Genomic DNA, 47,473 nt, shown 5'->3' with positions numbered 1-47,473 from the left:
CAATCACCATCGCGGCCACACCGCACTCGGCGGCCAACCACCCGCCACCCGCGTACCTAACCTCTCAGGTCAGTACAACTAGCTAGTCCACTTCAGCGCAGTCTCATCCTCGCGCTATTCCGACGCATTTCGCCGGCGACGAAATACGATAGTGGCAATACAGATCGCAGTTCCAATGAGGGATACAACCTGCGCAATCAGGACGCCTATGCCAGCGGCCAACGCGCCGAGATTTGAAGCGAGCGCAAGCACCACAATCAATTGCGCCGCTACGGCGACAGCCAAGATTCCCGCGGCGAGGTGGTCGCGCCGTCTCGACTGTAAGGCCACCAGCAAGGGTTGGGTAAAACAATTGAGCAACATAGCTACACTAAGTAGGCGCAGGATGGGAGCCGAGCCACTGAAGTCGGCACCCAACAACGACGTAACTAGCCAAGGCGCCATCGCGAATACCGCCACGCTAAGCGCAACTGCCCCCACAAGAATCCAGCTTGCTCGCATAAGTTGCGGCCTAAGCTCTCTCAATCGCGGCTCAGCCGCGATGAACGGCGCCGCAGCCGACGCAAATGCTCCGATCGCGAGCGACAAAGGTTGGGTCCAACGGTTAACTCCGCCATAAATCCCCGCCGCGCCAGGACCTGCGAGTGCAGCCACGATTGGCAGGTCCAGCTGCTGCGCACTGACGCTCAGATTCGTGACGGCATACCACCTTGTACCCAGCCACGGGTTCCTCATGGCGTGAAAACGAATACGCAGCCGATCGGGCTTTGACGTGACCGCAAATGCACAGATAGCTAAACTTACGTCGCCAAGCGCTAAGGATAACGACAGTGAGACGCCAGACGGAATGCCAATGGCAGCCTGCCCGAAAAATATCATCACCGAAGATACCCGCCCGACGACTATCAGCCATGCAACCGACTCTGAGCGTTGAGCTGCCCGCAATGGAACCAGCACAGTCTGAGCAATGGTTGTCGACATCAATAAAAGGCCCGTGCCGACGAATTCCGGCGCAAAACTTAGAGCAAGTATCACTATAACCGCAGACGCCGCGAAAACGATGAAAAACCGTGCTGATACTCGAACATTCAATTCCCGCTGGGTGATCTGTTGGCTAGCCAACTCCCGAACCCAGTACGCATTCGCACCTAGGTCAGCGAATCCGGCGCCCGCTAGGCCGAGACCGACTGCCGTAACCACTGATCCATATTCATCCGGTCGCATTCCTCGTGCCGTCAGGATGTACAGAGCGGCCGCCAGCAGCTGCGATGCCCCCATGCCAAGCACAAGCGCCAGAGCTTGAAAATTCAGCGATCGTGGTTGTTTCAACCGTGGCCTACTCAGATCACGAGGCCGCGACTAGAAGCTGATGGCCAAATGACCGCGTATCTGAAGGCACAGTTAAGTAAGACCAGCTAGGAACGCTTCAGCGCCAACACTCACGACACTTTCACGAGGCGGGGGTAATGAGCTCGCCTGCTGTATTGCTCGACTCAGTGACTCGACGTCCAATGTTGACCAGATAGCTTGCTCACCCAGGTAGCGTGCGTCTCGATTGAGAGATTTGGCTCCGGCGAGCACAAGACGCCTTCCAGATGCCGCAGCCCTCAACGCGATTCCGCTCGGGCCTTCATTTGTGTATGCGACCACCACACAATCGACTGCACCGATGGCTGCGTCGAACTCGGCATCCGTCAAAGTCCCTGAGAGATGCACGACCTGCCCTCCCGCGGCGTCGAACGTCCGCAACAGCGGTTCCGCGGCTTCCACTACTTCCTCGTCTATGGAGCCCGCAATCAATAATCCAATATTCGGCACATTAGGCTGTCCGAGAAGTGCATGGATGATCTGCGGTAGGTTCTTTCTGGGTGTAATAACCCCATAGACTCCGACCCAATAGCGGTCACCGTGGGAGCGCAAGTCGTCCCTTACTTTGTGCCGCTCCTCGCTTGTGCAACGCAGCACTACTGGATCTGGGATCCAGTGCAGCGGTTCGCTGCGCCGCACATGAGGGCTGCGAAGGGCCGACACCCGTACCCTCGGACGTAGATCAGCACCCAAGATCAAGGCTTTCTTCGCGATGCCTCTTAGGCGGAGCGGCCAGATCGATTTCTTGGGTTGCCCGTCGGCACGCATCGACAGCACCGACAGTTTGCCAGGACCTGTCCAACCCTTGCGGAAAATATCGAATAGGTACTTGTCTCCGTCGGGGATGATCGTGAGATCAGCGCTAGCCTCGGTCGCAACCCGCGCGATGTCTGCGAGCGAGAATGCACGCGCAGGTTGAATTGTTACCTCGGGTGCGATCGTCCCAAGATGTACGCTCCACTGGGTGCTTTCGATTGCATCTGCGGTCGTGAGCACGACGGCACGTCGACCGCGAGAACGGCATGAGTCGACTATCAGGCCAACATAGTCGAGATGGTGTCCTTCTGGATTGGGCTCCACCACGAGCGTCAATCGAGTCGTGTCAGAACCATTGAGTTTGCCGCTCACGATTCACGCTCCGCGCGGCCGAAGAGCTCGGACCTAAAGAACACCGCATCTGCTTGCAAGAGTCGACCAGATTCAGGGTCTGTGAGGACTGGACTTAGACCCATAAGGCCCATACCCAAGGCGTCGGCCCGCGCCAGCCCCTCGCGATACATCATCCCGCCCTCGTACAGGGGGGCCAGAGACAGTTCTAGCAATAGTCCGACAATCCCCGCGCCGGCGAGGAGGCCGTGAGCACCATCCAGCACGGCTGCTTCGTACCCTTGCACGTCGAGCTTCAAAAGGGTCCGGTCCTCGGCTGACACGCCCAGTTGAGGAAGTAATGAATCGAGACAATCTTGATCGACTATTTCACTGCCGACGTAGCGCGATTCCGGCCCTGCATTTAGATGGGTATCGAGCATCGGCAGAACTGAGCTAGAAAGACCCGCGTTCCCAGCGACATTGATCGTGACGCGACCCTTTTCACTGCCGATCGCTCGCCGGTAGACATCCCAGTTGTCATCACGTGCGGCTCGTTTGCGTAATGCGGAAAATGGCTCAGATACAGGTTCGAAGGAGATTATACGGCCCGCGTAGCCGACCTCACGTATGGAAGAAGCGAACCCCCCGTTGTTAGCGCCGACGTCAACTACGCAATTTACCTCGCAGTAGTCCAACATCTGAACTGTACGCGCCAGAAAATCATGGGCAGGATAACGAATGATATCGAGACCAAACCGCTTTTGGACAAATCGACGAATTTTGTGCTTTACTGTCATTTCGTCATTCCGTCAGCGTCAGTTCGCGCCAATACATCCCCGACTCCCCTTAACAGCTGCCCCGCAACAGGCAGTTACTTTATCACCCCAGGCTCCGCCTCGCCGCACGTCGCCCCGGATTGTTTGGCTGGTGTCACGACGGCGTCAGGTCCGCGCTTCCCGGCCGCCACTGAGTCGCGGTAGCTCTGTGGGTTTCACGAATAGTGCGCTTTGTTGCGGCGGCCGATCCGCCTCCAGCTCCATGATCGCGCGCCCGTCGCGCCTGGCTAGCCAACTCTCGGCAACGTCCCGCGAGCAAGGGGGTAGATTGGCCAGCGCAAGATGTGGACATCGTCGTAACCGGCAATGGCGGCCTGCGAGTGAGGCATCGGCTAGGTCGAGGGTCTGGCAATTCCACGGGGCCGGCCCCCGACCTGGATGAATGACAGTCGGGCGCCAAGGAGGTACTGTACGTGCGACTGCAGCGAATCTGGGGGAGAAAATGAGGCTACGGTTCGGTTTCGGCGCTATTAACGTCACCGGCATTTTGCTTATGGGATTGTTCTTCGGCGCTGGCATCGCGGCTGGTTCGCCCGACTGGTCTGGTCAAACGTATTCACACGCGGCTGAGGACATTCCCAAGTGGGGCTACAAAGTCGCTATCGCAGGAGTGATCGGAGATCAGCTTCCACTGGACGACTGCATCGTCACCCGATCGCCGAAAGCCATTAAGCTGGATTCCAGCGGCAGATCCACTACCAGCCAAATCTCGTTATATCTAAATTGCAATGTAAAGCTAGCCGAACCTGGGAAGCCTGGCAATTCAGCAGCTTCCCCGGAAGGCCGACAGACAAAAAACGATCTCGCCCAGCTTAATTATTTCAACGACAATCCTGAGAAATGCTCCGCACCACTGGATCAGTACTGCAAGGTGATGTGCAACAAAAACCTCGACCACTGTTCCGCGGCCGTACAGCAGGCTATAGCTTCCTTTTGATTAGTCGACCTGCACCTTTACTAACTCGAACTATCAATACTATGTGCACCTAGCGCAGTGGCGGATGAGCTTAGCAGTCACCGGCCCGGGTGGATCTCGGCACGATCGCTGCGCTCGTAAGACGGCGAAGACAAAGGCCAATCTGGATCAGCAGCCCCATAACTACGACTTTAAGCCCGCACAATGCGAGCCAGGCTTAAAAGTCAATTCTGTCAGCTTTACTGATCGCGGCGAGAACGTCAAAAGGTCTGGCCGCAAACACCCCTAATCTGCAAATTCGTGGTGGTGGAATCTTCCACGTACGAACGAACAACGGGCCTCAGAGGTGCAGGAGCTCAGACACATACCATCGTCAAGTACGAAGCCGACCCAGTCCATCACGAGGAAGGCTTTTACGAAAGAATCCCGTGCCATATTCCGCTCGCGGTGTTCCGTCCGTCGCCGCTGCAACTAGGAGATCGTAGAACTGGTCAGCGATTTTATTTATGTCAAATCTTTGCTCAGCGAGCATTCGCGAACGTATGCCGAGCTGCGCTCGAGACGCAGGATCGTTACTGATCGATGCGAGCCACTCCACGGCGTGCGCCACCCCTTCCGGCGTCGGCGGAGCAACAAGCCCACCCGCGGCAGCGATGTCGTTGGCCGCCGGATTGTGGGCAGGCATAAGCCCTAGAACGGGCCTGCCTGCTGCGAGATACGAGAGAACTTTGCTTGGGATCGAGAACTTCGATGCTTCGGGCTCCAGAATGGCGACGAGCACATCCGCTGCGCTCAGCATGTCAGGCAACTGGTCGGCCGGTTGGAAAGCAATCACGCGGATCGTGCCTTGCGGAAAATCGCCGGTGCGAGCAAGGATCAGATCGGCGCCTTCCCCTTCAGATGCCACGACCAGGCGCGCATCCAGTCCTCGACATCGAGCTGCCTTGATCAGGTCAACGAGGAGATGGGGGTTGTGTTTTCGACCAAGAGTGCCCGCGTACAACAGCGTCAGCGATCCACGCTCAGGGATCCACTCAGTGCTCCATGGATTTTCGAGCGACCTAGGCGTGATGTCCTCAAGCGGAGCCCAGTTTGGAATCACCGAGACCCCAGGACGATTCAGCTTCCACTGCTGCGAGTAATGACTTTGAAACTCCTCGCCAATGGCCACGACGCGGGTTGCCGACTTCGTGATCCGCCGCTCAAGAGCGGAGAGAACCCGTGCGCCGACCTGCGCAATCGACTTTGGGAACTTCCGATGAAGCTCCTCTCCGAGAGCGAGGCTAATGATGTCTTGGTGCCACAGGATCCACGGGGTACGCGTCCGGCGCGCGAATCTGCGAAAACGTTCCGCGGCAAAGAGCGGGGTATTGCAGATAATGACGACGTCAGGCCGCGCCTCTCTTATCCGATCGGTCCACGCCCTGCCGTAACTTAACTCGTAGCGAAATCGCCCGACGGGGCCATACTTCTCAAATGGGCGCTCCGCTGTTATGGACGTAAACGAGAGAGTCTTGGGATCGTCCCGCTCGAGTTCTAAGCGGCCCTTCCCGCCAACATATTCACTGCTGTAGCAATGTTCCACCACCATCCCTCTGCGCGCCAACGCACGAGATAGTTGAGCCTGGAACGGATGGCCACACCAGTCATGAATATGGACGCGCAATGGTGTAGCAGTCACTGCGCGTTGAGCGACTCTCTGGCGCGCCCACTCGAAGCAATCTGGTCATAAATCCATGCGTAGGTCTTTTCCAACCCGTCCTTCAAAGTAATCGACGGCTCCCAGCCGTACACAGAGTGGAACAACGAGTTGTCGCTGTTCCTCCCGCGAACCCCCTGCGGCGCGTCTAGTTTGTAGTTGCGCTTCGCCTTGATCCCGGCGATTTCCTCGACAATGTCTGCCAACTGGTTGATGGTGACTAGCTCGGACGATCCAAGGTTCACGGGCTCAGCAAAGTCACCATTGAGAATTTCCCGCGTCCCGCGAACACAGTCGTCCACGTACATGAAACTCCTTGTCTGCTCTCCGTCGCCCCAGATCTCCAACGAATCTGATCTACCCAGCGCGATAAGCGCAACCTTCCGGCACAGAGCTGCCGGCGCCTTCTCGCGCCCGCCGTCGTAAGTGCCATTGGGACCGTATACGTTGTGATAGCGCGCCGTACGGGTCTTTATGCCGAAGTCTTCGCGGAAATGCCGAGCCATCCGTTCGCTGAAAAGCTTCTCCCATCCGTAACCATCCTCCGGGTCGGCGGGGTAGGCGTCAGACTCTCTTAAGGCCTTGACATCGGAATCTGTCTGCTTCTCACCAGCGTAAACACACGCAGACGAACTATAGAAATAACGCTCGACGCCAGCCTCGTTTGCTGCCTGCAATACGTGTGTGCTCGTGAGCACCGACAGCATGCAGAGCGCGCGGTTATTCTCGATAAAACCCATGCCACCCATATCGGCAGCCAGGTTGTATACGTGCTCGACGCCCTCGACCGATGCGCGTGCCGTTTCGAGCAGCGACAAATCGCCAACGCGTGAGTCCGCCTCGTCATGCAGTTGGTACCACTCGTCAAGCGGCTTAGCATCGACCGCTCGCACCTGATGCCCGTCCGCGATGAGCGCGCCGGCAAGGTGTCCTCCGATGAACCCGCCCGCCCCGGTAACTAAGATCTTCATACCCGTCCCCCTTCGTGCAAAACTATAGCCTCCCTGTGGCAGCTGCGATCATATCGCCAATTAGTTTGCGAACGCGAGCCAAGTACGGTAATTCCCGAAGCGGGCGCTCTGATTTTGTCCGCCGAGAGCCATGTCGGCCCTCATACCGCTTCCACCAAATTCGCGGAACGCTGAAATCCGCGCACCAGGTTCCGAACCTGCAGCCAAACGAGTTCGGCCGAACTCGAACTTCCTATACACCGCATCGGACGGCGCGGTTATGCGGCAGACGCAAGTTCTACGCAGGTTCGCATCCAGCCACCCCATAGTTGCCAGAACCAAAGGCAAACGCTCACAACGACTTAGGAGCGGTGGGCGTCACGGCACAGGCTCCGTGTCCACTTGGAATCGATCGCAGATCCGGTCAGTCTTCATTCCGCCCGCTTGCACGGCACAGCAAGGCCTGCAGCGGGCACCTAGCAGAGCTTTCCACCGATCCCCATTCCAGCCAGGCCGTGGCCTCAATGGAGCTCGACAAATTTTGCCGGCATTTCGCTTCAGGGTTCCACAATATTCGGGTGCGGTCCGAGCGAAGGATCTCCGGCCACTGTTCGCCGAGAATAGCAACAGTGTTATATCTACGATAAAAGCTAGTTTGCTAGTAAGCGCCGTTACGGCCGAACACCGCCTGTGGTGTCTGCAGCAAGATCCGTAGATCCCACGTCAACGACCACGACCTGACATATACGGAGTCCAGGTGCTGAAGGTCCGCGTACGTCAGGTCACTGCGGCCGCAGACTTGCCACAGTCCAGTGATGCCCGGACTTACGTCGAGGCGAGCCAATGCGGCGCCGTCAAGCCGATCTGCCTCCTCGGTCGGCAGCGGACGCGGGCCGACGAGCGACATTTCACCGCGAACCACATTGATGAGCTGCGGCAATTCGTCGAGGCTTGTCTTCCGGATTAGCGCACCGACACGCGTGACTCTCGGGTCACTTGCCATTTTGAAAAGCGGTCCATCCGACTGATTGAGCTCGGAGACGCTCATGCGCCGGTCCCACGCGTCGGCGGTCATCGAGCGGAACTTGAAAATCCGAAACGGTTGGCCACCCCGTCCAGTTCGCTCCTGGCGGAAGAAGACGGGCCCGCGAGAATCGAGCTTGATCGCCCCCGCAATCAATATCATTACCGGCGAAGCGACGATCAGAGCACAGGTGGCAAGAACAACATCCATGAAACGCTTCGTGATTCGGGCACTTGCAGCCAGTGACGGGGTGGGCAAGTGCATCAGAGTCAACCCATGTAGCTCTTCGGCTTCACTGCGCCAGTTGTGCAGCTCGAAATAGCGTGGGATCTCAGAAACTGGTACTTGGCCCTCAAGCCGACGCAATGACTCGAGGACGATCGCGTCGCTGGTGTTCGGAAAACCAACGATCACCCTGTCGATCGCGTGCAGGGCGCAAATTTCGGGTAGGTCGGCGAGCCCACCAAGGACTGCGACACCCGGTGCGGGATTGTCGTCGACATGCCCGACCACGAGAGTGTCTGGACACCGCTGCAACCTCGAGGTCAATCGATCGGAGATGGGTCCCGTGCCAATCACCACGATGCGGCTGACCGTTGGATCGAACATGCGCACCACCAATCGACGCCCAAATGGGACCAGCACGATCGCGGGCAGAGTCATGGCCACTGCAGCAGTCAGAGTCATCGCTCGCTCGCCGCGGAGGACGAACGCGTCGGCAGCAAGTGCAAGAAGGGCAGCCGTCGGCAGACATCGCGCAATTACCGTGGGCCTCCACCATTCGCTCGGCCGCAACCGCGCGTCAGGCCTGCGATACAGCCCGTGCAGATGGAGTGCCACTGCCATCGCGACTGCGACCACGATTACATCTCGGACACTGAGGTCCCCCGCGCGTGCCGCACTAATGTGGTGAATTAACACCGCACCTACGGCCGCGGAGGCCGCCACCGTCACTGAATCCGACACGCGTAATAGCTGGCGGTGTCGAAGGCCGTGCCTACTCGCCTTTTTGCTGTCGATCGCGACTCTGGTGTTTCTTTCGACCTTACGTGGCACCGGCGAGGTGCGCTGTCCACCGAATACAGAAGCAGGTCGCCTTGGCGGCACGTCAAGACTCATAACTCATTCCCCCCCAGGATGTGGTGACATCACCAGCCGAAGCCAATCAATCGTAGGCCTGACGTGGCAAAGCTCGCTTCGGATAGACAGTTCCGGCCGTCGACTACGAGGTCGCCGCGCATGACCCTCCGCAGCTCGGCAGGGTCGATGAGGGCAAACTCGGGCCATTCCGTCGTCACGACAACGGCATCCACCCGGTCAGCCGCCTCGTAAACGTCTCGCGCGAGCCGAACCGCTCGGAATTCCTCGGGCAGAGTTTTCACGACAGGGTCGAAAGCGGAGACCACCGCACCGGCGGACAGTAGCCGCCGCGCAATGTCCAACGCCGGCGCATCGCGCAAGTCATCTGTACCGGGCTTGAAAGTCAGCCCAAACAATGCGATCCGACGGCCCTTCAAAATGTGAAGCTCTCGTTGGAGCTTGCGGACCGTCCGGGCCCGCTGCATCTTGTTGATCTCCACCGTCGCTTGAAGCATCGACGGTAGGTAGCCGTATTCCTCGCCGGACGAGATCAGCGCCGAGACATCCTTGCCGAAACATGAACCGCCCCAACCGACTCCGGGGTTCAGGAAAGCGTTTCCGACACGGTGGTCCGCACCGATCGCAGGAAGTACCTCACGTACATCAGCACCAAACAACTCGCACAGCTGCGCCATCTCATTCGCGAAGCTGATCTTCGTTGCGAGAAATGCGTTCGCCGCGTACTTGATCATTTCGGCCGAGGCCAATTCGGTAGTGATCAGGGTCGGACGACGGCCTCGCCGTCCCCCTTCGAACGATTGGTCGAGCACCGGTCGATAGAGCTCGGCAACCCGACTGACATCTGACGCGTTGCCGCCCAACACAATTCGATCGGGATAGATGAAGTCCGCAATCGCGGAGCCTTCGCGCAGGAATTCCGGATTGGAGACGACGTGGAAGGACAACTGGCGATTGCCCTCGAGTGCGTCTTCCAGAATCGTGCGCGTCCAGTTGCCTGAACCGACCGGCACGGTGGACTTGTTGACGATCACCGCATCGCTGCGCAGATGCGGCGCCAGCGATTGGATGGCACTTTCCAGCTGCGCCAGATCCGGCGCACCGTCGGAACCCGGCGGCGTTCCGACGCAGAGGAAAACAAAGTCCGCATCAGCAAGGGCTTCAGCCGGACGGTCGGTGAACCGTAGGCGACCAGTCCTCAGAGTCTCCAGCAGCAATTCGGGCAGGCCAGGCTCATGGAAGGGAACTTGACCGTCGTTGAGTTGGCCTGCGCGTACCGGATCAATGTCCAGGCCGCATACCGAATGCCCAAGGAACGCCAAGCAGGTTGAAGTGACCGCTCCGACATAGCCGGTCCCGATGACGGCGACCTTATGTCGACGGCGGTCAACCTCGACGTTGGTTTGTGACGCTGCGGAATCGCCGGCTTTGACTCCCAGGTCCGCCCGATTGCGGAACCATGCGATGGTTTCCCTCAGCCCGTCGCGCACGTCGACTGTCGGTTCCCAGTGCAATTCGGTGCGCGCGAGCGTGATATCGGGCTGGCGCTGGGATGGATCATCCTGGGGACGGGCGGTGAACTCCACAGGGGAATCAGACCCGGCAAGTTCGCGGATGAGTTCGGCCAGCTCCAGCATCGTGACTTCGTGTGGATTCCCGATGTTGACCGGCCCGGCGAGATCGGAGAACAACAACCGCAGGGCACCCTCAACCAGGTCGTCGACATGACAGACCGAGCGCGTCTGACTGCCGTCGCCATGAACGGTGATCGGTATGTTCGCCAGCGCCTGGTTGATAAAGTTCGGGATTGCGCGACCGTCGTCAGGGCGCATGCGAGGGCCGTATGTATTGAAGATCCGCATGATCGCGGTGTTGACGCCGTGCTTTCTCCGATAAGACATCGTGAGAGCCTCGGCGAAGCGCTTCGCCTCGTCGTAGCACGCCCGCGGCCCAATAGGATTGACATTGCCCCAATAGCTCTCGGGCTGTGGATGAACGAGCGGGTCTCCATACGTCTCCGACGTTGACGCGAGGAGGTACCGGGCACCCTTTTCCTTCGCCAGTCCCAAGGTGTGCAGCGTCCCCAGGGAACCAGCCTTCATGGTCTGGATCGGCAGCTCCGCGTAATCGACAGGTGACGCGGGCGACGCGAAATGGAGGACGTAGTCAACCGGCCCCGGGACGGAGATGTAGTCGCTGACATCGACCTTCACAAGCCGGAATCCGTCGTGTCCCTGTAGGTGAGCGACATTATCGGCCGAACCGGTCACGAAGTTGTCTAAGCAGACCACGTCGATGTCGTGCGCCAACAACCGCTCCGCGAGGTGCGAGCCGACAAACCCCGCACCACCCGTTACAACCGCGCGTCGCCGCATGTCCCCCCTCGGTTCCGCCGCCTTCTGAGCGTTTCCGATTAACTACGACGTCTGGCCCGGCGCAACTGTGGCAGCGTCGGCCATCTATCGAAAGCTGATCAAGAGGCGTAGCCCAAGGAGATGAGCGCTGACTTGCCGACCTTCTCCCCGAAGCGCCGCCCCCGACGGATGTGGTAACGCTATCACCGCCGAACCCGCCATGTAATGGGATGAGCTGATTTCCTTGGCACCTGACAAGATTTGCCGTCGCAGCTGATCACGCCTGTCACACATGGTTATCGGGATTTGCTGCGCCTAAGCGCCGACCCTCGCGCCTAGGCCCCTTTGACGTACGTTGGCCGCACCGTCGATCGCAATTCGCACACGCTGCAGCATTCGTTCAAAGTCGCTGTCAGAACCAGTTGAAGGTGCACACGGACATCCCAAAACAACCATGTAGCAAGCTGGTTTCGTCGCTAATATGACCGTCCAGACGGCGGCCGCGAAACCGGCAAGGACAGAGGCCCAGCCGCGAACCCGAAATGTCCCTTTAGTGCTGCCGGATTCCTGCCCGACTGTGGATTATTTGAAGTGGTTGGGCGGACTCCGCAGGGCTAGGGCAACGATCTGATCGGTTGCCAGAGCTCGCACCGCCTCCGTTGGCATGAGCTCGAAGGGATCACGAAGCCGTTTGCAGGAAGCAGGTTCTGTGATGAAGCCCACACCACCCGCTAAGGCCACCGGTAGACGTAGGCGCCAAAACTCTATTCGGCGCTTGAGCGGGAGCGGGGCACCACTCTATGTAGCCTTCTTACGGCTAAAGCGTTGAGACTCTGGACGGAGCGATCGTCGAGGATCCGATGTTTTGCTGCGACAGATATGACCTAGACTGCAGCGCTGGCCGGTTTTCTCAGTCTGTCGGCGCGGACAGCGCGGGTCAACGGTAGGTTGGTCCGGCGGAAGGGAGTCGGCTCTGCACATCTTATTCGTTTGCACGGGAAACATCTGCCGGTCACCGATGGCGGAGCGACTCGCCCTTGTTCTGGGCTCTCAATTGCGGATAGGGGCACTCACCACGTCCAGCGCAGGGACTCGCGCCGTTATCGGAAGTCCCATCCACCCTGAGGCGGCTCGGATACTCGAGCACCTCGGCGGGACCGCATCAGATTTCGCTGCACGACAACTCACACCCCGAATTGTTGGCGACGCTGACCTCATAATCACCATGACGAGAGCTCATCGCGACGCGGTATTGGGACTCGCTCCACGCCAACTTCACAGAACTTTCACACTGAGCGAAGCAGCACTCCTGGTGTCGGAGCGGAATGCGCAAACTGTCGCCGACCTGGCGGCGCTACGGCCGCAGCTGCCGTCGGCTGCTGCAGCCGATATCCCGGACCCGATCGGTCAGGACTCCGAGTTCTTCGCAAGGGTCGGTACCCAAATCGCCGAGCTCCTCCCCCCGATACTCACACTCTGCAAGAGCGATTGATCAACGCGCAGCGCATAGGTAAGGGTCGCCCCCTTGATAAGACAAAGAAAAGTAGCCGACCGCTTCTCACGGTACTAGTCATCGTCAGCGTGCTTCTTACTGTTGCTTCTGTCTTCGCCCGCACTCAACCGATAGCGAATTTCCCAAGCCTGGTCCTGGCTGTCGGATCGCCCTACACGCCGTTGGCGGCTCTCGCAGGCTTGCTGGTGGCTGTTGCATGCCGGCGAATCGTGCTGACCGTGCTTGCCGCCGGCGTGGTTGGAGTCAGCATCGCAGTTCAGATCTCCTGGTACTACGTCGGCCAACCGCCTATCGCGGAGGCCTACCAGAACATTCGGGTGCTCTCCTCGAATCTCCGATACGGACAAGCGGATCCAGCCTTCATCGTCAACCTGACCAAGGACGATGCCGATGTCGTTACCGTGTCAGAGCTGACTCCCGAAGCGATTCAACGGCTAAAGCAGTCAGGAATCGACGCGGCGTTCCCGTACTCACACCTCATCCCGGCGCCTGGTGCCGGGGGCGCGGGGGTATGGAGTCGATATCCTCTCGACATCCTCGCGTCAACTAGAGACGAAGAAGAGGGTGTGAGCATTCCGGCGGCACGCCTGCTAATACCGGGTCTGCGCTTCGATCCCGTCCTCGCCAGTGTTCACGTCTACTCGCCCGTTGCCGGAAGAAGTAATACGATCGACGGCTGGCGCAGCGGAATGGCCAGCGCCAAAACGGAATTGGACAGTTTCGCCCGTATCGCCCGAGGCGGCGCCGTCATCATCGGCGGCGACTACAACAGCACCCCGGACATGCGCCAGTTCCGCGACTTACTCACCAACGGCTACCGCGACGCGGTCGAACAGAGCGGATCAGGGTTCGCGCCGACGTTCCCCTCCAACCGGAAAATCCCGCCGCTCATCACCATCGACCACGTTCTCACCCGCAACGCAGCTGCCGAATCCGTGCGCACCATCGCGGTTCCTGGCTCCGACCACCGCGCCCTGCTTGCCACAATCAGGGTGCCCATCGACCCCACCGCGTCGTAGAAACGACAAATGGCCGCCTACCGAAGTAGACGGCCACCGGTCGAAAAGCGTTACGCCTCTTCGGTGAAGTTCCGGGTGACGGCCGGGTCGACCGGGATGCCCGGGCCCGTGGTCGTCGAGACGGTGATCTTCTTCAGGTAGCGGCCCTTGGACGACGAGGGCTTGGCACGCAAGATCTCGTCGAGCGCGGCGCCGTAGTTCTCGACCAGCTTCTTCTCGTCGAACGACGCCTTGCCGATCACGAAGTGCAGGTTGGCCTGCTTGTCGACGCGGAAGTTGATCTTGCCGCCCTTGATGTCGGTGACGGCCTTGGCCACATCCGGGGTGACGGTGCCGGTCTTGGGGTTCGGCATCAGACCGCGCGGGCCCAGCACGCGGGCGATGCGACCGACCTTGGCCATCTGATCGGGGGTGGCGATCGCGGCGTCGAAGTCCAGCATGCCGCCCTGGATCAGCTCGATCAGATCGTCACTGCCGACGATGTCCGCACCGGCTTCCTTGGCCTGTTCGGCCTTCTCCCCCACCGCAAACACCGCGACGCGCGCGGTCTTACCCGTGCCGTTGGGCAGGTTGACCGTGCCGCGGACCATCTGGTCGGCCTTGCGCGGGTCGACGCCGAGCCGGATCGCCACCTCGACGGTCGCGTCCTGCTTCTTCGACGACGTCTCCTTGGCCAGCTTCGCGGCCTCCAGCGGCGAGTACAGCTTCGTCTTGTCGACCTTCTCCGCGGCTTCGCGGTAGGCCTTGCTCGTCTTGCTCATTTCGTTCTCCTAATTGATGAGGTCGTGGTCTCTGCGGGCCGATGCCAGCCCTGCCACGTGCTCGACGCCGCCCAATGCGGCGCCGAACGAATTATTCGACAGTGATACCCATCGACCGGGCAGTGCCGGCGATGATCTTGGCAGCCTGGTCGATGTCGTTGGCGTTGAGATCTTCCTTCTTCGTCTCGGCGATCTCACGCACCTGATCCCAGGTCACCTTGGCGACCTTGGTCTTGTGCGGCTCCGCCGAACCCTTCTGCACGCCGGCAGCCTTCAGCAGCAACCGGGCGGCCGGCGGGGTCTTCAGCGCGAAGGTGAAGCTGCGGTCCTCGTAGACGGTGATTTCCACGGGGATGACGTTGCCGCGCTGGTTTTCCGTCGCGGCGTTGTACGCCTTGCAGAACTCCATGATGTTGACGCCATGCTGGCCGAGCGCAGGGCCGACCGGCGGGGCGGGGTTGGCCTGCCCGGCCTGGATCTGCAGCTTGATCAGCCCGGCGACCTTTTTCTTCGGGGCCATTCGGGGTTGTTTCCTTTCTAGCGATCGCAGAACGCGATCAGATCTTGGCGACCTGGTTGAAGGTCAGTTCGACGGGTGTCTCGCGGCCGAAGATGGACACCAGCACCTTGAGCTTCTGCTGCTCGGCGTTGACCTCGCTGATCGAGGCCGGCAGCGTCGCGAACGGACCGTCCATGACGGTGACCGACTCGCCCACCTCGAAGTCCACCAGGATCTCCGGGCGTTCCAGGGTGGCCTCGGACGAGGCAGCGGACGCCGACGAGGCAGCCGCCTTGCCGGGCTTCTTGGCCGCACCCTGCGGCAGCAGGAACTTCACCACGTCGTTGAGTGACAGCGCCGTCGGCCGTGACGTCGCGCCGACGAAGCCGGTGACACCCGGGGTATTGCGCACCGCGGCCCACGAGTCGTCGGTCAGTTCCATGCGCACCAGGATGTAGCCGGGCAGCACCTTGCGGTTGACCTGCTTGCGCTGGCCGTTCTTGATCTCGGTGACTTCTTCGGTGGGCACCTCGACCTGGAAGATGTAGTCGCCGACGTCGAGGTTCTGCACGCGGGTCTCGAGGTTGGCTTTCACCTTGTTCTCGTAGCCGGCGTAGGAGTGGATGACATACCAGTCGCCCGGCTTGCTGCGCAGCTCAGCCTTGAGCGCGGCGGCCGGATCGAGCTCCTCCTCGGCAGCAGCCTCGCCGGCGGCGTCCGTCGCCTCAGCGTCAGGCGCCGCCTCGATCTCAGGTGCGGCAGTGTCCTCGTCGATCACGTCGACGAGGGCCTCACCCGTGGGCGTGTCGCCTTCGGGGGTTGTCACGGTAGTCAGTCCTCTCTAAAAACGTCAGCGTTCGCTAGCCGAGCGTCCACAGCACTAGCTTGGCCAGGCCGAGGTCGACCCCGCCGATCAGCGCGACCATGAAGGCCAGGAACAGCAGCACCACGCTGGTGTAGCTGACCATCTGTTTGCGGTTGGGCCAGATCACCTTGCGCAGTTCGGCAACGACCTGCTTGAGGTAGTTCCAGACGAACAGGATGGGGTTGCGCGACGGCCCGGACTTGGCCTTCTTCTTCTTGGCCTTGGTCTTCTTGCCGGGCTTGTCCTCGACGCCGAGTTCTTCGGCGGTCGATTCGACTTCCTCCGGCTCGGCCAGCGCAGTGGCTCCGGCGCGCCGGGACCGCTTGCCGGTGGGACGCGCGGGGCGGGTCACGACGACGGTCTGACCGCCGTTGGCGTCCTCGTTGCCAGCCAAAGAACCGTCGCCTGCGCCTGCGGCGTCAGCACTTTCGCGCTCGTCGCTCACCGCATGCTCCTTTGTGTCGAGTACGTGTGGGCTGGAGTACCCAGCCCGGTGTGCACCCTCCAGTGTCCACCATGTTCATTCCAGCTTTATTCAGTTGGAGCAGGGGCGACAGGACTTGAACCTGCAACCTGCGGTTTTGGAGACCGCTGCTCTGCCAGTTGAGCTACGCCCCTCTGTACTACACCGGTTTCCCCCCACATGATTCGCGCGCTCCCCGTCCGGTCAAACCCCAACCGACGGACAGCGCGCTTATCTGGGAAAACCCCGAGGTCCGAGTGTACAACGGCACACCAAGCAGGTGTTAATCAGTCGTCAGTCGTGGGTGACCGGCTTGCGCAGGACCTGTCCGGTCTCCGGGTCCCAGCCTGCCGAGATCGAGTTGTCGCCCTCGTGTCCCATCAGCGTGGTGAACGATTCCATGATCATCTCGCCGTGCTGGTCGATGAGGACGTTGCGGGTGGTGACGATATCGGCGCCGAACCGCTCCTCGACGGACTCGATGTACATCGTGCCGCGCACGGCGTCACCCTCGACGATCGGCCGGTAGAACTTGAACTTCTGATCCACCTGGACGATCTGCAGTGTCTCCAAGCCGACGTCGACGTGCTGGAAGAAGTGGTTCTGGATCATCACCGCGAGGATCGACATGAAGGTCGGCGGCGCGACCAAGCCGGCGTGGCCGAGCTCAGCGGCGGCCTTGTCGTCGATCGAGGCCGGATCGGTCGATTTCACCGACTTGGCGTACTGCCGGATTTGTTCACGGCCGACCACGAAGGTGTCGGGGTACTCCCAGACCATTCCGCGGATATCAGTCTTGAGGGCCATGGTTACGCCAGCTTCGCAATCGCGACGGCGCGGCCGAAGATCTTCTTCCCGCCTGTGGTGGCGACCAGCGCGATCGTGATGGTCTTGGTCTCGGGGTCAGCCGACTTCACCTTGCCGGTGAAGAGGATCTCGGCACCGACACCATCGTTGGGCACCGGCACGATCGCGGTGAAGCGCACGTTGAACTCGGTTACCGCGCCCGGGTCCCCAAGCCAGTTGGTGACGTAACCGCCGCCGAGGCCCATCGTGAGCATCCCGTGCGCGATCGCGGTATCCAGACCGACCTGCTTGGCGATCTCGTCGTCCCAGTGGATCGGGTTCAGGTCGCCGGACACGCCGGCGTAGTTGACCAGATCGGCGCGGGTCAGGGTGATCACCCGTTCCGGCAGTTCCTCACCCACTTTGACCGAGCTGAACTCACGCAGTGCCATCGTTGAAGCCACTCTCTCCGTCTTCCTCACTCCGCCCGGCGAGCGTCGTGTAGGTCTCCTGTACTACTTCGTCGTCCTCGTTACTGACCACGTTCTTGGTGACAATGATGTCGGTGCCGTGCGCCTGACGAATGTCGTGGACGTAGACGTCACAGTAGAGCTTGTCGCCGGCCTTGATCGGCTTGAGGAACTTCAGAACCTGGTCGACCTGCACGATTTGCTTGTCGGTGATCCCTATGTCGGCGTGCTCGAAGAAGGCGAGCTGCGCGGCGTAGCCCAGCATCGACGTGAACGTCAGCGGCGCCAAAACGCCGTCATAGCCGAGGTCTGCGGCGGCCTCGTCGGAGAAGAACGCCGGATCGGAATTCTGGATGGCTCTGGCGTGCTCGCGGATCTTTTCCCGCTCGACCAAGTAGTAATCGGGATAGCGAAAATGCCGCCCGACCAATTCTTGGGACAAAGCCACGGAGCAGGACCTATCTAGTCAACCTCGGCACTGATCACTGGCCGTCGTATAGACGGCCAGCCGAAATCAGCGCGACTCTTTGTGCGGCTGGTGGTGGCCGCAGTTCGGGCAGAACTTCTTCAGCTCGAGCCGGTCGGGGTCGTTACGACGGTTCTTCTTGGTGATGTAGTTGCGGTGCTTGCACACCTCGCAGGCCAAGGTGATCTTCGGCCGTACGTCGGTACTGGAGGCCACGTTCGTTGCCTTCTTTCACGTTCTCGTTTGCGTCTACCTGTAGCGGTGGGGAGGCTCGATCTCCCGACCTCACGATTATGAGTCGTGCGCTCTAACCAGCTGAGCTACACCGCCCCGATGGGCACTTGCGGAGCTCCGCGGCGCCCAGAGGTCAGCCACGAGATCCGAGTGTCCACCGAGCCCCCTAACGGAATCGAACCGTTGACCTTTTCCTTACCATGGAAACGCTCTGCCGACTGAGCTAAGGGGGCCTGACCCGCGAGCGACGAACAGCCGTGGGCCTTAAAGAGGGTACAGCCTGCGGATGGGCTCAGCCAAACCGCTCGATGGGGCGCCCGATCAGCCCCCCAGGCCGGGCTGAGCACGGCCGGCGGAGACGCTTACTGTGAAGCCATGGCATCGACGGACCGTCTGTATTTTCGCCAGCTGCTCTCCGGCCGGGATTTTGCCGCCGGCGACATGATGGCGCAGCAGATGCGCAACTTCGCCTACCTGATCGGTGACCGCGAAACCGGCGACGCCGTCGTGGTCGATCCGGCCTACGCCGCCGGCGACCTGGTCGACACGCTCGAGGCCGACGGTATGCACTTGTCCGGCGTGCTGGTCACCCACCACCACCCCGACCACGTCGGCGGCTCGATGATGGGCTTCACCCTGGCAGGCCTCGCCGAGCTACTCGAACGGGCTGAGGTCCCGGTGCATGTCAACACCCACGAAGCGGATTGGGTCTCGCGTGTCACCGGCATCCCGATGAGCAGCCTGACCGCGCACGAGCATGGGGACAAGGTCTCCGTCGGCGCCATCGACATCGAGCTGCTGCACACCCCGGGCCACACGCCGGGCAGCCAGTGCTTCCTGCTCGACGGTCGCCTGGTTGCCGGCGACACGCTGTTCCTGGACGGTTGCGGACGTACCGACTTCCCCGGCGGCGACGTCGACGAGATGTTCCGCAGTCTCCAGCAGCTGGCCGCACTTTCCGGCGATCCGACGGTGTTCCCCGGGCACTGGTACTCGATCGAGCCCAGCGCCGCGCTGTCCGAGGTCAAGCGGTCCAATTACGTCTACAAGGCGTCGAGCCTGGACCAGTGGCGCACACTGATGGGTGCCTGACACTTCCAATCCCGTTGGCAATAGCCATAATTAGCTATGGCCGACACCCTGTATGCCGACGTCTCGGAGTGGCAGGTCGGCGTCAACGACACGTATCCGTATCCGGTGTTGTGCATCCGCTCCAATGACGGCACCTACCGCGACCGCCGCTGGGTGAACAACTACGGCTGGTGCCTGAGCAATGTCGACAGCGGGCGCCTGACCTTCTTCATCGTCTACTTCGTGTGGCGGCCAAACTGGCGCGAGACCGTGGAGACGTTCAAATCCCAAGTGCGAGCGCCACATCCGAAGATGGCGGTGATGCTCGACGTCGAGTCGTGGGGCGGCCAGATCTCCGGTGACCAGTCCGCCGGGATCAATGCGGCCTACCGGGAGGTGAGCACCTACCTCGGCTCAACCGCCAAGGTGATCGGCTACGGCAATGTCGGAGACCTGAATCGGTTGTGGCCCACCAAACCGGACGGAATCCGGATGGTCGTCGCGTCGTATGGCTCGAATCCGCCCTACCCGGGCAAAGTCGCCCACCAGTACACCGACGGGCAGGGCTACGGCGGCGGACTACCGGAAGGGGCGCCGCCGTTCGGCCGCTGCGACATGAACTCGGCGGACGGCCTGACCGCACAGCAGTTCGCGCAGGCCTGCGGCATTTCTCCGGTACTGCCGGTCGCGCTGGCTGCGCGCCGGCGCCGGGCATCGATGGCCGCGAGCCCGTTAGCGATGCAGCGCCGATTGGCCCAGCGCGACAATAACTTTCGATCTCGTCAATACTGAAGACACCCATTTGCCGTGATATAAGCATGGGGTGGAAAACGCGAGTTATCTCGCGGATCTGTGGGGAGATGTCACCGGAGTCGGGGCCGGCACGTGGTTGGCGGTCGCAGCCTGGGCAGCAGTGCTGCTGGGGCTGGCGGCGTTGATCTACGCGCATCGGCAGATTCGTCGACAACAGAGAGTCAACGCCAAACAGTCGCGCCCGCACGTCGCGATGTTCATGGAGCCGCACTCCGCGGATTGGCACGTCATCGAACTGGTCGTCCGCAACTACGGCAGCACGGCCGCCTACGACGTGGGCTTCGCCTTTCCAAAACCACCCACGGTGGCTCGGTACGAGCACACCGAGGACGGGTTCACCGACATCGTGGAACTGACTCTGCCCCAAAGCATTCCCGAGCTCGCACCCGCGCAGGAGTGGCGCACGGTGTGGGATTCGGCGCTTGACCGCAGCCAGTTCGGCGAGTCCATCGACTCCCGGTTCGACGGGGTGGTCTCCTACCACGACCAACCCGAGCCGCAGGGCTGGTGGGCCAGGACCTTCGAGCGCAAGCGCACGGTGTACCGCACCAAGGTGGCGCTGGACTGGGACACCCTGCAACCGGTGCACCGCGTCGAGATGATGACCGGACACGATCTGGCCCGGCGCGAGCGCGAGAAGCTCGAACTGTTGCGCAACATGCTCGACTACTTCCATTTCGCTACCAAAGAGACGCGCGTCGATGTCCTGCGCGAGGAGATCGCCCGGATGAAGCGGGCCGCCGAGGAGACTCAGAGCCGGTGGCGGCGTGAGCGGTTCGAGCAGCCCACCGAAGTCGTGCGGCTACCCCGACACGGATAACGCGGAGTTGCCTCTTGGCAATCGGAACTTCGTTACGTAACGTCGATACGAAATTAGACGCTGCGACGAAGGAGCATCCATGAGCGGGTCGGTCAGTTATCGCAAAGACGACACGGTCGCGGTCATCTCGTTGGATGACGGCAAGGTCAACGTGCTGAGTCCGGCCATGCTGAAGGAGATCAACGACGCCCTGGACCGTGCCGAGGGCGACAACGCCGGCGCCGTGGTGATCGCAGGCAATGACCGCGTCTTCAGCGGCGGCTTCGACCTGAAGGTGTTCCGATCCGGCGACATCGACGCCTCTGTCGAGATGCTGCAAGGCGGGTTCAACCTGTCCCACCGGCTGCTGTCGTTCCCCAAGCCCGTCGTGGCCGCTATCACCGGTCACGCGATCGCGATGGGATCGTTCCTGGCGTGCAGCGTCGACCATCGAATTGCTGGTCCCACCTACAACTTTCAGGCCAACGAGGTGGCGATCGGGATGGTGCTGCCCTACCCCGCCCTGGAGATCATGCGGCTGCGGCTGACGCCGTCGGCGTATCAGCAGGCGGTCGGTCTGGCCAAGAACTTCCTGGGCGAGACCGCACTGGCCGGCGGCTGGATCGACGAGATCGCGATGAATGACCAGGTTTTGGCGCGCGCCGAGGAAGCCGCTCACGAGTTCACCGCGCTGAACGCCAGTGCGCACCTGGCCAGCAAGCTGCGCGCCCGCCAGGCCACCCTGGATGCGATGCGCGAAGGTATCGACAACATCCGTTCCGAGTTCGGAATGTAGTAGTTCGTGCCCAGGGTCAAGCAGCGAACTCCCGAGCTGCGCGACCGCGTGGTCGACGTCGCGGTGAGCACGCTGTGCGAGGACGGGATGTCGGGCTTCACCACCCGCCGCGTCGCCGAACGCGCGGGCACCTCCGTGCCCGCGGTCTACGAGTTGTTCTCCGACAAGGACGGACTGCTGCGGGCAGTGTTCTTCGAGGGCTTCCGCCGTCTGGGCGGCGAGCTGGTCGCGATACCCGAGACGGCTGACGAACTGGGTGACCTCCGGGCGGTGATTCCGGTGTTTCGCAGGTTCTGCCTCGACTACCCGCCACTGGCACGGGTGATGTTCAGCAGACCGTTCCAGGAGCTCGACCCCGACCCCGACCAGCTGGCGTCCGCGCCGACGGTGCGGGAGATTCTCGTCGGAAAGGTGCAGCGGTGCGTCGACGCCGGCCTGCTGGCGGGCGACCCGGTCGACATCTCCCACGTGTTGCTGGCTTTGGCCCAGGGATTGGCGGTCCAGGAGGCCGGGCGCTGGCTGGGGACGTCAGCGTCCTCGGTCGATCGGCGTTGGGACGTCGGCGTGCAGGCGGTGCTCGCGGGCTTTCACGTCTGACGGCGCCAGGCCCGGCCTAGGACTTCTTGCTGGGGATCACGATGATCACGATGAGCGTCAGGATGGAGAAGAACAGCCCGAGAATGCCCCAGCCGAACGGGTTTCGCCCCTTGACACCGGCGATGACGGCGCAGATGACCGCGGCGATGATGCTGCCGATCGCGACGAAGATGCCTTTGATGCCGCGGAGGATGAATCCCGCCGCTTCGATGTTCTCGCTGGCCGCCAGCACGACGCTGTGCAACATTCGGGCTCCTTGGTGGGTGGTGCCGGTGTTTTCCCGTTCCGAGGCCGAACCAACCGCCCCGTCAGCGCACGGTTGCTGTCAACCACCTGTCAATGCGGTCGGCCACGGATTCCCAGCCGTGCTCGAGCATCATGTTGTGGCCCATGCCGGGGAACATCACCGGCTCGGTGCGGTAAGCCCGCGCGGTTGCAGCCACTTCCTTGGGCGTGAAGAACCCGTCGAGCTCGGCGCCGAGCACCAGCACCGGAGCACTGACGTGCTTGGGTCGGGCGAGGCGCCGGTAGAGCAGATCGCGATACAGCACCCGGGCACTTTCCGCGCTCAGCCGCGACGTGCAGGCGGTGACGATCTCCTCTGGGGTGGCCGAGTGGTAGAAGGTTGCCCGTGAAACACCCTGCGCTGCAAAGAAATCCAAGGGCCTACTGAAGGAACGGGTGCGCACCGACTGGCGTCGATGCCGCCACGCCACCCGCACCGTCGCGGGCGCGATACCCGTCGGCGGGGCCGATGCGACCAGCACCGCGGCGGGCGCCTCGTGCACCGCCAAGTATTTCTGAACCACGAAGCCGCCCATCGAGTGACCGATGACCACCGGCGGCACCGGGAGGCGGTCGGCGACGGTCTTCACATCCTCGACGTAGTCGAGGACGCCACAGGAGTTGATCGGCACCGACGACGGGCTGGCTCCGTGGCCGCGCAGGTTCAGCGCAAGAGCGTGATAGCCGCGATCGGCGAAGTAGTCGAGAAAGTGGTCGTCCCAGCACCAGGCGCCGTGGAAGGCGCCGTGTACGAACAGCAGCGGTGTGGGGTGGGTGGGGGTGGCCGCACCCTTGTCGATCACCTCGAGCACAGCCGCACCCTATCGACGCAGGCCGCGGTTTGGCAGACGAATGCCGCGGTAATAGATATCCGGTGATCTGGCTCTTGCAGCTGCCCGCACCGCTGGTCGGATTCGTGGTGGTCATCATCACCGTCGGGCTGGCCGTGCTGGGTCTGGTGCTCAGCCGACGCATCCTTCCGCAGCGGCGGTTGGCCCGGTCGGGCTCGGTGGCCGGTCATGTGTTCGATCTGGCCGGGGTGCTCTACGCCGTGCTGGTGGCCTTCGTCGTCGTGGTGGTGTGGGAACAGTTGAATCAGGCCGAACGGGGCACCGAGGCCGAGGCGTCCGCAATCTCGGACCTGCTGCGCGATTCCACCGGCCTGCCGGTCGCCGACCGCGCCGAAATTCAGCAGAGCCTGATCGACTACACCAACGACGTCGTCGACGACGAATTTCCCCGCATGCGCCGCGGAGAGACCATCGAGCAGCAATCCGAGCACCTGACCGCGGTGTGGAACAGCTTCCTGCACATCGAACCGGCCAAGCAGAGCGAGATCGCGTTCTACCAGGAATCGATCACCCGACTCGACGAATTGGGCAGCGCCCGCAAAACGCGAATCTCCGGCAGCCAGTCGGAGATTCCCGGCGAGTTGTGGGTGCTGCTGCTGGGCGGCGGCATGGTGATGTTGTTGTTCACCTACACCTTTCCCTCCTCCGACGTCGTAATCCACGGCGCGTTGATCGCGTTGGCCGGCTCCCTGCTGGCATTCGTGCTGTATCTGACGTTTGCCATGGAGCATCCGTTCGTGGGTTCCATCGCGGTGCAGCCGACGGCCTACGAGAACGTCCTGGACACCTGGGCACAGCTGGCGCCGAAGTAGTCCCTTCGGCGCCGCAGGCAGGTACCGTGCGGCGGGTGGGACGCGTCGACGGCAAGGTTGCCTTGATCACTGGTGCCGCTCGCGGGATGGGCGCCGCCCATGCCCGGCTTCTGGCCGCCGAGGGCGCCAAGGTGATCCTCGGCGATGTCCTCGATGAGGAGGGAGCCGCGGTGGCCGCCGCGCTCGGCGACGACGCTCGCTACATCCATCTCGACGTCTCTGATCCCGACGACTGGGCCGCGGCCGTCACGCTGGCCCTAAGCGAGTTCGGCATACTCAACGTTCTGGTGAACAATGCCGGCATCGTCTACCGGCGTACCCTGAAGAACCTGGAACGTGAACGCTGGCAACGGGTTATCGACGTCAACCTCACCGGCACCATGCTCGGCATCAAGGCGGTGATCGAGCCGATGACTGATGCGGGCGGTGGCTCCATCATCAACATGTCGTCCATCCAGGCCATGCGCGGCACCCCGGGCAATCACGGTTACGTCGCATCCAAATGGGCAATCCGGGGGCTGACCAAATCTGCCGCACTCGAGTTGGCGGGCAACAACATTCGAGTCAACTCTCTGCACCCCGGCATGATCCGCACCCCGATGACCGCACACATGCCCGACGATCTGGTCGCTGCCCCGATGGGTCGCCTCGGTGAGCCGGACGAGGTGTCGTCATTCGTGTTGTTCCTGGCCAGCGACGAGTCGTCGTATGCGACCGGCTCCGAGTTCGTGATGGACGGCGGTCTGATCAGCGACGTGCCGCACCGGATCCCGTAGTCGATTAGCTTGCGCCACAAACACATCGGTGGGGACCATGCGGTCCCCACCGATTTTGTGTCAAGCCTCTCCGGTCAGAATCCCGGGTGGTGCTGATCGAGCTGGTTGTGTGCCGACAGATCGGCGCTCGCCTGACTGTGCGACGCCGCGCTGTCGTGGCTCGTGTCGTACAGCGAGTGACTCGAGTAGTCGGTGCCCGCGTGAGTCGACTGGTCGTACGTCGAGTGATCGGGCACCGGAGTCAACGCTGCGTGGCTCGACGCGTCGAGGGCCGAATGCTGATCGACCGTCGCCGAAGTATGGCTGGTGTCAACCGAACTCGACGTGCCGCCGTTCGCGCTGCCCTGCGTTGTGGTGATCACCGAGCCGCCGTTGGATCCGGCTGCGACCTGGCCGCCGCCGGTGGCCGAACCACCGGTGTGAATGACGCTGCCCTGCGACGGGGTGGTCGCCGAGCTGTGGGTGCCCGTCGACGCCGTTGCGCCGGCACCGGTGTTGACCGAGCCGTGGCCGCCGAGGGCCGCGGTGTCGTGACCCAGGATGTCGGCCTGACCGCCAAAGGCGTTCTGGAACGACGTGTTTCCGCCCGCCGAGACGTGGTCGGCCGCTGCCGAACCGCTCGTCGAGCCGGCCGCCTGAACCGAATTGTGCAGATTCAGGCTCGACGCCTCGTGGTTGAGGAAGTTTGCGCTTCCCCCGCCGGAGGCAGTAGCTCCGCCGGCGATGCTCGACCCACCGCTGATTCCGGTCTGGGCACCAGCGTGCGCGGCCGACGTCTCTGACGCCGCCACGTGGGTCTGGCCGCCGACGATGCCACCGAGGTTGGTCTGCCCACCGAACCCTGCAGCGACGTTGGTCTGGCCGCCGAGGGCCGCACCGTCGTTGTGCAGGAAGCTCGCTGCCGCAGTGTTGCTCGCCGCCACCTGCGCGCCGGCGGTCGCGCCACCCAGCGGACTGGTGAAGGCGGCAGCAGTGGTGCTGCTCGCCGCGGCATTGCCGGCCGCGGTCACGCCGGCGCCACCGAGTCCGATAGCACCGCCACCGGCCGCAGCCGTCTGGCTGCCGATGCTGGCGCCGCCGAGCGGGCTGCTGAAGCCGACGTTGGACGTGCTGCCGAAGTTCGCATTCTCTTGAGCGCTCAGACCCGTTCCGACATTGGCAGAGCCGCCGGCGCCGCCACTGGCGGTGGTGTTGGTGCTACCACTGAGCGTGGCGCGCCGGTCGGCGTCGACTTCGTTGGCGTCGATCACCCGAGCGCGGTCATTGATCTGTGCACCGCCGGCGAGCTGGCTGCCGCCACCGGCGGCGAAGTTGCTGCCCGCGTTGACGCCGCCGCCGAACTGTCCACCGAGGTGACCACCAAAACCGGTCTGTCCCTGGACATTAGCGCCGCCACCGAGGCCGGCTGCGGCCCCTGCGCCTGCAGCCGCGGCGCCGCCGAGTTCCGCGCCGCCCTGGAAACCGCCACCAAGCTCAGCACCACCGTTGAAGCCAGTGTTCACACCAATGCCACTGTGCCCACCCAACTCGGCTCCGCTCTGGAAACCGCCGCCGAGTTCCGCGCCGCTCTCGAAGCCAGCACCGGCACCAACACCGCCGCCAAAGCCCGAACCCAAGCCGACACCCGAGTGACCACCAACCTCAGTGCCACCCTCAAAGCCGCCACCAAGCCCGGCATTGAAACCACCACCAAGCTCAGCACCACCCTCGAAGCCAGCACCGGCACCAACACCGCCGCCAAAGCCCGAACCCAAGCCGACGCCCGAGTGACCACCGAGCTCAGTGCCACCCTCAAAGCCGCCGCCTAGGCCGGCATTGAAACCGCCACCAAGCTCAGCACCACCCTCGAAGCCAGCACCGGCACCAACACCGCCGCCAAAGCCCGAACCCAAGCCGACACCGGTGTGACCACCAACCTCAGTGCCACCCTCAAAGCCGCCGCCAAGGCCGGCATTGAAACCACCACCAAGCTCAGCACCACCCTCAAAGCCAGCACCGGCACCAACACCGCCGCCAAAGCCCGTACCCAGGCCGACGCCCGAGTGACCACCAACCTCAGTGCCACCCTCAAAGCCACCACCAAGCCCGGCATTGAAACCACCGCCAAGCTCAGCACCACCCTCAAAGCCACCACCGGCGCCAAAGCCGGTCCCGAAACCGCTGCCCAGACCAACCCCAGTCTGGCCACCGATTTCGGAGCCGCCGCCAACCGCGGCACCAAGGCCGGCGTTGAAGCCCGCCTCGACCTCAACGTTCAGCCCGGCTTGGAACCCGGCGCCGATTCCGGCACCCAATCCGGTCTGCAGACCGCCGCCGGTATTGAATCCGCCGCCAAGGCCGGTACCCAGGCCGAGGCCGGTCTCCACTCCACCACCGACTGCTCCACCGAGGCCGAGGCCGGTCTCGACACCTCCGCCGAGCGCGGCACCGAGGCCCGCCCCGAGGCTCTCGCCCAGGCCGACACCGAGTCCGTCACCGACCGCGGCGGCCAGATTCGAGCCACCGTCGACTCCAAGATTCAGTGCCTGGTCGGCGACAACGCCGGCCGCTGCCCCGGGGGCCGAAAGGAGTCCTTCGACCGGCGCGAAGCCGTACTGGTTGGAAAGAGCCTGAGCCAGGCCGGACACCGGGTCCGCGCCGACGAGCTGGAGGCCGGGGACTGCGGACGCGGCGACCGACTGAATCTGCTCGGGGCTGACGTTGGCCAGCCCCGCGTTCGCCAGCGCCGCATTCGGGTCGGCTACATACGACTGCGCTGCAGACTCGTTGTTGAACAGGTCAAGGATGAATTGAAGCAGGGAGTCCATTGGACGTTCCTTCCTAGTCTTCTTGGAAAGCTCGATCGCCGGCCCCGCCCGGTGATTACTAGCCACGGTATGGAGATGACGCGCACCCCGAAATGGGGCGCGGTCCCCTACCCGATACGGGTTGTACCGGGATATCCCAGCAACCCCGGTTAGGGGGTTAGGGGATTGCTAGGGTGTCCGCCGCGACTTCGCAGAACACTGTCAGTCGGATCGGTATAAATACTGTTCAAGGCACCAATCATGAGCAAGGGCGGACTGTGAACTGATTCACAACCGTTACCCGCTTATTGACATCCAGGTAATTTTCAGCAAAGTGGCATCGCGCAAATCTGCACGTGAATCGGTATTTGGATGGCGCACCGAGGTTCCGCACCCGGACCGCCCGAGTGCCCCGATATCCGTCTGGCTACGCAGTGTGGCGGTACGTACGGCCGGGGTGCTCCGCCAGCCAACGACGCTCTACCCGCACCACCCGGTGATGCTCGGCCATGATCAGCAGCGCCCCGACAATCAGCAGCCCCGCGGCAATCGAGCCCAGCATCAAGAGCAGCTCATGATGGTTATAGGCCAGCGCAGCGATGACGCCGACCAGACCCAGCACGCCGAGCGCGATGAGGAACAGGCCGGGCAGCCAGAGCGTGTCGATGAAAGATTCGCCGGCGTGCGGCTGTGTCGTGCGGGAGTGATCCACCGGATCCCGATATGCGCCCTTCATCTCGTCTCCCTTCTCGAGAGGCCTCCCAGAATACGCTTGATGTGACCGGCGACACACCTGAGCTAGTCCTGATAAAAACCTGATATTTACCTAAGGGTCAGATACCCTCGTCCGTAGTCGATCTCTCGGGGGGAATCGCGTGTGTGGACTGCTTGACGTGGTTGGACCTGGCTCCCGTATTACCGCGGCCGCCGTCGCAGTGATCGTCGCCATCGGGTTGCTGGCCGCGCCGAACACGCTCGCCCAGCCACATGACCCAACGCGCCACGAATTCTCGGTCGACCTGCAATCCGCCTTCGTTGACCTGACCGTCCCCGCACCGCCAACTGCCGCAAAGACCCTCTCGCCTGAAGCGACATCCAATGGCATCAAGGCGATCGCACTGGCGACCCTCTGGTACCTGGCCTTCCCAGTCACCGTGCCGGTCAGCTTCTTGCTCGCGGGATGGCTGGGTGTCTACGCATTGGGAGGCGACGCCCGGAACCCGAAAGTCGCCGACCCATGGCTCGTGAAAGCGGCGCTCGACATATTCGTATACGCCCCGTTGAACTTCATCCGGTACGCCGCCACAGGCCCTGTCTCACAGCGAAATACCGCAGCAACCGCCGCCACGAGAAGGCACTCCACCGAGTTCCGCGCACATGGCCCGGGACGCAACGTCGCCCACGGTCTCGCGAACTCGCGGAGACCAGTGCACCCCCAAGCCGCCCGATCAGGCCGGACCATGATGAAGGAACGATCACATGACTAAATCGATTACCAACAGCGCCAATATATTTCGGCTCGCCGCAGCTGGCATGACGACGGTGGTTGCGGTCAGCCTGGTGTCCGCGCCGATCGCACAAGACGTTGCAGCCCCGCGGCACCCTCACGCGATACAGCTGTCCACGATCGCCGTTGATCTGACCGCTGTGGCACACCCCACTGCAACCACCGCAACATCCGACCGTAGTGCCGCGGCGATTCCGCAACTGAACTTTGCACCGCCCACTCCGCAGCAGGTGGTGGCGACCATCGGCGTGATCGCTGTCGCGTCGGCTTGGTATGCAACGTTCCCGGTCACTTTGCCGCTGAGCGTCGGCATCGGAGTATTGTTGAACGTGTTGGTCAAAGGCGTCAGCATGCAGCCGATCACACTCGACCCCGTTTTCATTCTCCAATCGAGCCTGGCGAGTTTCGTACTGGCCCCTTATTTTCTGGCATCTCCGCTGATTGCGTTGACTGCGACGCCAAAATCGACGTCCACTTCGGTGAAGTCGAATTCCACTCCCGCGTCTCGAACCGTGCTCACCAACCGTCCCGCCAAGAACGGCTTGGCAGAATCAGGACGCACGAGAGCGAGTTCGTCTACCGCCCAGAAAGAATCGCCGCATCGAACGGCGCAGCGCACGTCTAAGACCACGGACAAGAAGCAGACAGGAACCGCAGGATCCGGGCGCGCGACGAGCAAGAGAACTCACTGAGAGAAATCACTGCTGGCGCCGCAGGCGCAATCATCACCGCCGGCGTGGCCAAAGTCGGCCAGCCAAGCGAGGTTTCGCTACGGCTTCGGCGTCAGCGCACTGCCCTTCAACCACTCGCCCCACGGCAGCGACCAGTCACCGTTCTGCCAGATCTCCAGCTTCGGACCGCCGGTGTTCTTGACCTCCACCACGTCACCGGGCTGCGAGAAATTGAAGAACCACGAGGCGTTCGAACCGTTGAGATTCAGGCAGCCGTGCGACACGTTGGTATTGCCCTGCGCCCACGTCGTGTCGTTCAGCTGATGCAGATAGATGCCGTCGGTGCTGATCCGGGTGGCGTACGGGATCTTCACCTTGTAGCCCATCGATGAGGCCACCGGCAGCCCGTAGGTCGACGAGTCCATCGTCACCGACTCGGCTTTGTCGATCACGGTGTACACCCCGGGTGGCGTCCAGAACGAAAACGTCCGTCCCGCAATGGTTTGGTAGCCGCCCTGCCCCATCGACGTGGGCATCGACCGAACCAGTTTGCCGTTGTCGAACACGCTGACCGTCTTGGTGGTGTCGTCGGCGATCGAGACGTGTGCGTCGCCGATGGTGAAGGTGGCCTTCTCGTTTTCCTCGCCGTACATCCCGTCGCCAACGCGCACCCCGAAGATGTTGGCGGCCACCGACACGGTCGTACCCGGCGCGTAGTACTTGGCCGGGCGCCAGTGGGCGGTCCTGTCGTCGACCCAGTACCAGGATCCCTGCACCGGCGGGTTGGTGGTCACCACGAGGTTGCGTTCCGCGGCCGCCTTGTCGGAGATGTCCTCATCGAAGCGGGCGGCGATGATCGTGCCGATGCCGTAGCGGATGTCGTCGTGGATCGGCAGCCCGCCCGGCGTCTCGAGGTACACGTGGGTGAGGTAGTCGGGTGAGGCGGTGGAGAACTTGGTCGTCCGCGTCAACGGCACGCCGCTGGCACCTTGGCTGGCGACCTGCATCGTGTAGGTGCGCCCGTACTTGAGCGGCTGGGCAGGCTGCCACGACGTCCCGTCCGGCGACAGGGCGCCGGTCAGAGTGTTTCCGTAGTCGTCGACCAGCGACACGTTGGTCAGGCTGCCGCCGACCACCTGCGCGGAGACCCGGCTCAGCGGGCTCAGCTCGGTCGAGCCGTTCGCCGGTGAGATGCCGAGCATCGGTGGCTTCGGGGGCGCGGGCGGCAACTGCACCTGCGCGGTCGCCGTGGCGGTCTTGCACACACCCTGGCATCCCGGCAGCCCGGCGACGTCGCTCACCAAAACCGCGAGAAGCAACACTCCCACCACCAGCCCAGCCGTGCGTGCGGGACGGGAAAAGACCACCGAAAATCACTCCAGAACAGGTCGACGATGGGTTGCCGGCGTCACCTTTGACGCCTGAGATCATAGACGTCCGCAAGCCCGGATCGTCACCTGAAGAACGCCGACTCGGTGACCACCTGCAGCAAATATCCATTCATTAGCGAAATTTAATTTCCCCCGATACCAACTCAGTGCAGTGCACTGCCTTTGAGCCACTCGTTCCACGGCACTGTCCAGTCGCCGTTCTGCGTCAGTTGCAGTGGTGGCCCACCGGTGTTCTTCACCTCCACCACGTCACCGGGCACGGAGAAGTCGTAGAACCAGGCGGCGTTTTCCCCGCTGAGGTTCAGGCAGCCGTGCGAGGTGTCGGTATTGCCCTGCGCCCACACGGTCGCGTTCAGCTGATGCAGGTAGATGCCGTCCGGGCTGATGCGCGTGGCGTACGGGATTGTTTCGCGATAGCCCAGCCGCGAGTTGATGGGCAGCCCATAGGTGGACGAGTCCATGATCACCGGGTTGGCCTTGTCCATCACGGTGTAGACACCGGGCGGGGTCCAGAACGACAGGGTCTGCCCGCCGACCGTCTCGGTGCCGCCGCGGCCCATCGAGGTCGGCATGGTGCGCACCAGCTTGCCGTTGTCGAACACGCTGACCTGCTTGGTCGTGTCGTCGGCGACGGAGACGTGCGAATCACCGATGGTGAACGTCGCGGAGGAATCCTGTTCGCCGTACAGGCCGTCCCCGAGCGGAACCCCGTAAATGTTGGCTTTCACTGTCACCGAAGTGCCTGGGGCGTAATACTTTTCGGGACGCCAATGGGCGGTTTGGTCATCCATCCAATACCAGGATCCGTGCACCGGCGGGTTGGTGGTGACCGACAGGTGCTGCTCGGCGGCGGCCCGGTTGGTGATGGGCTCACCGAAGTGCGCGACGACGACGGTGCCGATCCCCAGCCGGGCACCGTCGATCGGCTGCCAGCCCGCCGCGGTGAACGACACCTGGGTCTGATCGCTGGGCACCAACGTCTGGAACGTCGACGACATCGTGGACGGCACACCTCCGGGGCCACGGGCCTCGACGGTCAGGGTGTAGGAGCGCCCGTAGCCCAGTGGCACGGTCGGCTTCCAGGTCTTGAAGTCCGGAGTGACGACACCCGGGATCGACTTGTCGGCGTCGTTGACCATCGTGACGTGGGTCAGCATGCCGGTGTTCGCGACGACCGTGATCCCGCCGAGCGGATCGACGTCGGTCGCACCGTCTGCGGGCGTGAGCGTGACCGCGGCCGGGTCCTTCGACGGCGCCGGCCGTGGAGTGAGGGCGGCGGCCTCAGTGCGGCAGTGCTCGGGGCAGTGCGGGGCGGAGGTGACCACGACACCACCGAGCACGGCCAGCACCGCCAGAACCACGCCGAGGCTGGCCCCACGGGCACGACGACTCACGGTCAACTTGTTTGCTCCATGCGAAATCCACGAGGTTGGCCACTGTTGGCGGGATACCCGGATCGACCGGGCCCCTGAAGCATAGACGCACCGGGAGGCCTGCACGTTCGGGCAAAGGCGCGTGCCGCGTCACAACATGGACAAGACTCGAGCACATGACCGAACCTGGCGCTGCACGCGTTGCGGTGTACCTCGACTTCGACAACATCGTCATCTCCCGCTACGACCAGGTCAACGGCCGCAACTCTTTTCAACGCGACAAGGCCAAGGGGCTGGAAGCCGCCAAGTTGGCCCGCGCGCGTGTTGACGTGGGGTCGATCCTCGATTTCGCGTCGTCGTTCGGGACGGTGGTATTGACGCGCGCGTATGCCGATTGGTCCGCCGAGGTCAACGCCGAATACCAGCAGCAGCTGGTTGGGCGGGCGGTCGACCTGGTCCAGTTGTTTCCCGCCGCGGCGTACGGAAAGAACGGCGCAGACATTCGGCTGGCCGTCGACGCCGTCGAGGACATGTTCCGGCTGCCCGACCTCACGCACGTGGTGATCGTGGCCGGCGATTCCGACTACATCCCACTCGCGCAGCGCTGCAAACGGCTGGGCCGCTACGTGGTCGGCATCGGTGTGGCCGGCTCGTCCAGCCGGGCGCTCGCGGCGGCCTGCGACGACTTCGTCATCTACGACTCGCTGCCCGGTGTCCCGGAGGTCGAGCCGACGGCAACCGAGGAATCACCGAAGCGGACCAGGCGCGCGAAGTCGGCCGACAAGGATTCGCCCGATCCGCAGACCGCCGCGACCGCGCTGTTGCAGCGGGCGCTGCAGATCGGCTTGGGCAAGGACGACGCCGACTGGTTGCACAACTCGGCGGTCAAGGCCCAGATGAAGCGGATGGATCCGTCGTTTTCGGAGAAGTCGTTGGGGTTCAAGTCGTTCAGCGACTTCCTGCGATCCCGCACCGACGTCGTGGAGCTCGACGAAAGCTCCACCACCCGGATGGTCAAGCTGCGTTAGCGGCGGGGCCGGCGTGCCAGAAGCCACGCCTGGCCGCCGCCCTCCCCCGCGGCCAGCGACTGCAATCCGGCGAATGCGTCCCGGAGTTCACCGGCGCGGGCGCGGAACGGACCCGGCTCGGCGCCGACCTCGCTGAGGACACTGATCGCCAGCAGGCCGCCTGCCGCGAGGCGGTCGCCGATCGCGGAGTACAAGGCGGGGTCGCGGAACCGATGACAGACGATCACCGCGGCCGGCGGCCCCGGCGGAAGTCCGTCGTCGAGATCGGCGACGGAGAACGTGCAGCGCTCGCTGACACCGCGGCGAGCTGCCAATTCCCGCGCTTGATCGATCGCGACGGCCGAGACGTCCACGCCCCGAACCGTCAGGCCGCGCTCAGCCAGCCAGACGGACGCCTCCCCGAATCCGCAGGCCAACTCCAGCGCGTGACCCGCAGTCGGAAGTTCGTCGGCGTACGGCGCGAAGACGTCGGGCAGACGTGGCGCCCCAGCTTCGCGGCCCGCATATTTGCCGTCCCAGCGGACACCGTCGGCCTCGGCCACGCCGACCAACCTAGTCGGCGAAATGCCCTCGCACAGCGATGATTGAGATCAGTCTGAATGGGTACACCGCGTCGGATCGCTACCCACGCACTGAGGACGGAACGCCTGTGACTGACACACCCCGTACATCGTCTCCCTCATCGCAATGGCTGTCGAAGTCCGCGTCCCAGACCCGCGGGTCGGACAAGAAGGAAGTGCAGTTCCACTACGACATTTCCAACGACTTCTTCAAGCTCTGGCAGGACCCCACCCAGACGTACAGCTGCGCCTACTTCGAGCGCGACGACATGACCCTCGAAGAAGCGCAGATGGCCAAGGTCGACCTCTCGCTGGGCAAGCTGGGCCTGGAGCCGGGCATGACGCTGTTGGACATCGGTTGCGGCTGGGGCTCGACGATTCAGCGCGCCGTGGAGAAGTACGACGTGAACGTCATCGGCCTCACGCTGTCGGAGAACCAGAAGCAGCACATCGAGCAGAACCGGTTCCCGAACATCGACACCAGCCGCAGCATGGAGGTCCGGCTGCAGCCATGGGAGGAGTTCGACGGAAAGGTCGACCGGATCGTGTCGATCGGTGCCTTCGAGCATTTCGGCTTCAACAAGTACGACGACTACTTCAAGAAGACCTTCAGCTGGATGCCCGACGACGGCGTGATGTTGCTACACACGATCATCATTCCGGAGGACGAGGAGATCAAAGCCAAGAAGCTTCCGCTGACGATGTCGCGGGTGCGCTTCATCAAATTCATCATGGACGAGATCTATCCCGGTGGCCGGTTGCCGCTCGCCTCGATGGTCCGTCAGCACGCCGTCACCGCCGGCTACAACGTGACCCGCGAGCAGCACCTGCAGGCGCACTACGCGCGCACGCTGGACACCTGGGCAGCGAACTTGGAAGCCAAGAAGGACGAGGCGATCGCGATCACGTCCGAAGAGATCTACGAGCGCTTCGACAAGTACCTCACCGGGTGTGCGGACCTGTTCCGCAACGGCTACACCGACATATGCCAGTTCACGTGTGAAAAGGCAATCGGTTAGCCTTTTTTCATAAGTCGGCGTCGTGACGGCGTACACATCTCTAGTAGAGGGGGTCAGGCCGACGATGACGGAAAGTGGTTCAGGCTCAACGAAGCTGCGGCCCGCCTACGAGGATGTCCAGGCGCATTACGATCTCTCGAACGACTTCTTTGCGCTCTTCCAGGATCCGTCGCGGACCTACAGCTGCGCGTACTTCGAGCGTGAAGACTCCTCACTCGAAGAAGCGCAGCTCGCGAAAATCGATCTGGCGCTGGACAAGTTGGGCCTGCAGCCCGGAATGACATTGCTCGACGTCGGCTGCGGCTGGGGCTCGGTGATGAAGCGCGCGGTGCAAAGATTCGACGTGAACGCACTCGGTTTGACGTTGAGCAGAAATCAACGCGCATTGGGCCAAGAGGTGCTCGACGCCGTCGAGACCGAGCGGTCACGGCAAATTCAGCTGCGCGGCTGGGAAGAGTTCGACGAGCCGGTCGACCGGATCGTCAGTATCGAGGCGTTCGAAGCGTTTCCGAAGGACCGCTACGCCGCGTTCTTCGACACCTGCCACCGCGTGATGCCCGATGACGGGCGGATGGTGTTGCAGACCATCATGGGCCACCCGCTGAAACGCTGGCCGGAGCTCGGCATCCCGATCGTGATGTCGGACCTGAAGTTCATGCGGTTCATCTCCAAGGAGATCTTCCCGGGCGGGGCGGTGCCCTGCGACGAGGACGTCGTCGAATTCTCGGAGAAGGCCGGCTTCGCGGTGGAAGAGCTTGAGTACCTGACGCCGCACTATGTGCGCACCCTCGACATCTGGTCGGAGCGGCTGGAAGCCGCGCGTGATCGGGCCATCGAGGTGACGTCGGTCGAGGTGTACGACCGCTACATGCGCTACCTGGTCGGCTGCTCGGACTTCTTCCGCCGGGGGGTGTCCGAGGTCGGGCAGTTCACCTTGGTCAAGCGCTGATCAGGCAGCACCGAAGGCCAGCACGACGTTGTAACCGCCCATGCCCATCGTGGTGCTGATCGCGTAGCGGTAATCGGCCCTGCGCGGCCGGTCGACCACCACATCGAGGTCGATCTCGGGATCGAGGTCCTTCAGGTTGCGGGTGGCCGGTACGACACCGTCGCGCAGCGCTTGCACAGTGAGCACCGCCTCGATCGCACCCGCGGCGCCCAGCGAGTGGCCGAGCGCGGCCTTGGGCGCGTAAACCGCAGGCATGTGGCCGCCAAAGGCGCGCCGGATCGCGCGGGCCTCGGCAAGGTCGCCGAACGTGGTTCCGGTGGCGTGGGCGTTGACGTGACCGATGTCGGACGGCTGCAGCCCGGCCAGGTCGATGGCGTGAGCGATCGCGGCAGCAGCCGTCTCGCCCGTCGGGTCCGGTTCGACGAGGTCGTACGCGTCGGAATTCGTCGAGGCACCCATCAGGCGGGCCAGGATCGGGGCGCCGCGGGCCTTGGCGTGCTCCTCGCTTTCGATGAGCAACATGGCGGCGCCCTCACCGAGCACCATCCCGTCCCGGTGCCGGTCGAAGGGGCGGCACGCGCCGGCCGGATCGTCGTTATTGGTCGAGAGCAGACCCAACTCGTGGAACGCCGCCACCGGCACCGCCTCGACCTGGGTTTCCACGGCCCCGCAGATCGCGATGTCGGCCTCGCCCAGCACGATGTGCCGCCATGCCTGCGCGATCGCACCGGCACCGGATGCATCGCCCATCAACGGCGCAATCACACCGGCTCTGGCCTTGCGTTCCAGCCCCACCGCGGCAGCAGGCGCATTCGGCATGTGCATCTGGACCGCCAGCGGTGACATCGCCCTCAGACCGCGGGCGTGCCAGTCGACAGCACCCTCGGCGATCTCTTCGGTGTTCGCCAGGGCCGTCCCGATCGAGACGAGCAGCCGACTCGTGTCGACCTCGGGTGAGCCGGCGGCCGTCCAGAGCCTGCGGCCCACCACCGTCGACATCTTGCCCAGATAGGACAGCCGGCGAAGCTCGACACGGTTGAGGTGTTCGTCGAAGTCTTCGCGCAGCGCCCCGCCGATCCGCACCGGCGAGTCGTATTCGTGGATGAACCACTTGTCGAGCTGGCGGATGCCGCTGGCGCCCTCGAGCAATTGCTGCCAGGTTTCTTCGGCGTCCGCCGCCAGGGCAGTCGTCGAGGCCACTGCCGTGACCACCACATCGGCGAGTCCGTCGCCGGTCCGCAACGCTGTCATAACCGCTGACCCCTTCGGTCGCGTCCAGGTGACGCGAGGGATACCCGCTACTCCGGGAATATATACCGGCGTCAAGCTGATATGCTTGCATCAACGTTGGCTGCTCGAAACGGCCGCCAGCACGTCGTGGAACACCTTCACTTCACCGGCACAACCGCTCTGCGGAAGCCGAGTTCAGCTGATCAGTGCCACCAAGCACACAGTCTCGCGGCGATCGATTTTGCCCTCCGGCAATCTCGCCATGTATCGATGCCCGAAAGGCTTCATGAATCCCGAATTGACGTTCGCCGATCTCGGCGTGCGCCCCTCATTGGTGCGCGCACTGTCCGACGGCGGCATCACCCATCCCTTCCCGATCCAGGTCTCGACCCTGCCGGACACTCTGGCCGGCCGCGACGTGCTCGGTCGAGGCAAGACCGGCAGCGGCAAGACGCTGGCGTTCTCCATTCCGCTGGTCAGCCGGCTGGCCGACACCACCCGACGGTCATCCCGACCCTCGGGTCTGGTCCTGGCACCAACCCGCGAACTAGCCACCCAGATCACCGCGACGCTGCAACCGCTGGCTGAAGCGTCCGGCCTGAAAGTCACCACCATCTTCGGCGGCGTTCCGCAGAACAAGCAGGTGAAAGCGCTGCAAGCCGGCGTCGACATCGTCGTCGCCTGCCCGGGGCGTCTGGAAGACCTGATGCGCCAGCGCCTGATCACGCTCGACGCCGTCGAGATCACCGTGATCGACGAGGCCGACCACATGGCCGACCTGGGCTTCCTGCCCGGCGTGACGCGAATCCTCGCGGCCACCCCGGCCGGCGGACAGCGCCTGCTGTTCTCGGCGACCCTGGACAACGGCGTCGACAAGCTGGTGGCCCGGTTCCTGCGCGACCAGGTGTCGCACGCGGTCGACTCGGACACGTCGCCGGTCGACGCGATGACCCACCACGTGTTCCATGTGGCCGGCGTCGATGCCAAGAAGGACTTGGTGCACGCCCTGGCCTCAGGCACCGGACGCCGAATCTTGTTCCTGCGCACCAAACATCACGCCCGCAAGCTGGCCAAGCAGCTCACCCAGGCCGGTATCCCGTCAGTTGATCTGCACGGCAACCTTTCTCAGCCTGCCCGCGACCGCAACCTGGCGGCGTTCGCCGCCGGGACGGCCCGGGTTCTGGTCGCGACCGACATCGCCGCCCGCGGTGTCCACGTCGACGACGTCGAGCTGGTCGTCCACATCGACCCGCCCGCCGAACACAAGGCATACCTGCATCGCTCAGGTCGTACCGCGCGAGCGGGACGCACCGGCGACGTGGTCACTGTGGTGCTGCCCGAGCAGCGCCGCGACACCCAGGCCCTGCTGCGCAAGGCCGGCATCAAGGCCATCCCGCAACAGGTTTCGGCAGATTCCGAGCCCGTGCAGGCGTTGGTCGGCGAGGTCGCCGCATACCAGGCGCCGCCGCCCGCGCCGGCGCCTGCTGCGCCTCGCCGCGCGTCCACACCGGGCCGCGGGCGTGGCGGCCAGGCTCGTGGCGCCCAGTCGGGCCAGGCTCGTGGCGGCCAGTCTCGTGGTGGCCAGCCCGGCAGCAACCAGTCTCACGGTGGTGGCCAGCCCGGCCGCCGTCGTGCCCGTCGGCCGCGCTCAGCGGTTGGCACCAACTAGATTTCGTTCCGGCGGGCCCGCCGGTTCGAGCAAGGGATGCCTTCGGCATCCATCTGAATGAGAGAAGAAGAAATAGATGGCACAGGGAACTGTGAAATGGTTCAACGGCGAAAAGGGCTTCGGCTTCATCGCTCCTGACAGTGGCGAGCAGGATCTGTTCGTGCACTACTCGGAGATCCAGGGCAGCGGCTACAAGTCGCTCGAGGAGAACCAGCGTGTCCAGTTCGAGGTCGGACAGGGACCCAAGGGCCCCCAGGCGACGCGGGTTTCCGCGGTCTGACTCGGACCTAAAACCACAAGCAAGGGCTGGTGCGGCAATGCCGCGCCAGCCCTTCGCTTTTGGCGGGTTAGTTCGGGGGTTCGATGATTTCTCGGATCGCGTCGCACACCGCCGTGAGCGTGTGCTCGTCGCGCGTCGACAAGGTCAACACGAACGAACCCTGGATGAGCGCGAGCACCACATCGGCGAGATCTTCCGCGGAGCGGTCCGTGCGGACATCTCCACGCTCCTGGCCCGCCGCGAACAACGACGAGAGCCGCACCTTCCACCCCTCGATCTGCCCGGCCAACTGTGGACGGAAGACGTCGGAGGTGGCAGCGACCTCGGTGGAGAATTTCCCGGTCAGACAGGCCGTCTGAAAACCTGACTTGACGAAGACCTGGGACATGTCGCGGTAGTACCCGGTCACCTTGTCAGCGGTCGACAGGTCGGTTCTGCCGGCCCAGGTGGCGACGAGTTCACCCTGGAACCCCATGTATCGGTTCAAGACCGCTTGGCCGAACGCATCCTTGGATCCGAAGTGGTGGTAGAACGAGCCCTTCGGTACGCCGGCCTCCGCGAGGACCGCGTCGATCGTCGTGCCGTGGAAGCCGTTTTCGTAGAACAACTTCGCCCCAGCGCGGAACAGTCGCTCCTTGTGCGAGAGCGCTGCTTCCTGCTGCGTTGTCATCCGAACCGCCTTCGAACCATCGATGAACTGGGCTTTCCCAACTATAGGTCGCACTCGTCCGCAATTAGACGATGTGGCCTAGACCACATCGTCTAGACCTATCAGTCTAGACGATCTAGTCTAGCGCGAAGGGGTCGATCGAACGGAGGACCGTGATGGTCGCTATCGGAGCCGGCGGACTGTCGCCGGGACGCTTCCTGAGCCGGGTCGCCGCATGGTTGCGCGCGCCCGCATTCGCCGAGCAGGAACCACAGGGTAAGAACCTCAACTCCCCGCCGCCGCGCGCCGGCTTCGTGGAGCACTCGAGGATGTCGCGAGAGATGTACCGGCTCTAGCGGTTTCGCGCGCCGAGAGTGCACTTGTTTACGCGTCTACTCGCATTTCGTGTTCAACATCTGCAGCCTCGGCGCCATCCACAGCCATGAATAGCCAGAAACGGCGACGGTGTCGACCATATCGGCGTGGTGAAGCTGATCATGGCCAACGAGGCGCTGGCCGCGGGAACCGTGACACGACGCGACCTCCGCAACAGGTTCATAAAGGTTCATCGCAATGTGTACGCACCACGCGACATGACGCTGACCGCCGCGGACCGGGCGATCGCCGCGTGGATGTGGTCAGGCCGCACAGCGACTCTCGCCGGGATCTCTGCGGCTGCGCTGCTCGGGGTTCGGTGGTTGCCCGACGACGATCCGCCCGAGTTGGTGCGGACACAGCATCGTCACCCGTCCGGCATCGTCGTGCATTCCGGTGCTGTCGGCGGTAATGAAGTGTGCACTGTGCGGGGTATCTCGTGCACCACTCCCGCACGGACGGCGTACGACCTGGGCCGGCGCAGCTCGTTCACCGTCGGCGTGATTCGCGTTGACTCCGTGCTCGCCGCCACGGGCGTCGGCGTGGACGCGATCGCCGAGATCGCGCGGCGCAACCCTGGTGCTCGGAACATTCGGCGACTACGTCGCGTCCTCACGATTGCCGACGGCGGTGCCGAGTCGCCACAGGAGACCAGGTTGAGGTTATTGCTTGTACGAGAGGGCTTTCCGCGGCCCGTCACTCAAATTCCTATTCGAAACCCACAGGGTCGCATTGTGCGGCGGATCGATCTTGGATGGCCGCAGTGGAAAGTCGGCATCGAGTACGACGGCGCTCACCACTGGACGGACGCGGCGCAGCACGCCGGCGATATCGATCGGCTCGAGTTCTTGGCCCGCCTCGGCTGGCGGATTGTTCGCGTCAGCTCGACTCACCTCAAGTTCGATCGCGCGGGAATCGTTCGTCGCACACGCACAGCGCTCAAAGATGCCGGCTTGGACGGGTGACCGTCCACCAATCGGGGGAAGCAAGATCCTCTGCCCAGCGGATACCTGTGGCGCACGCCACTGGCGACGATTGCGTCATGGAAACACGTATCCGCCGGGTCGCGCTCGCCAGCTACGTCGGCTCGGCGATCGAGTACTACGACTTCTTCATCTACGGCACCGCTGCCGCACTGGTGTTCCCGCACGTGTTCTTCCCCAGTCTGAGCCCGCTGATGGCCACGATCGCCTCGCTGGGCACCTTCGCCGCGGCGTTCCTGTCCCGGCCGATCGGGGCCGCGGTGTTCGGCCACTTCGGCGATCGCATCGGACGCAAGAACACCCTGGTGTTCACGCTGCTGATCATGGGCGCATCCAGCGTCTGCGTCGGCCTCATCCCCAGCACCGCGGTCATCGGCGCGGCCGCGCCCCTACTGCTGATCAGCATGCGACTGCTACAAGGTTTCGCCGTCGGCGGCGAATGGGCCGGTGCCGCGCTGATGAGCGCCGAGCAGGCGCCGCAGGGAAAGCGCGGCTACTACTGCATGTTCACCCAGTTGGGTCTCGGCACCGCGCTGGTGTTGGGCAACCTGGTGTTCCTTGGGGTGCACGGCGCCTTCGGTGACGCGGAAACGGCCTTCCTGCAATGGGGTTGGCGCATCCCGTTCTTGATCAGTGCTGTGCTGGTGGCGGTTGCGCTCTACATCCGGCTGCACGTCGAGGAGAGTGCAGTCTTCGCCGAGTCGGCCGCTGAGGGTCACAGCGGTGTTCCGCTCGCCGAGGCGGTCCGGCACCAAGGTCGCGAGGTGGTGTTGGCGGCCGGGGCGGTGATGGGCTTGTTCATGCTGGCGTTCCAGGTGGGCACCTACTTCCCGAACTACGCCGCGACGCACCTGCACTTCGACGAGGATCTGATCCTGCTCGTGGGCGTGGCCGGCGGGGTGTGCTCGCTGGTGTTCGTCGCCGCGTCGGCGATCCTCAGCGATACCTACGGCCGTCGCCGCATCCTCGCCGTCGGTGCCGCACTGGCCCTGCCGTGGACGCTGATCCTGTTCCCGCTCATTCAGTCGGGTGACCCGGTCCGCTACGGCATCGCCATCATCGGCACTTACGGCATCATCGGAATCATGATGGGCCCGTTGGCCGCATTCATTCCGGAGATCTTCGCGGTCCGCTACCGCTACAGCGGCGCCGGCCTGTCCTACAACGTCGGCGGCATCATCGGCGGCGCACTACCCCCGGTGCTCTCCCCCATGCTGCTGTCCTCATACGGCAGCTGGACGATCACCGCGATGATGGCCGGCTTCACGGTGGTCAGCTTGATCAGCGTGCTGCTGCTGACCGAAACCGCCGGACGTGGCCTGGGCATCCTCGAGGTGACGGACTCGATCCGACCCGCCATGACCGGGCCGGTTGCGGCTCACGCGGGGTGCTAGCCACCGGCCGAAGCCGTCAGGGCGCGACGGCTTCGACCTTCGCCGCCGCCTCGAGAACCTGGGCTGACCACAGCGAGCACTCGGCCTCGGCGGCCCGGACCACGGCATCAGCGATATCGCACAGCGAACTGTCGTGCTCGGCTCCCGGATCCATCGCCGCCGCGCGGCGTATCACCAGACGCCCCAGGTTCACTGACGTGGAGCTGGGCACCACCAGGAGCCGTGCGCAGCCGGTACGGCCGGAGACGATCATCAGCCGATGCTGGCGGTCGTTCCAACCGTGCATCGACACTGCTCCCGACGTCAGCGTCTTCAGAACCGGGGTGCCGGACGACGAGGACCAGTTGATCTTGATATCCACGATTTCACCCAGCACCGGATGCAATGCCTCGATGAGTTCCGGCAATTCGCGGGCAAGCGCGAAGGAATGCGGCCACCAGGCGCCATCGATGTCGCCACCGAGGGTGGGTTTGAGGGTGACACGCACCGGGCTGGCAAGGCGCCGACTCCCGGACATGCCGTTCACGACGACGCTGATTCTGGCGAGCCGGACTCGGTGAGCCCAGAGAAGATCGGGTGCGGGACAGGCACATTGGCCGTCTCATACGCAACATCCGTCGTGTCGACAGGATGAGAGAACAGGTCGGAGTTTTCCATCTGGGAAATTCCTCACGCGTTAGCAGGGTCGACCCGGGAACGCAGCCCGGGCCTCACGGTCCCCGCCAATGCAGAACGGATCTGCTCTGACACTACACCCCGGGTGGTGGGAAGTTCGGCTGATCCCGGTGCGGGCTCGATCTGCCTTCACGAAGCTTGCGCCGCCTCGGCGCTGACACGCCCGCCGCACGGCCGAAAAATCTTGTGGTGCAAGCAAGAAGGCATCCGGTCCTGAGCGTGGGAAATCCGAATTCGGCGCCAACCGTCGAGCGTCATCAATATGACCGCAGCACGACCGGCTCGGATCGTCTCACTGTACGCGGCTTGCCACCCTCCGCGTCGCACATTCCGGCGTAGAGTCCTGCAGATCGGGCCCACCATCAGGCCCGCAATCGGAGGGCGGACGATGTCCGACAAATCCCCGCGCCAGGCAATGTCAAAGAAATCCGGCAAGTCCCTCAAGGAAAAGCGGGCCGACAAGCGCAGCAAATCTGACCGCTCACCGGGTGAAACCGTGGTCAACACCACCAAGCGCTGAGCAAATTCTCTGACGCACAGCATGTTTCACGACATGCTATCGCGACCTCAGGGCTAACTTTCCGAACCCCGCAGGCTCATCGCCGTGATGTGCCGCCACCGTCCGCGAGCTCACACCGTCGCAGCTGACCCGAAGGACCCTTGCGTGAGCAGATTTACCGACACGATGTACGCCAGCGCGATGAACAGCCGAAAGGGCATGGTCACCGGCGAGCCCGCCGCACCGGTCCGGCATACCTGGGGCGAGGTGCACGAGCGGGCCCGACGACTCGCCGGCGGCCTGGCCGGCGCGGGGGTGGGCCCCGGCGATGCGGTCGCGGTGCTGGCGGGTGCACCGGTCGAAATCGCCCCGATCGCGCAGGCGATCTGGATGCGCGGGGCGAGTCTGACCATGCTGCATCAGCCGACACCGCGCACCGACCTGCAGCGCTGGGCCGCCGAGACCACGGCCGTCATCGGAATGATCGAAGCCAAAGCCGTTGTGATTTCCGACCCGTTCCTGCCGACTGCACCACTGCTCGCCGAGCTGGGCATGCAGGTGCTGACCATCGAGCGACTGTTCGACAGCGCGCCGATCGACCCGGTGCCGACCGCGGAAGACGACATCGCGCTGCTTCAATTGACCTCGGGCTCAACAGGATCGCCGAAGGCCGTCCAGATCACGCATCGCAACATCGTGTCGAATGCCGAGGCCATGTTCATCGGCGCCGAGGTAGACCTCGATCATGATGTGATCGTGTGCTGGTTGCCGCTGTTCCACGACATGGGGATGACGGGATTCCTGACCGTTCCCATGTACTTCGGGGTTGAACTGATCAAGGCCACCCCGATGGACTTCATGCGTGACACGTTGTTGTGGGCCAAGCTGATCGACAAGTACCGGGGCACCATGACCGCAGCACCGAACTTCGCATACACGCTGTTCGCCAAACGTCTTCGCGGGCAAGCGACTCCGGGCGAGTTCGACCTGTCCAGCTTGCGGTGGGCGTTGTCCGGGGCTGAGCAGGTGGAACCGGCTGACGTCGAAGACCTCCTCGCCGCCGGTAAACCGTTCGGGTTGCGGCCGGATGCGGTGGTGCCGGCGTACGGCATGGCCGAGACCACGGTCGCGGTGTCATTCAGCAAGTGCGGCGGCGGACTCAGCGTCGATGAGGTCGATGCCGATCTGCTTGCCGTGCTGCACCGCGCGGTGCCGGCGACCAAGGGCAAGACGCGTCGGCTGGCGAATCTCGGCCAGGTGCTCAACGGCATGCAAGCGCGCGTGGTCGACGAGGATTGCGGACTGCTGCCCGCTCGCGGTGTGGGCGTCATCCAGGTACGCGGCGAGCCGGTGACAGCGGGATACACAACGGTGGCCGGATTCGTTGCGGCCCAGGATGATCAGGGCTGGTATGACACGGGCGATCTGGGCTACCTCACGGAGGCCGATGACGTCGTGGTCTGCGGCCGGGTCAAAGATGTCATCATCATGGCGGGGCGCAACATCTACCCCACCGACATCGAGCGTGCCGCCGCACGGGTCACCGGAGTCCGACCTGGATGTGCGGTCGCGGTCCGCATCGACGCCGGGCATTCGCGTGAATCGTTTGCCGTGGCGGTGGAGTCATCGGCGTGGCAGGACCGCACCGACGTACGCCGCATCGAACGGCAGGTGATCCACGAGGTCTTCGCCGAGGTCGATGCGCGGCCGCGCAATGTCGTCGTGCTGGAGCCAGGGATGATCCCCAAGACCCCGTCGGGGAAACTGCGTCGAGCACATGCGCTCGCGCTTGTCACGTAGTTCGCGCCGCTATCGCCGCGCCGCGGGCACGACGCTGGAACACCGGCCCATGCGGTGTTGCTCGATGTCGGCTGCGAAGGCGCGCAACGCGCTGCGGACCATGCGCGCGGTCCCATCCGGGTGCCGACACGCCCCTCGGCCGTCGACCAGCCTGGTGATACGCCGAATCTCCTTGACCAGATGGTCACTGGCGCGCCCGTAGGCCAGCTCGTCGATCAGTTCGGACAACCGGGGTAGGCCGTTGCGGCACGGGCCGCACTGGCGTGCACTTTCGTCGGCGAGGTAGCCGGCGATCTCGGCGGTGCGGACCAATCCACACTCCGTCACGCCCAGGGCGTGCACGATCCCGGCCCCGGGCGACGCGCCCAGCGATTTCAGGCCCGCGCGGCAGAGCCGGATCTCCGCGAAAGTCTCAGCGGGAAGCCAACTTCCGTGGTAGCCGCCGACGAGAACCGCCGACACTGCCCGGGTGTCGATCAGGTCGGTGAGCGGGACGCCCGTCGGAACCTCGAGAACGCCTTCACCGTCCAGCGCGCCCGAGAGGGTGACGAGCATGGTGCCCGGGTCGGTCGGGTCGCCGATCGAGCGGAACCAGGCGGCTCCCCGACGGGCGATCAAAGCCATGTGCGCCAACGTCTCCACGTTGTTCACCAGGGTCGGGCGTTTACGCACCCCCGAGATCGCAACGGGAACAGTGCGGTCACGCGGCAGCGCGGGTCCGCCCTCGATGTGCCGGATCGCAGCGGATTCCTCGCCCGCGACGAAGGTGTCGGGAGCCTCGACCACCGTCAGCTCGACACGGTCTGAGTCAAGCCGCGCCGCCCGTCGCTCGTCGAGCGCTGCGCGCACCGACGCCACGGCGTCGGAATGGACGTACAGGTAGCCGGTATGGGCGCCGATCGCGGCGGCAGCAATGTGCAGACCATCGATCACCAGGTGCGGAGCCCGCGTCAGGAGCAACGCGTCCTTGCGGCTCAATGGTTCTCCCTCGGCACCGTTGGCGACCACCACGGGGTCCGGGCCGGTGATCGCGGCGAGTTTGCGCCCGGTCGGGAAACCGGCGCCGCCCCGCCCGGACAGCCCGGCGTCGTTGAGACGTGAAATGAGTTGACTGCCGGAGATTTTCGGTGCAGCGCCGAAGCAGTCGAGGTGGTCGGGCAGAGTCGGTCCGGCAGCGGCCAGCAGCCGCGGTGCGCTAGGCATCGGCATACTCATTGAAGTTGGCGCGCAACCGCCACGTCAGCGCGGCAGCCACGACGACCGCGCAGCCGCCGGCGATCGCGAGGAACCACACGCGTCCGCTGTCAGTGCCGTTTCCCAGCGCATGCGCCATCGAGACCGGCCACAACGAGTAGGTCGCCCAGTGCACCAACCGGAACACTCGCGGACCGATGCGGTGGCGGAGCAGACCGGTGATCACAACGA

The 47,473-nt window shown here is 63.4% G+C and carries 50 protein-coding genes, 3 tRNA genes and 1 pseudogene (1 of these 54 running past the window's edge); 23 read left to right on the top strand and 31 right to left on the bottom strand.

The window, feature by feature from the left end:
- Window positions 1-114: 114 nt before the first annotated feature.
- From BST42_RS29345 to BST42_RS09755, 3 genes are all read right to left on the bottom strand, one after another.
- Window positions 115-1,329 (bottom strand): lipopolysaccharide biosynthesis protein, encoded by a 1,215-nt coding sequence (locus BST42_RS29345; protein WP_133057443.1) that lies wholly within the window; start codon window positions 1,327-1,329, stop codon window positions 115-117.
- Window positions 1,330-1,401: 72 nt separating this feature from the next.
- Window positions 1,402-2,496, bottom strand: a complete 1,095-nt coding sequence (locus BST42_RS29340; RefSeq protein WP_133057442.1) for a glycosyltransferase family protein — start codon at window positions 2,494-2,496, stop codon at window positions 1,402-1,404.
- On the bottom strand, window positions 2,493-3,254 hold the full coding sequence (locus BST42_RS09755; protein ID WP_207569470.1) for an FkbM family methyltransferase: 762 nt from the start codon (window positions 3,252-3,254) through the stop codon (window positions 2,493-2,495). Before BST42_RS09755 ends, BST42_RS29340 begins: the two co-directional genes overlap by 4 nt.
- Before the next feature lie 421 nt (window positions 3,255-3,675).
- On the opposite strand from BST42_RS09755, the gene BST42_RS29335 reads away from it, so the two are divergent.
- Window positions 3,676-4,230 carry a hypothetical protein gene (locus BST42_RS29335; protein ID WP_133057441.1) on the top strand — a complete coding sequence of 185 codons (555 nt, stop codon included), beginning with the start codon at window positions 3,676-3,678 and terminating at the stop codon, window positions 4,228-4,230.
- A 352-nt stretch (window positions 4,231-4,582) separates the two neighbouring features.
- Here the strand turns inward: BST42_RS29335 and BST42_RS09750 are convergent, their stop codons facing one another.
- The 4 genes from BST42_RS09750 to BST42_RS09735 form a co-directional block, all read right to left on the bottom strand.
- Entirely contained in the window at window positions 4,583-5,890 is a 1,308-nt protein-coding gene (locus BST42_RS09750) for a glycosyltransferase family 4 protein (protein WP_133057440.1), read from the bottom strand.
- Entirely contained in the window at window positions 5,887-6,879 is a 993-nt protein-coding gene (locus tag BST42_RS09745) for an NAD-dependent epimerase/dehydratase family protein (RefSeq protein ID WP_083118346.1), read from the bottom strand. Before BST42_RS09745 ends, BST42_RS09750 begins: the two co-directional genes overlap by 4 nt.
- Before the next feature lie 637 nt (window positions 6,880-7,516).
- Window positions 7,517-9,001 carry a sugar transferase gene (locus tag BST42_RS09740; protein ID WP_083118345.1) on the bottom strand — a complete coding sequence of 495 codons (1,485 nt, stop codon included), beginning with the start codon at window positions 8,999-9,001 and terminating at the stop codon, window positions 7,517-7,519.
- 29 nt (window positions 9,002-9,030) lie between these two features.
- Window positions 9,031-11,355, bottom strand: a complete 2,325-nt coding sequence (locus BST42_RS09735; RefSeq protein WP_083118344.1) for a UDP-glucuronate decarboxylase — start codon at window positions 11,353-11,355, stop codon at window positions 9,031-9,033.
- A gap of 868 nt (window positions 11,356-12,223) precedes the next feature.
- On the opposite strand from BST42_RS09735, the gene BST42_RS09730 reads away from it, so the two are divergent.
- Complete coding sequence (locus BST42_RS09730; RefSeq protein WP_435406018.1) at window positions 12,224-12,826, top strand: arsenate reductase/protein-tyrosine-phosphatase family protein; 603 nt, start codon at window positions 12,224-12,226, stop codon at window positions 12,824-12,826.
- A complete protein-coding gene (locus BST42_RS09725) occupies window positions 12,823-13,866 on the top strand; it encodes an endonuclease/exonuclease/phosphatase family protein (protein WP_237159331.1) in 1,044 nt (347 codons plus the stop codon). The genes BST42_RS09730 and BST42_RS09725 overlap by 4 nt, the downstream gene beginning before the upstream one ends.
- A gap of 50 nt (window positions 13,867-13,916) precedes the next feature.
- Here the strand turns inward: BST42_RS09725 and rplA are convergent, their stop codons facing one another.
- The 11 genes from rplA to BST42_RS09670 all read right to left on the bottom strand — a co-directional run bounded on the left by rplA (window position 13,917) and on the right by BST42_RS09670 (window position 18,643).
- Window positions 13,917-14,627 (bottom strand): 50S ribosomal protein L1, encoded by a 711-nt coding sequence (rplA, locus tag BST42_RS09720; protein WP_083118342.1) that lies wholly within the window; start codon window positions 14,625-14,627, stop codon window positions 13,917-13,919.
- A gap of 91 nt (window positions 14,628-14,718) precedes the next feature.
- Window positions 14,719-15,147, bottom strand: coding sequence for a 50S ribosomal protein L11 (gene rplK, locus BST42_RS09715; protein WP_036343413.1), 429 nt, complete (start codon window positions 15,145-15,147; stop codon window positions 14,719-14,721).
- A gap of 37 nt (window positions 15,148-15,184) precedes the next feature.
- A complete protein-coding gene (nusG, locus tag BST42_RS09710) occupies window positions 15,185-15,952 on the bottom strand; it encodes a transcription termination/antitermination protein NusG (RefSeq protein ID WP_083118341.1) in 768 nt (255 codons plus the stop codon).
- Between the two features lie 34 nt (window positions 15,953-15,986).
- Window positions 15,987-16,436 carry a preprotein translocase subunit SecE gene (gene secE, locus BST42_RS09705; protein ID WP_083118340.1) on the bottom strand — a complete coding sequence of 150 codons (450 nt, stop codon included), beginning with the start codon at window positions 16,434-16,436 and terminating at the stop codon, window positions 15,987-15,989.
- 100 nt (window positions 16,437-16,536) lie between these two features.
- Window positions 16,537-16,609, bottom strand: a tRNA-Trp gene (locus BST42_RS09700).
- 139 nt (window positions 16,610-16,748) lie between these two features.
- On the bottom strand, window positions 16,749-17,261 hold the full coding sequence (hadC, locus tag BST42_RS09695; protein WP_083118339.1) for a (3R)-hydroxyacyl-ACP dehydratase subunit HadC: 513 nt from the start codon (window positions 17,259-17,261) through the stop codon (window positions 16,749-16,751).
- A 2-nt stretch (window positions 17,262-17,263) separates the two neighbouring features.
- A complete protein-coding gene (hadB, locus tag BST42_RS09690) occupies window positions 17,264-17,692 on the bottom strand; it encodes a (3R)-hydroxyacyl-ACP dehydratase subunit HadB (RefSeq protein ID WP_083118338.1) in 429 nt (142 codons plus the stop codon).
- Window positions 17,679-18,158 carry a (3R)-hydroxyacyl-ACP dehydratase subunit HadA gene (gene hadA, locus BST42_RS09685; RefSeq protein WP_083118337.1) on the bottom strand — a complete coding sequence of 160 codons (480 nt, stop codon included), beginning with the start codon at window positions 18,156-18,158 and terminating at the stop codon, window positions 17,679-17,681. Before hadA ends, hadB begins: the two co-directional genes overlap by 14 nt.
- 66 nt (window positions 18,159-18,224) lie before the next feature.
- Window positions 18,225-18,392, bottom strand: coding sequence for a 50S ribosomal protein L33 (rpmG, locus tag BST42_RS09680; protein WP_083118336.1), 168 nt, complete (start codon window positions 18,390-18,392; stop codon window positions 18,225-18,227).
- 40 nt (window positions 18,393-18,432) lie between these two features.
- A tRNA-Met gene (locus BST42_RS09675) sits at window positions 18,433-18,506 on the bottom strand.
- A gap of 64 nt (window positions 18,507-18,570) precedes the next feature.
- Window positions 18,571-18,643, bottom strand: a tRNA-Thr gene (locus BST42_RS09670).
- Between the two features lie 142 nt (window positions 18,644-18,785).
- On the opposite strand from BST42_RS09670, the gene BST42_RS09665 reads away from it, so the two are divergent.
- The 5 genes from BST42_RS09665 (at window position 18,786) to BST42_RS09645 (ending at window position 22,486) form a co-directional block, all read left to right on the top strand.
- The gene (locus BST42_RS09665) at window positions 18,786-19,502 is read left to right on the top strand and encodes an MBL fold metallo-hydrolase (protein ID WP_083118335.1); all 717 of its coding nucleotides are present in this window, start codon (window positions 18,786-18,788) and stop codon (window positions 19,500-19,502) included.
- A gap of 36 nt (window positions 19,503-19,538) precedes the next feature.
- Complete coding sequence (locus tag BST42_RS09660; RefSeq protein WP_083118334.1) at window positions 19,539-20,273, top strand: glycoside hydrolase family 25 domain-containing protein; 735 nt, start codon at window positions 19,539-19,541, stop codon at window positions 20,271-20,273.
- 31 nt (window positions 20,274-20,304) lie between these two features.
- Complete coding sequence (locus BST42_RS09655; protein WP_083118333.1) at window positions 20,305-21,114, top strand: DUF8453 domain-containing protein; 810 nt, start codon at window positions 20,305-20,307, stop codon at window positions 21,112-21,114.
- Between the two features lie 79 nt (window positions 21,115-21,193).
- Window positions 21,194-21,889 carry a crotonase/enoyl-CoA hydratase family protein gene (locus BST42_RS09650; RefSeq protein ID WP_083118332.1) on the top strand — a complete coding sequence of 232 codons (696 nt, stop codon included), beginning with the start codon at window positions 21,194-21,196 and terminating at the stop codon, window positions 21,887-21,889.
- Between the two features lie 6 nt (window positions 21,890-21,895).
- A complete protein-coding gene (locus tag BST42_RS09645) occupies window positions 21,896-22,486 on the top strand; it encodes a TetR/AcrR family transcriptional regulator (RefSeq protein ID WP_083118331.1) in 591 nt (196 codons plus the stop codon).
- Window positions 22,487-22,502: 16 nt separating this feature from the next.
- On the opposite strand, the gene BST42_RS09640 is transcribed toward BST42_RS09645, so the two are convergent.
- Window positions 22,503-22,733 (bottom strand): deoxyribodipyrimidine photolyase, encoded by a 231-nt coding sequence (locus tag BST42_RS09640; protein WP_083118330.1) that lies wholly within the window; start codon window positions 22,731-22,733, stop codon window positions 22,503-22,505.
- Between the two features lie 61 nt (window positions 22,734-22,794).
- Entirely contained in the window at window positions 22,795-23,583 is a 789-nt protein-coding gene (locus BST42_RS09635; RefSeq protein WP_083118329.1) for an alpha/beta hydrolase, read from the bottom strand.
- A gap of 62 nt (window positions 23,584-23,645) precedes the next feature.
- On the opposite strand from BST42_RS09635, the gene BST42_RS09630 reads away from it, so the two are divergent.
- On the top strand, window positions 23,646-24,434 hold the full coding sequence (locus BST42_RS09630) for a bestrophin-like domain (RefSeq protein ID WP_083118328.1): 789 nt from the start codon (window positions 23,646-23,648) through the stop codon (window positions 24,432-24,434).
- Between the two features lie 35 nt (window positions 24,435-24,469).
- The gene (locus tag BST42_RS09625; RefSeq protein ID WP_083118327.1) at window positions 24,470-25,210 is read left to right on the top strand and encodes a glucose 1-dehydrogenase; all 741 of its coding nucleotides are present in this window, start codon (window positions 24,470-24,472) and stop codon (window positions 25,208-25,210) included.
- Window positions 25,211-25,284: 74 nt separating this feature from the next.
- Here BST42_RS09625 and BST42_RS30070 read toward each other — a convergent pair whose 3' ends face one another.
- Window positions 25,285-26,712, bottom strand: coding sequence for a serine-rich family protein (locus tag BST42_RS30070; protein WP_083118326.1), 1,428 nt, complete (start codon window positions 26,710-26,712; stop codon window positions 25,285-25,287).
- Window positions 26,713-26,724: 12 nt separating this feature from the next.
- Here BST42_RS30070 and BST42_RS30065 point away from each other — a divergent pair, with 12 nt between their 5' ends.
- Window positions 26,725-27,018: a hypothetical protein gene (locus BST42_RS30065; protein WP_110918531.1), complete on the top strand. Its 294-nt coding sequence runs from the start codon at window positions 26,725-26,727 to the stop codon at window positions 27,016-27,018.
- A gap of 831 nt (window positions 27,019-27,849) precedes the next feature.
- Here BST42_RS30065 and BST42_RS30510 read toward each other — a convergent pair.
- Both BST42_RS30510 and usfY read right to left on the bottom strand, forming a co-directional pair.
- Window positions 27,850-28,017: pseudogene (locus BST42_RS30510) on the bottom strand (IniB N-terminal domain-containing protein); the annotation flags it as partial.
- A gap of 406 nt (window positions 28,018-28,423) precedes the next feature.
- Window positions 28,424-28,732, bottom strand: coding sequence for a protein UsfY (gene usfY / locus BST42_RS09605; protein ID WP_083118324.1), 309 nt, complete (start codon window positions 28,730-28,732; stop codon window positions 28,424-28,426).
- A gap of 199 nt (window positions 28,733-28,931) precedes the next feature.
- Between usfY and BST42_RS09600 the strand changes: the two genes are divergently transcribed.
- Together BST42_RS09600 and BST42_RS09595 are read left to right on the top strand one after the other, a co-directional pair.
- On the top strand, window positions 28,932-29,483 hold the full coding sequence (locus tag BST42_RS09600; RefSeq protein ID WP_083118323.1) for a hypothetical protein: 552 nt from the start codon (window positions 28,932-28,934) through the stop codon (window positions 29,481-29,483).
- Window positions 29,476-30,195 carry a hypothetical protein gene (locus tag BST42_RS09595; protein WP_133057439.1) on the top strand — a complete coding sequence of 240 codons (720 nt, stop codon included), beginning with the start codon at window positions 29,476-29,478 and terminating at the stop codon, window positions 30,193-30,195. Before BST42_RS09600 ends, BST42_RS09595 begins: the two co-directional genes overlap by 8 nt.
- Before the next feature lie 77 nt (window positions 30,196-30,272).
- On the opposite strand, the gene BST42_RS09590 is transcribed toward BST42_RS09595, so the two are convergent.
- The gene (locus BST42_RS09590) at window positions 30,273-31,541 is read right to left on the bottom strand and encodes a L,D-transpeptidase (RefSeq protein ID WP_083118321.1); all 1,269 of its coding nucleotides are present in this window, start codon (window positions 31,539-31,541) and stop codon (window positions 30,273-30,275) included.
- 167 nt (window positions 31,542-31,708) lie between these two features.
- Complete coding sequence (locus tag BST42_RS09585; protein ID WP_435406017.1) at window positions 31,709-32,959, bottom strand: L,D-transpeptidase; 1,251 nt, start codon at window positions 32,957-32,959, stop codon at window positions 31,709-31,711.
- A 155-nt stretch (window positions 32,960-33,114) separates the two neighbouring features.
- Here BST42_RS09585 and BST42_RS09580 point away from each other — a divergent pair, with 155 nt between their 5' ends.
- On the top strand, window positions 33,115-33,966 hold the full coding sequence (locus BST42_RS09580) for an NYN domain-containing protein (protein ID WP_083118319.1): 852 nt from the start codon (window positions 33,115-33,117) through the stop codon (window positions 33,964-33,966).
- On the opposite strand, the gene BST42_RS09575 is transcribed toward BST42_RS09580, so the two are convergent.
- A complete protein-coding gene (locus BST42_RS09575; RefSeq protein ID WP_083118318.1) occupies window positions 33,963-34,508 on the bottom strand; it encodes an SAM-dependent methyltransferase in 546 nt (181 codons plus the stop codon). The two genes, BST42_RS09580 and BST42_RS09575, sit on opposite strands and share 4 nt — an antisense overlap.
- A 107-nt stretch (window positions 34,509-34,615) precedes the next feature.
- On the opposite strand from BST42_RS09575, the gene BST42_RS09570 reads away from it, so the two are divergent.
- Window positions 34,616-35,545, top strand: coding sequence for a cyclopropane mycolic acid synthase family methyltransferase (locus BST42_RS09570; RefSeq protein WP_083118403.1), 930 nt, complete (start codon window positions 34,616-34,618; stop codon window positions 35,543-35,545).
- Between the two features lie 64 nt (window positions 35,546-35,609).
- Window positions 35,610-36,494 carry a cyclopropane mycolic acid synthase family methyltransferase gene (locus tag BST42_RS09565; protein WP_083118317.1) on the top strand — a complete coding sequence of 295 codons (885 nt, stop codon included), beginning with the start codon at window positions 35,610-35,612 and terminating at the stop codon, window positions 36,492-36,494.
- Here BST42_RS09565 and BST42_RS09560 read toward each other — a convergent pair whose 3' ends face one another.
- Window positions 36,495-37,745, bottom strand: a complete 1,251-nt coding sequence (locus BST42_RS09560; RefSeq protein WP_083118316.1) for a KasA/KasB family beta-ketoacyl-ACP synthase — start codon at window positions 37,743-37,745, stop codon at window positions 36,495-36,497.
- 265 nt (window positions 37,746-38,010) lie between these two features.
- Between BST42_RS09560 and BST42_RS09555 the strand changes: the two genes are divergently transcribed.
- Both BST42_RS09555 and BST42_RS09550 read left to right on the top strand, forming a co-directional pair.
- On the top strand, window positions 38,011-39,393 hold the full coding sequence (locus BST42_RS09555) for a DEAD/DEAH box helicase (RefSeq protein WP_083118315.1): 1,383 nt from the start codon (window positions 38,011-38,013) through the stop codon (window positions 39,391-39,393).
- A 76-nt stretch (window positions 39,394-39,469) separates the two neighbouring features.
- Window positions 39,470-39,673, top strand: coding sequence for a cold-shock protein (locus BST42_RS09550; RefSeq protein WP_071947580.1), 204 nt, complete (start codon window positions 39,470-39,472; stop codon window positions 39,671-39,673).
- Window positions 39,674-39,740: 67 nt separating this feature from the next.
- On the opposite strand, the gene BST42_RS09545 is transcribed toward BST42_RS09550, so the two are convergent.
- Complete coding sequence (locus tag BST42_RS09545; protein ID WP_083118314.1) at window positions 39,741-40,343, bottom strand: TetR/AcrR family transcriptional regulator; 603 nt, start codon at window positions 40,341-40,343, stop codon at window positions 39,741-39,743.
- Between the two features lie 155 nt (window positions 40,344-40,498).
- Between BST42_RS09545 and BST42_RS09540 the strand changes: the two genes are divergently transcribed.
- The 3 genes from BST42_RS09540 (at window position 40,499) to BST42_RS09530 (ending at window position 43,074) form a co-directional block, all read left to right on the top strand.
- Window positions 40,499-40,678 (top strand): hypothetical protein, encoded by a 180-nt coding sequence (locus BST42_RS09540; protein WP_083118313.1) that lies wholly within the window; start codon window positions 40,499-40,501, stop codon window positions 40,676-40,678.
- Window positions 40,679-40,804: 126 nt separating this feature from the next.
- Window positions 40,805-41,662: an endonuclease domain-containing protein gene (locus tag BST42_RS09535; RefSeq protein WP_110918530.1), complete on the top strand. Its 858-nt coding sequence runs from the start codon at window positions 40,805-40,807 to the stop codon at window positions 41,660-41,662.
- Between the two features lie 77 nt (window positions 41,663-41,739).
- The gene (locus tag BST42_RS09530; protein ID WP_083118311.1) at window positions 41,740-43,074 is read left to right on the top strand and encodes an MFS transporter; all 1,335 of its coding nucleotides are present in this window, start codon (window positions 41,740-41,742) and stop codon (window positions 43,072-43,074) included.
- A 16-nt stretch (window positions 43,075-43,090) separates the two neighbouring features.
- Here BST42_RS09530 and BST42_RS09525 read toward each other — a convergent pair whose 3' ends face one another.
- The gene (locus tag BST42_RS09525) at window positions 43,091-43,591 is read right to left on the bottom strand and encodes a DUF5994 family protein (protein WP_237159329.1); all 501 of its coding nucleotides are present in this window, start codon (window positions 43,589-43,591) and stop codon (window positions 43,091-43,093) included.
- Window positions 43,592-44,137: 546 nt separating this feature from the next.
- On the opposite strand from BST42_RS09525, the gene BST42_RS30305 reads away from it, so the two are divergent.
- Both BST42_RS30305 and BST42_RS09520 read left to right on the top strand, forming a co-directional pair.
- Window positions 44,138-44,269 (top strand): hypothetical protein, encoded by a 132-nt coding sequence (locus BST42_RS30305; protein ID WP_264047086.1) that lies wholly within the window; start codon window positions 44,138-44,140, stop codon window positions 44,267-44,269.
- A gap of 144 nt (window positions 44,270-44,413) precedes the next feature.
- Window positions 44,414-46,048, top strand: coding sequence for a fatty acyl-AMP ligase (locus BST42_RS09520; RefSeq protein WP_083118309.1), 1,635 nt, complete (start codon window positions 44,414-44,416; stop codon window positions 46,046-46,048).
- Window positions 46,049-46,057: 9 nt separating this feature from the next.
- Here the strand turns inward: BST42_RS09520 and BST42_RS09515 are convergent, their stop codons facing one another.
- Complete coding sequence (locus tag BST42_RS09515) at window positions 46,058-47,251, bottom strand: NADH-ubiquinone oxidoreductase-F iron-sulfur binding region domain-containing protein (protein ID WP_237159327.1); 1,194 nt, start codon at window positions 47,249-47,251, stop codon at window positions 46,058-46,060.
- Window positions 47,244-47,473, bottom strand: the 3' portion of a protein-coding gene (locus tag BST42_RS09510; RefSeq protein ID WP_083118307.1) for a ferric reductase-like transmembrane domain-containing protein. The gene runs 313 nt beyond the window's last position; only the last 230 of its 543 coding nucleotides appear in the window; the start codon falls outside the window, past its right edge; the stop codon is at window positions 47,244-47,246. The genes BST42_RS09515 and BST42_RS09510 overlap by 8 nt, the downstream gene beginning before the upstream one ends.

Origin of the sequence: Mycolicibacterium rhodesiae (assembly GCF_002086695.1) — a bacterium.
GTDB lineage: Bacteria > Actinomycetota > Actinomycetes > Mycobacteriales > Mycobacteriaceae > Mycobacterium > Mycobacterium rhodesiae.
This window is presented reverse-complemented; position numbering and strand designations above follow the sequence as displayed.

Coding starts and splice junctions, on each gene's coding strand:
- rplA (WP_083118342.1), bottom strand. CDS start 14,627: ATGAGCAAGACGAGCAAGGCCTACCGCGAAGCCGCGGAGAAGGTCGAC.
- BST42_RS09560 (WP_083118316.1), bottom strand. CDS start 37,745: ATGACAGCGTTGCGGACCGGCGACGGACTCGCCGATGTGGTGGTCACG.
- BST42_RS09515 (WP_237159327.1), bottom strand. CDS start 47,251: ATGCCTAGCGCACCGCGGCTGCTGGCCGCTGCCGGACCGACTCTGCCC.
- BST42_RS09565 (WP_083118317.1), top strand. CDS start 35,610: ATGACGGAAAGTGGTTCAGGCTCAACGAAGCTGCGGCCCGCCTACGAG.
- BST42_RS09580 (WP_083118319.1), top strand. CDS start 33,115: ATGACCGAACCTGGCGCTGCACGCGTTGCGGTGTACCTCGACTTCGAC.
- BST42_RS09595 (WP_133057439.1), top strand. CDS start 29,476: ATGACTAAATCGATTACCAACAGCGCCAATATATTTCGGCTCGCCGCA.
- BST42_RS29335 (WP_133057441.1), top strand. CDS start 3,676: ATGACAGTCGGGCGCCAAGGAGGTACTGTACGTGCGACTGCAGCGAAT.
- BST42_RS09555 (WP_083118315.1), top strand. CDS start 38,011: ATGAATCCCGAATTGACGTTCGCCGATCTCGGCGTGCGCCCCTCATTG.
- BST42_RS09735 (WP_083118344.1), bottom strand. CDS start 11,355: ATGCGGCGACGCGCGGTTGTAACGGGTGGTGCGGGGTTTGTCGGCTCG.
- hadC (WP_083118339.1), bottom strand. CDS start 17,261: ATGGCCCTCAAGACTGATATCCGCGGAATGGTCTGGGAGTACCCCGAC.
- BST42_RS09550 (WP_071947580.1), top strand. CDS start 39,470: ATGGCACAGGGAACTGTGAAATGGTTCAACGGCGAAAAGGGCTTCGGC.
- BST42_RS09665 (WP_083118335.1), top strand. CDS start 18,786: ATGGCATCGACGGACCGTCTGTATTTTCGCCAGCTGCTCTCCGGCCGG.
- BST42_RS09525 (WP_237159329.1), bottom strand. CDS start 43,591: ATGTCCGGGAGTCGGCGCCTTGCCAGCCCGGTGCGTGTCACCCTCAAA.
- BST42_RS09650 (WP_083118332.1), top strand. CDS start 21,194: ATGAGCGGGTCGGTCAGTTATCGCAAAGACGACACGGTCGCGGTCATC.
- BST42_RS09660 (WP_083118334.1), top strand. CDS start 19,539: ATGGCCGACACCCTGTATGCCGACGTCTCGGAGTGGCAGGTCGGCGTC.
- usfY (WP_083118324.1), bottom strand. CDS start 28,732: ATGAAGGGCGCATATCGGGATCCGGTGGATCACTCCCGCACGACACAG.
- BST42_RS09740 (WP_083118345.1), bottom strand. CDS start 9,001: ATGAGTCTTGACGTGCCGCCAAGGCGACCTGCTTCTGTATTCGGTGGA.
- rplK (WP_036343413.1), bottom strand. CDS start 15,147: ATGGCCCCGAAGAAAAAGGTCGCCGGGCTGATCAAGCTGCAGATCCAG.
- BST42_RS09530 (WP_083118311.1), top strand. CDS start 41,740: ATGGAAACACGTATCCGCCGGGTCGCGCTCGCCAGCTACGTCGGCTCG.
- BST42_RS30305 (WP_264047086.1), top strand. CDS start 44,138: ATGTCCGACAAATCCCCGCGCCAGGCAATGTCAAAGAAATCCGGCAAG.
- hadB (WP_083118338.1), bottom strand. CDS start 17,692: ATGGCACTGCGTGAGTTCAGCTCGGTCAAAGTGGGTGAGGAACTGCCG.
- BST42_RS09545 (WP_083118314.1), bottom strand. CDS start 40,343: ATGACAACGCAGCAGGAAGCAGCGCTCTCGCACAAGGAGCGACTGTTC.
- BST42_RS09755 (WP_207569470.1), bottom strand. CDS start 3,254: ATGACAGTAAAGCACAAAATTCGTCGATTTGTCCAAAAGCGGTTTGGT.
- BST42_RS09745 (WP_083118346.1), bottom strand. CDS start 6,879: ATGAAGATCTTAGTTACCGGGGCGGGCGGGTTCATCGGAGGACACCTT.
- BST42_RS09540 (WP_083118313.1), top strand. CDS start 40,499: ATGGTCGCTATCGGAGCCGGCGGACTGTCGCCGGGACGCTTCCTGAGC.
- BST42_RS09640 (WP_083118330.1), bottom strand. CDS start 22,733: ATGTTGCACAGCGTCGTGCTGGCGGCCAGCGAGAACATCGAAGCGGCG.